This is a genomic window from Streptococcus suis, assembly GCA_002831545.1.
GTDB classification, from domain to species: Bacteria; Bacillota; Bacilli; order Lactobacillales; family Streptococcaceae; genus Streptococcus; species Streptococcus suis_P.
Genome location: CP025095.1, coordinates 173,015 through 230,685, shown reverse-complemented (window position 1 = coordinate 230,685; position 57,671 = coordinate 173,015). Strand labels below are relative to the sequence as shown.

The following is a 57,671-nucleotide window of genomic DNA, read 5'->3' as shown; positions in this document are numbered from 1 at the left end:
AGTTTCCTCTGGACGACCGATACGGAGATATGTAGTCTCCTAGCGATGGCTATATTGGTCATGTTTTCTGTATGGAGTTGTGTCACTTTCTCCCAAATAGGTTGGGAAATCTGACAGTTTTTCTTGACTAGAGTTGTCTCAGCTACAGTCACTTTTTGGTAAGATTTGCATTGAAACCGCCGTTTCTTAAGCAAGAGGAGGGTCGGAAAGCCCTGGCAATCCAAAATCGGAATCTTTGACGACTTTTGAAAGTCGTACTTGATACACTTTCCTTGGCAATGAGGACAACCGGGGCTGTCGTAATCTAGCTTTGCCCTGATTTCTAGATGGGTCTGATGTTTCAAAATGAAGAGAATTTTGATGTTTTTGTCTTTGATTCCAATTAGTTCTGTGGTATGATCTTCGCTTTTTTATTTCTAGGCTCAGGAATCCAGAGTCACTTCCCTGACTCTGGATTTATTCCATATGAGTCTTTCTAATGTGAGTGTGGTTGCTTTTCATTATAGGTCATATGGGACTTTTTGTATATATTCAAAAAGGCTCCATAATCTCTATGGTGGATTTACCCACTACAGAAATTATAGAGCCAAAATCTACTGAGTGTTGCGGAAGGATAGTTATTAGTCAACAGCCTCTTCTTCCTCCAGAACTTGCCGTATCAGAGCCATGACCTGGTTTCGATCCAACTTCCACTGGGCCCGCTCATCCTTGTCAAAAGTACGATTCGAGAGAAAAATCGCAGCTTTCTGCAAGGGACGATTGTACATGATAAAGGTCCCCGTATAGCCTGTGTGCGACAACCAGTCCCCCTTCTTATCCCAAGCCAGAGACCGCTTGCGCTTGTCATCAAAGCCATAGTCCTGGGTCAAATCTGCCGCAAAGTCCTCGGCCAGATAGCGCTCCAAGAAGATTTCCAAATCCCTGACCGTCGAAAAAAGGCCTGCACTACCCGCATGGATACCCAAGACACGCGCCTTAGGGTCATGTACCACACCCGCTTTGACGCCACGCACCGTCGGTACCGCCTGACTGACTGGTCCAAAGGAGGTTTGAGACATGCCAAAGGGCTCTAGAACGTCTCGACTAATCAGCTGGTCTAGACTTGCTCCACCCAGTTCCTCCAACAAAAAGCCTAGCAAGAGAAAATTGATGTCTGTATAGAGGAAAGCTTTCTTGTCCGTCACAGTAATCTTCAAAATCGCTTCCTTGAGCTGGTCGGAATCCAGACTATCCCGATTGGGAATGAAGGGGTCGATGCCACTAGTATGGGTCAATAATTGCCGAATGGTGACCTGACTATCCGCAAAAGCAGGATAATAAGACTGCAAAGTCCTATCTAGCTCCAAAGCTCCGCTATTAACCAGAAAAGTCGCAAGAGTCCCCACACCAACCACCTTGGAAACAGACGCCAAATCATAGGTCAAACCCGCCTCAACTGGTAGCTGACCATCCTGGGTCCCCAAATAATACTCCTGCCACTGACCCTTAGAAAAAAGAGCCAGACTGGCACCAGGATAGACTCCTTGCCCAATCTGCTCTGAAATCTTGTCTAAAATCGCTTGTCTCATTTTTCGAACCACAATTCAATACCACTTGGGTCAACCGTTTGAATAAAGCTTGCTTTTTTATCTTTAAAGAACGGACCCTCTAACTGGCTTTCCAAATGCGCCCAATCAAAGTCCTGCTCGACGGGAAAACGCAAGCCTTCTAAATCCCAAACTTGTTCTGCGGGAGTTAATAAATCCTTACCTTCTGCTCCAACAAAACGCAAAAAGGCTTGTTGAGGTAGGATTGCCTCATAATAGTCTTGGCTAATACTAGCTTGTGGGGTATTAATCCAGACAGACTCTACTGTAAAAGCGGTCAGACCAGAAAAGTCATCCTGCACCTTAAATGGAACAGGTGGAAGGATTGCTTTTAGGTCATCAACAGATGCTTCTGCGTGTAAAAGGAAGGTGTCTCCTTCTGGCGACACAGCTTCAAAACCATAGCCATTTTTTCCTTGGTAGAGCTTACTATACTGTGACCCTTGCGCCAGTAAAGCTTCAATTTCAGAGGCATTGTCTACTTTTATCACAATTTTATTCAGTTTTTTAAGCCCTTCGACAGCACGGGTGCGATTACCAGGAGATTCTGTCAAAACAAGCTTCGTTTCTGGACTTGTTCTATCTCCAAAATCAGCAAAAGGACCATCTTCTAGCTTGGTCTTCATTCCTAGATTTTTTTCTAAAAATCCTTGATTAATAGCCCTATTATTAATACGTAAAACAGGGACTATAGCTTCATTTTTTCTCAACACGATACATTTTACTCCTCAGTCATTCTACAATATTGTATTAAAAATTTCGTCATTTTACAACTAATTGTATCGTCGTTTTATACATTAATATCTTTATATATACGGATAATTTTTAGACAAACACTAGCTTATCAGATATAATAGCTATTATAGACTATTATCCTAAAAAAGAGGAGAATTTATGCGCTTTAATCAATTTTCTTTTATAAAAAAAGAGACCTCCGTCTACTTGCAAGAGCTTGATGCTCTAGGATTTCAACTGATTCCTGATGCAAGTAGTAAGACAAATTTAGAAACCTTTGTCAGAAAGTGCCATTTCCTGACAGCCAACACCGACTTTGCCCTGTCCAACATGATTGCGGATTGGAATACAGACCTGCTGACCTTCTTCCAGTCTGACCGTGAGTTGACAGACCTGATTTTCTATCAAGTCGCCTTTCAGTTGCTGAGCTTTGTGCCTGGTGTGGACTACACAGATGTGGAAGAATTCCGCAAGGCTAGCCAATTTCCTATTGTCTATGAGGATATCATCGACAATCTCTACCAGCTGCTCGCTACCCGCACCAAGTCTGGAAATACCTTGATTGACCAGCTGGTCAGCGATGACCTAATCCCAGAAGACAATCGCTACCACTTCTTCAACGGCAAATCTTTGGCGACTTTTTCAACAAAAAACCTCATTCGTGAGGTGGTCTATGTCGAAACACCTGTCGATACGGCTGGGACTGGGCAGACAGATATTGTTAAGCTATCCATTCTCCGTCCGCACTTTGACGGGAAAATACCTGCGGTGATTACAAACAGTCCCTATCATCAGGGTGTTAACGATGTAGCTAGTGACAAGGCCCTGCACAAGATGGAAGGGGAGTTGGCGGAAAAACCAGCTGGTACCATTGAGGTCAACCAGACCAGCATCACCAAGCTAGACTTGGACCAGCGAGAGCTACCTATCAGCCCTGCCACCGAAAAACTGGGCCACATTACTTCATACTCCCTCAATGATTATTTCCTAGCTCGTGGCTTTGCCAGCCTCCATGTGTCTGGTGTCGGCACGCTGGGCTCGACTGGCTACATGACATCTGGCGACTACCAGCAGGTGGAGGGCTATAAAGCAGTGATTGACTGGCTGAACGGTCGTACCAAGGCCTACACAGACCACACCCGCTCGATTGAGGTCAAGGCTGATTGGGCCAATGGTAAGGTAGCGACGACGGGACTTTCTTATCTCGGCACCATGTCCAATGCCTTGGCAACAACTGGCGTGGACGGATTGGAAGTCGTCATCGCAGAAGCGGGGATTTCCTCTTGGTATGACTACTACCGTGAAAACGGGCTGGTGACCAGCCCTGGCGGCTATCCAGGCGAAGATTTGGACAGCTTGACCGCCCTGACCTACTCGAAAAGCCTGCAAGCAGGCGACTTCCTCCGCAATAAAGCAGCCTACGAAAAAGGACTGGCGGCAGAACATGCTGCCTTGGACCGCACCAGCGGTGACTACAATCAATACTGGCATGACCGCAATTATCTACTCCACGCTGACAAGGTCAAGTGTGAGGTAGTCTTTACCCACGGCTCACAGGACTGGAATGTCAAGCCAATCCATGTCTGGAATATGTTCCATGCCCTGCCAAGTCACATCAAAAAGCACCTCTTCTTCCACAACGGTGCCCACGTTTATATGAACAACTGGCAGTCCATCGACTTCCGTGAGTCCATGAACGCCCTACTCAGTCAGAAACTGCTTGGCTACGAGAATAACTACCAACTGCCGACTGTCATCTGGCAGGACAACAGCGGTGAACAAACCTGGACGACCTTGGACACCTTTGGCGGTGAAAACAAGGCAGTCTTGCCACTAGGTACTGGAAGCCAGACCATTTCCAATCAGTATGCCCAAGAAGATTTTGACCGCTACGGCAAATCCTACCCAGCCTTTCACCAAGACCTCTATGCAGGCAAGGCCAATCAAATCAGCATGGAACTGCCTATGACGGAGGACCTCCTGATTAACGGACAGGTCACACTGAAACTCCGTGTGTCTTCAAGTGTAGCCAAAGGCCTCTTATCTGCTCAGCTATTGGACAAAGGAAATAAAAAACGCCTAGCCCCAATCCCTGCGCCTAAAGCAAGATTGAGTCTAGACAACGGTCGTTACTATGCCCAAGAAAATCTGCTGGAGTTGCCTTATGTGGAGATGCCGCAACGCTTGGTGACCAAGGGCTTTATGAACCTGCAAAATCGTACTGACTTGATGAAAATTGAGGAAGTGGTGCCAGACCAGTGGATGGATGTGAGCTGGAAACTGCAACCGACTATTTATCAGCTGAAAAAAGGTGACGTCTTAGAGCTGATTCTCTATACAACCGACTTTGAGTGTACTGTTCGGGATAATTCTCAATGGCAAATCCACCTTGATTTAAGCCAATCACAGTTAATTTTACCGCACTAATACTCAATGAAAATCAAAATCAGACTAGTTTCAAAGGTTTGGGAAACCTTTGAAGGTTGGAGATAAAGTGAATGAAGTTCATTTCTCCAAGAGCAGATATACCCCTGCTACCATAAAATCAAGTCAACAACGTCTGATTTTGATTTTCGAAGAGTATAATATTGATTTTCAGTTCTAAAAAGAGGCTGGGCGTTTCCGCCCAATGTCATTAAGTTAAGCATTTAAAACTATTCCCGTCCGAGCAATTGATGACCAAACGGGAATAGTTTTTGTATTTAGGGCGCACAAAAAGGAGGTTTTTTAACCCAATTTTTCAACTATTATGTTACTCTATAAGTGAAGCTTACAGGTGCCTTGCTTTTTATCTTTCTTTGGAACGTTCGATTGGGTCGGATGATGGATAAATGTTTGGCAATGTAGGTTTCCAATTGGAAGGAAGTGAGTTCAGCTCTAAGAAATTTTCGACAGGCATAGACAGCGTCTGAAAAACAAATTTTATAAGCCTGTTTTAACTTTGATGTTTTAATAGCAACGTGTGAGGTTAGCCATTTACAAACATTAAAATTGATAAAGCGAGCGTAGATTTCTTGGAGAATCCCTTCCTTCTTTTTTGCATGAAAATGAGTCAGACCGATACTGTATTTTAGGTCACGAAAACTGGTCTCTATGCCCCATCTGTAGGCATAGAGCTCTTTTAATTTTTCTGGAGAATAATCGGTGTTTGTCACCAAAGTTTCAAAGAAACCTGGCTTGATTTCGAGACGCACCATTCGAAAATGAAGTTCGTAAAACTGAACTGGGTCGCTTTTTCGGCTAGAGCTTGGTAGAAAGTCAAAGGATGTGTGATTAGGTAAACAGCGATAGTGATTAGGAAAATTTTGATACTGTTGCTTCATCTCATTGGTCTGTTTCCGACAGATGTTTAGGTCAAATTTTTCATCAAAACAAGGGGTGTCAGGGAGGTTAAATCCTGATTTCATAGAATGATTCCCGTCACGAATACGAATAATATAGGACCAATTTCTTTCTTGGCAGTGAGCCATGACATTGTAGGATTCATACCCCCTATCCATTATTACCAGAGCTTGTTTGAAAGAAGAGTTCTTCATCATATCAATAAAAGCCGCACGTTCATCAACCTCTCGATTATCTTGGATCCGTAAATCATGATACATCTCTTGTTCGAGATTGTAGAGAGCATTAATATGAATGAGATTGTAAGGAGTGTGGTGTGGTCCAGTTTGAAAAGAGGTCGTTTTATCAAAACGATTTCTTGGTAGAATCACATCACTGCCATCAACAGCCAGGATAGGGAGATTATCAGAGATTGGAATTTTAGAAGTAATATCCCTAAAAAGTGTTTTAAAAGCTTGGTGTTTAATCTGATACCGTCGTTGAACAAAGGCAGATTGAGAGACAGGCAAATCTAAATCAAGTAGCTCTTTGGCTAAGGTATTACCACCCATGGTCAGTATGGCTTGAATCATGGTTTTCATCGTTAGCTGACTTTGCCGACTAAAATCTTTTTCAGGATGAAGCACAAACTGATTGGCACTAGAAACGATGTCGTTAATACTATCAAGTAAATGAGCTTTAATCTGATCTAGCATGACTTTTCCCCTTTTATTTTTAGTGTACCATAGAAAAAACTAACCTACCACAAAACGTGATAGGTTAGTTAACTTAATGACATTGGGCGTTTCCGCCCTGCCTCTTTATTATTTCATAATGGTTTAGATTTGATCTTTAGATTTTTTATTTATAGCTGTAGCGACTACTGCCAAGCTAATTCCAGCTAAACCAAGGCCTACTAAGGTTAGGTTATTGCGTTGTTCACCTGTTGCAGGTAGGGTTGCTTTGTTTGCAGAAGGTGCACCCTTCTGACTCATTGTTGGATTTGATTGTACTGAAGGAGTTGTTTTTACTTCTTCTTTCTTCATTTCCAAGCTACCTTTTACAAGGATACGATTTTGGCCTTCAACAACAGTTTCTGATAATAGGTTGGTTGCGACAACTTTACCATCAACTATGACATCTTGATAAACAGATACTTTTTTACCTGCTTTTCCTTCTTGAAGAAGGTATGATTTGCCAAGTGCTAGGCTTGCATCATATCTGATTTCTTCTTTGATAGGGAGAGCTTCTTCTACCTTGCGTTCTTTTGTTGCGAAGTCTAGCTTTGGTTTTTCCGCTGTTTTTGGTGCGACTTCTGGAACTGCTGTCTTAGGTGCAGAGTCTTCCGCTTTTGGTTGCTCAGCCTTTGGCATTTCCTCCTTCGGCATGTCTTCTGCTTTCGGTTGGTCCATTTCTGGTTGCTTAGCCTCTGGCATCTGTTTGTCAGACTCTACTTTATCAGTTTTCGGTTTGTCCATTGGAGTGTCTGGCATTGGAGCTGGAATCCCTTCCTCTTTTGGTGTTGGAGCTGGAGCTGCGTCCGGAGTTGGGACTGGGGTTTCTTCTTTCGTTTCCGGAGTCTTCTCTTCTGTTTTCGGCTCCTCTGTTTCCTCTTCTACTTTCGGTGCCGGAGTGTCCTCCTCTTTTGGAGACGGTGCCTCTGGCATTGGAGCCGGAACTTCGTCCTCTGCTTTCGGCGCTGGAGCTGCTTCCGGTGCTGGAGTTGGAGTTTCTTCTTTCGTTTCCGGAGTCTTCTCTTCTGTTTTCGGCTCCTGTGTTTCCTCTTCTACTTTCGGTGCCGGAGTGTCCTCCTCTTTTGGAGCCGGTGCCTCTGGCATTGGAGTCGGAATTTCTTCCTCGGCTTTTGGCGCTTCTGATTCCGGTGTTGGAACTGGAACTTCTTCCTCTTTCGGCGCTGGTGCCTCTGGCATTGGAGCCGGAACTTCGTCCTCTGCTTTCGGCGCTGGAGCTGCGTCCGGAGTTGGGACTGGGGTTTCTTCTTTCGTTTCCGGAGTCTTCTCTTCTGTTTTCGGCTCCTGTGTTTCCTCTTCTACTTTCGGTGCCGGTGTGTCCTCCTCTTTTGGAGCCGGTGCCTCTGGCATTGGAGCCGGAACTTCGTCCTCTGCTTTCGGCGCTGGAGCTGCGTCCGGTGCTGGAGTTGGAGTTTCTTCTTTCGTCTCTGGTGCCTTCTCTTCTACTTTCGGTGCCGGAGTGTCCTCCTCTTTTGGAGCCGGAGCCTCTGGCATTGGAGTCGGAATTTCTTCCTCGGCTTTTGGCGCTTCTGATTCCGGTGTTGGAACTGGAACTTCTTCCTCTTTCGGCGCTGGTGCCTCTGGCATTGGAGCCGGAACTTCGTCCTCTGCTTTCGGCGCTGGTGCTGCGTCCGGTGCTGGAGTTGGAGTTTCTTCTTTCGTCTCTGGTGCCTTCTCTTCTGTTTTCGGCTCCTGTGTTTCCTCTTCTACTTTCGGTGCCGGTGTGTCCTCCTCTTTTGGAGCCGGAGCCTCTGGCATTGGAGTCGGAATTTCTTCCTCGGCTTTTGGCGCTTCTGCTTTCGGTGTTGGAACTGGAACTTCTTCCTCTTTCGGCGCTGGTGCCTCTGGCATTGGAGCAGGAACTTCGTCCTCTGCTTTCGGCGCTGGAGCTGCGTCCGGTGCTGGAGTTGGAGTTTCTTCTTTCGTCTCTGGTGCCTTCTCTTCTGTTTTCGGCTCCTGTGTTTCCTCTTCTACTTTCGGTGCCGGTGTATCCTCCTCTTTTGGAGCTGGATCTGGCTCATCTGCGGGACTTGGCTGGGGTTGTTTTGATTTTTCCAGTTCAGCAACTCGTTGCTTAATTCTGTCCATGGCCCTACTTGCTTCTCCATCAACGTAGTCTCTTAAGGTATCGCCCTCTTGGCTAGCTGTACTCTTGTCTTCGTCTTGCTTTAAATGCGCATCATATTCTTTCTCAATGTTTTCATTACCAGGGTATTTTTTACGATACTGAGCAACCTCACGTGTCAAACGTTCCATTGTAATATGGTTTTTAAAATCAGATAATAGTCCAGAAATCCTAGAAATTTCGGGTGCATCCTCCTTCAAAGTAGAAACACGCCCCATTTCAGCTTTTCCAAATCCTAAATAAAAATCCCACAAGCTTTTTTGAAACGAGTACTCAGAACGATCATATTCAGGAAATTCATTCAATTTTTCCAAGTCCGTTTCTAGCTCTTTTACAAGGTCTTGGAGCTTTTGAAGAGGTGTTTTTGTAGTCTCTGTAGCTGTTGAAGTCTCTGTCGTCGCAAAAGCGGTTGGTGTCGAGACTCCCGCACCAAGTAGGCAAGTAGCAATTAGCACCGAGCCTACGCCGACTTTAAATTTACGAATACTATATCTGAATTTTTTATTTGCAGTTTCCATTTCTACCATCCCTAAATATATTATATTTTATTATATACTATATTATACCACGATACTCAGGTGGTTGGATGTGTTTTTTATGTGTTAAAACTCTACCGAATAGCTCTGCTTCTTCATCATTGAATACATGTAACTATTTTTCTAGTGGATGTATAATCACACCCTGCACCACACGGTTGACGGTGCCTGTTGGTGATGGTGTATCTGGCAAGTTGTTGCACTTAATGGCTGCCATAATAGATACCGTTTGGGCAAAGATGATGTAAGGGAAGGTTAGGAAAACATCTGGCAGATCTGCCCCACCCTCTGCCAAGACAAAATTGGCTGCTTCTGTACCGACTAACTTATCAGCCGACAATGCCACTATCCGCTCTGCTATGCCATCACCATGGACTTCATTGAGCAAGTCCACATCATACTGACGAGTGTAGGCATCGTTTGAGGCAAAGAGGAAAATCAAGGTCTTTTCATTGATGAAGGATTTTGGTCCATGACGGAAACCGAGTGGTGACTCGTACATGGTCGCAATTTTGCCTGCTGTCAATTCCAGAATTTTCAACTGAGCTTCGTGGGCAAGACCGTAGAAACCACCTGAACCGAGGTAAATCACTCGCTCAAAATCAAGGTTAATCAAGTCTTGCACGTAGTCTTCACGGTCCAAAACATCTTGACCCAGACGGGCAATGATCTCAACCCAAGCAGCTTTTTCTTCTTGACTGGCTGGCGAGAAGACGAGGAGGGCTGTCAGAGCCATACAGCTGTAAGAACCTGTCATGGCAAAGCCCTTATCGTTTGAACCAGCTGGTTGCAAGAGCAGGAGATTTTCAGCATCTCCTTCAGCCGCTAGTGCCAGCTTACCTTCTGGTGCACAGGTAATGGTCACTTGATACAATTTATCTACCAATTGCTTGGCAACTTCTACTGCTGCCACACTTTCTGGTGAATTTCCTGAACGGGCAAAGGATACCAAAACCGTTGGAATATCTGCCTGTAAATAGTCATGTGGGCGACTAACCAGCTCCACTGTACCAATGGCAGAAAAACGAATGTGTTTCAAGTCATTGACTTGGTTGAGATAGTTGGCAATACTTTGCCCAACAAAATCAGAAGTCCCTGCACCTGTAAAAACGACGTGAACAAAGTCATGTTTTTCCTTGATAGCCTTCAAGAAGCCCTCAATCTTCTCAAGCTGGTCAAGATAGAGTTGATAAGCCTCTTTCCACAAGCCAGGCTGTTGGTAAATTTCGGTCGCCGTAATAATAGCTCCCAATTTTTCTAATTCTTCTTTTGCTAAACGGAACATAGCTCCTCCTTGTTTTCTGGTTATAACCAGTTTTTTCTTATATTATAGCGAATTTATCCCTCAAAGTCAATTTAAAATAGATTAATATGTCAAGTTTATATCCGAGCTAAATTCCCAAAGTAAGTTCTAGTCTGTCTTAAAAACTGGAAATTAGACTGAGACAAAGAAATAAGGTAGAACTTACTATGGGACAAGTTGGTAACTGACAATGAAAAACAAACACTTAACTCTCTCTGATCGCAATGATATTCAAATAGGAATTGAACAACTTAAGCCCTTCTCAGCTATAGCAGCTAAGTTAGGTAAAGATCCTTCTACAATCTCAAAAGAAGTTCGGAGAAATCGAGTGGTTAAAGAAAATTCTGTGACATCCAATTGTGATTCTTGCCCTCTACTCAAAAAGGCTCCCTACGTTTGTAATGCCTGTCCGAAAAAGAGAAGCAACTGCGGATACCAGAAACAGTTCTACTACGCAAAAAGAGCTCAGCTTGATTATGAAGCTAAGCTCTCAGACTCGAGAACAGGTGTTGCACTAAACAAGGAAGAATTCTATCGCATGGATGAGATTGTTTCTACTGCCATCCAAAAGGGACAACACCTCAACCACATCATCGCCTCAAACGAACTTTCGGCATCCAGAGCTTCTATCTACCGATACCTTGAAAAAGGCTATCTGTCCACAAAGCCCATTGATTTCCCCCGTGTCGTGAAATTCAGAAAGCGGAGAACCAGAAACCTACAACCCATTCCTAAAACTGCCAGAGAAGGACGGTCTTACGAGGACTTCCAACGCTTTCTCGCAGAGAAAGGAAGCAGCTATTGGCTGGAAATGGACACCGTTACTGGACGGATCGGCGGAAAGGTACTTCTCGCCTTTAACCTCTCCTTCTGTAACTTTATCTTCGCTCGATTACTTGATAATAAAACAGCTAATGAGGTCGCTAAACATCTCTACGCTATCAAGAATGACCTACATCAGAAAGAGATGGACTTCTGCGAACTATTCCCTGTCATTCTGACCGATAATGGTGGTGAATTCGCTAGAGTGGACGACATCGAAATGGATGTTCGTGGAGAATCTAAGCTATTCTTCTGTGACCCAAATCGTTCTGACCAGAAAGGGAGAATTGAGAAGAATCACACACTTATCAGAGATATTCTTCCTAAAGGAAGTTCGTTTGATAACTTGACACAGGAGGATATCAACCTGGTTTGTTCGCATGTCAACAGCGTCAGACGAGCTTCTTTCAACGGAAAATCCGCCTATGAACTCTTTACATTTACCTACGGTGATGAATTGGCAACGCTTTTGGGAATCTCTAAAATTGACCCTGAGAACGTCATCCAATCACCTCGATTATTGGATAAATAATCGTTAGTTTTTATCAAAAAATAATTTCAAAATAGAAAGGAACTTGTCCCATCCAAAATTCCAGATAGCTAGAACTTACTTTGAGACGTCTCAGAGCCAGTAACTTTAGTGTACTCTTTTTTTCAACATTTTCAACCCTAAAACTCACTACTATCAACATTTTTAGTCAAAAACAGAACTTAGTCTGAGACTAAATTCTGTTGATGTTATGCAGTTTTCTCAGAGTAACTTCTGGAAGGACGGGAACTAGAACTTACTTTGAGAATTTACCAGTTTATATCCGATATTGCTGACTATAACTTATTTTAAGAAGGTAGCATTATCTACATAAAACATGTTATAATATTTACTACGCCTCTGCCTTTGAAAATTTTTAACTATAAGGCAAAATAAGGCAACGAAAATTTAACCAGAGGGTCTAACCCCTTGGTACGAAAGGAATTTTAAAAATCTTATGATGAACATGCAAAACATGATGCGCCAAGCTCAAAAACTTCAAAAACAAATGGAGAAGAGCCAGGCTGAGTTGGCTGCTACTCAATTTACTGGTAGCTCTGTACAGGACTTGGTTACTGCTACTTTTACTGGAGATAAGAAATTGGTTTCTATCGACTTCAAGGCTGATGTTGTAGATGCAGACGACCTTGAAACCTTGCAAGAAATGACAATCCAAGCCGTCAACGCTGCACTTATAAAAGTTGACGAGGCAACTCAGAAAAAACTAGGTGCCTTTGCAGGTAAATTACCATTTTAAGACAGAAAAGACGCGATTGGGCCAGGCCTTCGCGTCTTTGTTTATTCAAAATTATAAATCAAAGACTGAAATTGCAGGAAAAAGAGGTCTGGATAACGTCGATTCTCTTTCATTTCCTCCATCAGACTTTGGAGATCGGTCATGTTGTCAGTGATGATACCATCCACTTGTAACAGCAACATCTTGGTCATACTCTCTTCTTCATTCGGTGTCCAAGCATAAACTAACTTCCCACGAATCCAAGATTTTACCATAAAGTTTTGATCCAGCGAAGTGTATTCCATTGTATAACCATCAGCAACCGTCGTCGGATAGATAGAGTTGAACGGAAGAATAAAGAAGGATACTAATTTCTCGCTGTACTGCTTTATTTCGATAATAGTACGGTAATCTAGTGATTGCATCTGGTGTCCTTTGGCAATCAAACGTTGACCGTATTTTTTTAAGAAATTCTGGGTGAGTTTTGGCGAATCTGCCTTGGTCACTTTAATTTCTACCAATAATTTTTGTTCTAGCTCATCCGCTTTTTCAAGATATTCATCAAAAGAAGGAACTGGAGCTGTCATGCCGTTTTCTGATGCAGTCATCCCTGTCAACTCTGCAAGAGTATAGTCATGTGTACCTCCGGAATTGCCCGTCAAAGCCAATAAATCCGTATCATGCATGACAATAAACTGACCATCCTTCGTCTCCTGAACATCCATCTCAATATAGTCTGGCTTGAGTTGAGAGGTTTTCTCTAGGGCCTCGATAGAGTTCTGGACAGCATTGCCATTGTCAACACCGCGATGGGAAATGGTAACTGGCAGGGTATCGAAGGGATAGTAGAGTGCAAGCGCTCCTTGGGTACCGAACACCAGACCAGATACTAGTAAAATTGCCAATCGCAGGCGATGACGGAGGCGTTTACGGCGGTAGTTTGGCAATTGTTTCCCTGTTAAGAGACTAATGAATCCCATCATAAAGAGCGCAACTACTCCGTAGTAGGCTAATTTTAGGATTGCATAACAAACAACTGCCAGCCAATATGATGGGCCTGTGTCTGGTAGATAAGGTTCAGCCACTAACTGTACTAGATAGAGCAATATCCCTATTCCTGTGAATAGGAGGACTGGAAAAGTGACCAGCCAAATCAGACGGAAAAAGGAACTGACTTGCTTTCTTCCCCTGGTCTTCTTCCAAGAATAGGCGATGGACTCCTTCACACTCCTGTGTTCAAAGTAAATGTTCGGCAGAGCGTACATAAAGCGTGATGCGAGCCAGAAGAACAAGAGGAGAAAGAACAAAATCAATATTCCTAGCCAGACTGTGTTGGATAGGTAATCTACGATAAATTGGGGTACTACGATTTTATTAAAATAATAGATATTTAATACCCGTCGTAAAGACGGGAGAAGAATAACTGAGTAAAAGAGGAGAAATAAAACCTTTGGTAGGCTGCTGTGACGGATAATCGCCACCATACTATCTCGTACATCCCGTAAATAGTCGGGGAGGTGCTTGACTTTTTCATCCAACAGTTGCCAAACCCCTGTGAACAATAGAGCTAATTCTAGATAGGCAATGGCAATGTTGACAAAAAAGAGGAGAATAAACAAGCCTGTCACGAGCGGATTTTCAGCAAACACCGACAACAAATTCGTCGGTGAAAGGTAGGCATGCCCTGTCATAGCTAAGAGTCCCTCAGAAATCCATGAATTGAGCGGTATCCAAACAAATTCCATAAAGGTAAACAGGGTAAAAAAGAGCAAAAGAATCTTGTCTAAGTTGTAATATATTTTTTGAAATTCACGCTGTATCTTTTTCATGATTCTAGTGTCCCATATTCTGACAGGAATTGCAAGCCTTCATCAAATATGCTAGACTAGAAAAATAAAGGAGGTTCTCATGATTAGAATTGCACCGATGACTGAAGATTATTTGCATACACTTTGGAAGATTGGCCATCGTGAAGCTGCACCTCGCTGGAAGGAATTTGCAGCTCCCTATTTTGATGACTACCAGGCCTGCGCTACTTTTGAAGATTTTCAAGCACTTGAACTCTACCAGTGGTTACAAAAAGATTGTGTCAGAGCAATCCTAGTGGATCAGCTGCCTATTGGATTTGTGAGCTATTACTGGGAGTGCCAGTCAACACGCTGGCTCGAAATCGGGATTGAAATCTATGACGATAAGGTCTGGGGAAAAGGATATGGCACAGCTGCTCTCCAACTCTGGATTGATACCATTTTCCAGCAATTTGCAGAATTGGAACACATCGGGCTCACTACCTGGTCTGGCAACAAGGGCATGATGAGAACCGCAGAAAAATTAGGCATGACCAAAGAAGCCCATATCCGCAAAGTTCGGTACTGGCAAGGACATTATCATGATTCTATCAAATATGGAATTTTAAGAGAAGAATGGGTAGAGAATAAGAAAAAATCAAGTTCCTAAGAGCTTGATTTTTTACATTTGATTTGCTTTCCTATTTCCAAGCCAAAGTAAATCGAAAGGCTACATAAAATACGAATCACTATCTCACTATTGTTGTAACATTAATTGTGCTTGTTTAACAATATGCTCTGCTGTCAGTCCATAAACATCCATCAAATAGACCTGTTGCCCAACTTGACCAAAAGATTCCTCAATACCAATTCGATGTACTGGGGTCGTCAAATCCGTAGCCATTAATTCACAAATGCTACTACCTAGGCCTCCAATTCGATTATGATTTTCTACGGTTAATACTGGCCTTCCTGATAATAGAGCTGGTATGTCTTCATGAATTGGTTTGATACGAAAAAGATCAATGACTTGAACAGATACTCCTTGAGCCTCTAACTGATCCGCCGCCTTTAATGCCTGCTCTACCATAATACCACTCGCAAGCAAGGTCATATCCTCCCCTTGCCTAAGGACACAGTATCCTTTGCTAAAATCTTCTCCACCTTGATAAATAGCCGTTGGTGCTTTCCGAATGGTCCGAATGTACTTCAACCCGTCTACCTTGATGGTTTCTTTTAGAACAGCTTGAAACTGGACATCGTCACTGACCTCATAAACACGCGCTTTTGGAATGAGCCGCATTAAGCCCAGCTCCTCAAACGGCATGTGAGTCCCACCATTCATCTCCGCTGATACCCCCGCATCGGAACCAATGATCGTGGCATTAAGCTGGGCATAAGCTAGAGAGATAAACACCTGATCATAGACTCTACGACTAGCAAATGGTCCGAAAGTATGAATGTATGGCTTGTATCCTAGAAGAGATAGTCCGGCTGCTACCCCTACCATTTCCTGCTCCATGATACCTACATTGACATAGCGTCCACCCAGAACAGAGGACAATTTGTTGGTAGCCATTGAACTGGATAAATCTGCTTCAATAGCTGCTATGGTTGTGTCTTCCTGCCCTACCTGAGCTAGAAAATCACTATAAACCAGTCGCATCTCCTTTGTCTGTCTCATTCCGTCACCTCCAACTCTCTCGCTAAAACAAGTGTTACTTGCTCTAAATCTTCCCGTAATTGACCCGACAAACGCAAATGGTGATTGCTTTCTAATTCTTCTAAGAAGGTAACTCCCTGCCCCTTAGTAGTATCAAGAACGATACATTTTGGTTGAGGAGACTTACTTGACTTCAATGTTAGAATAGCATTTATAATAGCATCTATATCGGCACCATTCACACGCACTGATTCCCAACCAAAAGCCTGAAATTTTTCAACAAAATCAAAGGTTTGGCAAATATCACGAGTTCGACCGTCTAGTTGTTTTTTATTGTCATCCACAAACAGAATCAGTTTCGATAGTTCGTGGTGGGCTGCAAACTGAGCCGCTTCCCAGCATTGACCTTCGTTAAGCTCCCCATCCCCTACCAGAGTATAGGTATAGTACGGTGACTGTTCTATCTTCTTACCATAAGCAACACCCGTCGCGACACTCATCCCTTGCCCCAACGAACCTGTTGTCATATCCACCCCTGGCGTTAAGTTTCGGTCAGGGTGTGAAGGCAAATGTGTTCCATTTTGATTTAGCGACAAGAGAAAATCTCTATCAAAGAAGCCTTTCAAATACAACGTACTATAAAGTGCTGGACCTGCATGTCCCTTAGACAGAATAAAGTGATCCCGCTCCTTAGAAGAGAAATTCTGGACACGAATGTCCAGAATTTCTCCATATAGAGCAGCCAACACTTCTACGATTGATAAGCTACCACCATAATGACCAAATCCTAATCGATTCAAAGTCGCCAAGGTATGGTAGCGAATTTCTTTGGCAAATCGTTTCAAATTAGCTGTACCACTAGTCATATTATCCTTCTTTCTGTTCTTTTTTCACCAATGACAATCCAAGCATCAAGGCCAATACTGCAAAAATACCAACAGAAACTGTGAGAATACCGCCATTTTTAGCAAGAATTCCCAAGAAAATACCTGATAGTCCAAAATCTGCATCTGAGAATGTTGAACCTGCAAAACCAAGGTCTCCCAAAACTGGAAGCAAGAACACTGGCAAGAAACTGATGAGAACGCCTTGCATAAAGGCACCGCAAACAGCTCCACGAACACCACCTGAGGCATTCCCCATAACACCTGCAGTAGCTCCACAGAAGAAGTGTGGTACGACACCTGGAAGGATAACGACACCGCCAGTCAAGGCAAGAATAATCATGCTGACAATACCACCTGCAAAACTAGAGATAAAGCCAATCAACACGGCGTTTGGTGCATAAGGATAAACAACTGGACAGTCTAGGGCTGGTTTGGAATTCGGAACCAACTTCTCTGAAATTCCTTTGAAGGCTGGAACAATTTCCGCCAAAATTAAGCGTACACCGGATAAGATAACAAAAACACCTGCTGCAAAAGTTCCACCTAGGGTCAAGGCGTAAATCATACTGTTAGTACCACCACTAAGGTTTTCCTTAATATAATCACCGCCTGCAAACAAAGCCACAATCATGTAAATCAAGGACATAGAAATGGCAATGCTGACAGTTGAATCACGCAAGAATGCCAAACCTTTAGGGAAATTAATATCCTCCGTAGACTTAGACTTATCACCGACCAAACCGCCTACTACACCACTCAACCAGTAACCAAGTGCACTGAAGTGACCTAGAGCAACATGATCATTTCCTGTCAATTGAATCATGTATTTTTGAACGAAGGCTGGGGAGAGTGTCATAATCAGACCTAAAGCCAACCCACCCATCACAATTAAGCCGACAGAAGTGAAACCTGCAACACTCATGATAACTGCAATCATACAGGCCATATATAGTGTGTGGTGTCCTGTCAAGAAAATATATTTAAAGCGTGTAAAGCGAGCAATAACAATATTGAAGACCATTCCAAGCAACATAATCAAGGATGTAGCAGTTCCATACTTATCCAAAGCCATCGCTACAATAGCTTCATTATTTGGAACAACCCCTTTCAAGTTGAAAGCTTGTTCAAACATTTGACCAAATGGCTCAAGCGAGCCAACAATAATATTCGCTCCGCCACCAACAACAATAAAACCAACAAAAGTTTTCAAGCCCCCCTTAATTAAATCTGCTGCGGGCTTTTTCTGTAAGGCTAAACCTAGAATAGCAATGAGAGCAACCAGAATTGCCGGAGTTTTAGCAATATCAATGAGAAAATCCAATATCATTTTCTGTCTCCTTTATAATTTTATCTTTGCGGGTCATCCCCTGTGTATACGATTTAAACCAAACCTTTTTCTTGACAGATAGCCGTGACAAGTTCCCTCAACTCATTCATATCAATAATACTATTCAATATTCGAACATCTCCTAAATGAGTTGCAGAATCAGCCAGGTCACGTCCGACAATCCACACATCTGCTTCACTCGGATTGGCACCACCTAGATCATAATGCTCCACATGAACATCTGATACACCTAAATCTCGCAAAATGGATTCAATATTCATTTGAACCATAAAGCTAGAGCCTAAACCTGAGCCACAGGCTGTTCCAATTCGTAACATATTACTGTTCCTCCTTTAATAAATGTTGTACGTCGGCAAATTCTTTGGCGCCGACAAGTTGTTGAATATTTTCTTCTTCTCGCAAAATTTTTGTCAAATGCGAGAGTGCTCTGAGATGGGTTTGATTATCCACGGCTGCAATACAAATGAACAGCTGAATTTCATGACTAGGATCATCCAATAGATAAACTGGCTTATCCAATACCAACATTGACATCCCTACCTCATTAACCCCATCTTCTGGTCGTGCATGTGGAATCGCAATTCCTTTACCTAGGTCAATAAAAGGACCAAACTCTTCTACCTTCGCTATCATAGCATCAATATATCGAGTTTCTATAGCTCCTTTATCTACCAGAGGTCGTGCAGCCAGGGCAACTGCTTTTTGCCAATCTAAAACTTCCTCAGACCATTGAAAGGTCTCTTTTGTAATCAATTCTTCTAACATAGGACTCCTTCCCCTTTGCTCATGGGAGCGCTGATTGAGAAACTGCACCAATTCATATTTTAAAGCCTGCTCCTGATGAATGGTTGCATGTTTCCCAATAAGTGATAATAACTGCTCAATCTCAATCGGAAAATAAGCCGCATTTGGGAAATGCTGATTAACCAAATGAAATAATTCTTTTTTATGATTAGAGGTCATCAGCTGGGATACCAAGAAAAATGGTAGCTCTATATTCAGCTTGATAGTTCCAAATACCATGTCATAGTCTGTCATGTCTAGCATCTTCCAATCCTGTAAGGAATGGGTATCGGCAAAATAGATATTAGGAAATAGTTGCCGTAGATTTTCTTTTACAATCAGCGAAGAGCTCACTCCATTTGGGCAAACAACCAAGGCCCGATAACGATATGAACGTTGTTGACCTGCTTCGATGTAGCCACCAAAGTGGATGACAAAATAAGATACCTCACTATCTGGTATAGTAAAACCTAGATGCTCTTCCAAAGGTCGCAAAGCTTTTTTTACAAGATAGAACAAGTCAGCATGCTCTTCTTTGATGGTTTCAGTATATGAATTGACATTTACCAAACGAGATGTTAAACGGTAGTAAGCAGGAATTAGGTGACGTTGCAAACCTTCAATCATTTCCGAGCGATGTTCAAAAGCAATTAAGGACAAACGTTCCATCTCTTCCACTATTTCTACAGTCAAGTGGTAAAATAAATCATCCTTTTCTCTGCTCTCACCTTCTAAGCATCCTTGCAGTAAATGTGACAGATACTCTTGTGTCGCAGCATTTAATTCTAATGTGCTAGTACTTTTTAAACGTAATAATTTCCAAAGTCGTTGCAGAAAATCTTTTACAAACCCTACCTTTCCTTCAAAATTCCAGTTAATAAGGTTGCCAACACGCGCCTGACGGATAAATAAAAATATCAAAAAATACAAATATTCATCCAATCTCTCTTCTAAAGCTGAGACTTTATAATAATTGCAAGCTTGTTGACTCACTATTTTCAATTCTTCAATAGGATTTTCCTCACCCCAAGATTTAAGAATATAATCCAAAGCCCACACACCAATCGAAGACTGCAAACAATTACTGAGTGCATAAAGCGCCAAGCGATGTTTATCTTCTTCTCGACCAATTAGATGATAGCCTTTCGCCCTCGTATATTCCAAGCGTACTTGAAAGTCCAAGCAAAGTTCCTTTACATTCTTAATATCCGTCAATGTTGTGTTACGGCTCACACTCAATAATTCTTGGTAGTGAACGTTTGATACAAATTCTTTTCGGATAAAGGTATAAAGATAGATAAGAAGCTGTCTTTCTTCTTGCGAAAGATAGATCTGGCGATTGCGAAAGAGCGAAAATACACTTTCTTTTTGATTGTAAAGCTCCGTAGAAATAACAAACTCGCTATCTTTGTATTGTATCTGCGGGAAGGAATGTTCTTGCAACAATTGATTGACTAGTTCCAAATTAGAATGTAGCTGCTCCTTTTCAATTCCTGTTTGAATACTAAGTTCGTACAAACTTTCTTTTCGAGTCGCAAACAATTCCATCAGAATCGCCATGGTACGATTATCAACCATATTTTCCTCCTTGTCTTAATTGTATCCCTTTTCATTTCTGATTTCTAGAGTCTTTGAGCCCAATTAATATAATGAAGAACACAAATTCAATTGTGCTCACTACTTAAACTAAAAAAGATTGGTTCCCACCAATCTTTTTATATCACATGTCATCTTCCATTTTTTAGTGCGGGCTGAAACAGTCTATCCCCAGACTGTACCTCGCTTTCTTATTTCCAAGCTCGGGCTGAAATAGTCTATCCCTAGACTATACCTCGCTTTCTTATTTCCAAGCTCGGGCTGAAATAGTCTATCCCTAGACTATACCTCGCTTTCTTATTTCCAAGCTCGGGCTGAAATAGTCTATCCCTAGACTATACCTCGCTTTCTTATTTCCAAGCTCGGGCTGAAATAGTCTATCCCTAGACTATACCTCGCTTTCTTATTTCCAAGCTCGGGCTGAAACAGTCTATCCCTAGACTGTTTCACTCCCCCAGACCTTTATTCGCTCTCTTGTTTTCAAGCTCATGATAAAAAGGTCCCCCGGACCTTTATTCGCTCTCTTGTTTTCAAGCTCATGATAAAAAGGTCCCCCGGACCTTTTTATTTCCCAAACAAACGTGCAAAGAAGCCTTTAGCTTGCACTTCTTCTGCCTGTGCTTTAACTTCGTCCAATTCCAACTTGAGAACTTCCTTATCGGCCATAGCTTTTAGTGTCAATTGCTGTTGCTGATCCAACTGTTTATCCTTCTCAGCAATCTGCACATCTTTAACCTTGAGTTGTTCATCTTTTTCGGCAAGTTGCTTATCTTTGGCTTTTAATTGACTATATAAGCGGATGATTTCAGCATTTTTCTCGTCAACTAAAATTTCCATCAATTCACGATGCTTGACTTCATCGCTAATCGGCTCATCTTCAAAAATGGTTGTTTTGTAGATTTCCTCCAACTTAATCAAGCCAGCACGGTTTACAACGGTCACACCCTTGTCATTTTTATCTACAAATTCTTCAGGAAGTGATTTGACGCGATTATTCATAGCCTGCCGGCTCACTCCTAAAATTTCAGCTAACTCACTGACTGTTTTTTCGATTCCCATAATATCCTCGGTACTTACATTTCTCATAGTTTGTATCATTAAAATATTACCACAGAACCCTATCCCTGTCAAATCTAGGGGAATTTTCTTACCAAGCATTAGTGGATAATCACAAACCTCAAAAGCATCTTATCTCAATGCAATGTTATGTAGAAACGAAATATACATTCTATCTAATGAAACCATTTCTAACACTCACTTGCTTGAACCAATATCCAGATTTTTTGACGGTACGCTTCTGAGTTTGGAGGTCAAGTGAGACCAAACCGTATCGGTTTTTATAGGCATTTAACCAAGACCAGCAGTCAATAAATGTCCAGACCATATAGCCCTTACAGTTCGCCCCTTCATCAATACCTCGATGGAGCTGAATCAAATGGTCTTCCATGAAGTTAATCCGATAGTCATCCTGAATCATGCCATTTTCTTCAAAAACATCTTCCCCCTCAACTCCCATGCCGTTCTCAGTTACCAACCATTCAATATTTCCATAGTTTTCCTGGATATTTTTGGCAATGTCGTACAGCCCTTCTTCATAAATTTCCCATAATCCCAGTTATTCCCCCCCTTTCCATCACCAGCTACGCTTCCCTCACTTTGAGGACCTGAAGTGGAGGAGCCCCACAAAAAAACTTCTGGAAAACGATACTCTCTTTGCTCGCCTGTCATGCTACCACCTATTTTCCTTTAATTTACAGATTGGACATCTAATAAAAACTAGACTTCCTCAGTCTCATTATACTCCCTTCGATCTGCAATCGTCATCTTCTATCTCAAGGAAAAATTCCACAAATCATAGCAAAGACCCAAACTACTTTCTTGTTAAAAATATGATACAATAAAGGCATGAATACAGTAGATACTATTATTATCGGAGCGGGGCCTGCTGGCATGATGGCCGCTATTTCTTCTAGTTTTTACGGCAAGAAGACCCTGCTCCTTGAAAAAAACAAGCGTTTGGGCAAGAAGCTGTCTGGCACAGGTGGCGGACGTTGCAATGTGACCAACAACGGCACACTGGAAGACCTGCTGGCTGGCATTCCTGGCAATGGCCGCTTTCTTTACAGTGTCTTTTCCCAGTTTGACAACCACGACATCATGAATTTCTTTCAGGAAAATGGGGTCAAGCTCAAGGTGGAGGACCACGGCCGTGTCTTTCCGACCACCGATCGCTCCCAGACCATTATCAAGTGCTTGGAGATGAAAATGTTGGAAAATGGCGTGGACATCCGTACAGGAACCGAGGTGGTGTCCGTTCGCAAGATTGACGACCTCTTCCATGTCAAGACCAGCGAAGAAACCTTTACAGCTCCCCAGCTCATTGTCACCACCGGTGGCAAGACCTATCCTTCCACTGGCTCGACCGGTTTTGGACACGACATTGCCCGCCACTTTAAGCTGGAAGTCACAGAGATTGAAGCCGCAGAAAGCCCTGTCTTGACCGACTTCCCCCACAAGAAGCTCCAAGGCATTTCCCTGGACGACGTCACCCTGACCTACGGCAAGCACGTCATCACTCACGACCTGCTCTTTACCCACTTTGGCCTGTCGGGGCCTGCTGCTCTTCGTCTGTCTAGTTTTGTCAAAGGAGGAGAAACCGCATTTCTCGATGCGCTGCCGACCCATTCTGAACAAGATTTGTTTGAGCATTTAGAAAAAAACAGGGAAAAATCTGTCAAGAATGCCCTTGGTGAACTCATGCCAGACCGCCTAGCCGACTTTTTCGCTGAGAACTACGACGGCAAGGTCAAACAAGTTTCCCAAAAGGACCTGACCAATCTGGTCACCCTTCTCAAAGCCCTGCCGATTAAGATTACGGGCAAGATGTCCTTGGCCAAGTCCTTTGTGACCAAGGGAGGCGTTGACCTCAAGGAAATCAACCCCAAAACCTTGGAAAGTAAGAAAATTCCTGGCCTCCACTTTGCTGGTGAAGTCTTGGATATCAATGCCCACACAGGTGGCTTTAACATCACCTACTGTCTAGCAACCGGCTGGGTGGCTGGAAGTTCCTACTCTTCGTAAATCCAACTCAGACGTTGTTGACTTGATTTGATGAACTTCAGTTCTATCTACATCTTCGTTGTCTAGTCTGAGTTTGATTTTCTTTGAGTAGTGCACTTTTATAAATCGCTCTTCAAGCTCAACCTAAAGGAGAAACTATGCCTATCAACTCATTTGACCAAGAAATTGGATCCCCACTACCAAACCATACGACTGGCGCTTTTCCAAACATTAGTATTCTAGAAGGAAAGACAGTTCGCCTAGAAAAGCTTAATCTCCATCATGCAGATGATCTCTATCAGTTTTATGGACCAAGTGCCAAGAAAGCTGACTGGACCTATCTACCCATTGAACCCTTGGCAGACCGTGACTCTTTTCAAGCCTATTTCCAAAAGATGATGGCCTCTTTTGACCCTTATTACCTTGCGATAGTTGATAAAGCTACCAATCAGGCAGTCGGAACCTTTGCACTCATGCGAATAGATACCAACCATCGTACCATTGAAGTGGGATGGGTCCTCTTTTCGCCACAACTGCAACGGACCCGACAGGCGACAGAAGCTCACTATCTTCTCATGAACTATGTGTTTGAAGAACTGGGCTATCGACGTTATGAATGGAAATGCGACTCGCTCAACCAAGCCAGTCAAGCTGCTGCCAAACGCCTGGGATTTACCTACGAAGGCACCTTCCGTCAGGCTCTGGTTTATAAGGGACGTAACCGAGATACCGCCTGGTTTTCTCTATTAGACCACGAATGGCCTGACCGCAAGCTTGCCCTTGAAAACTGGCTAAAGGATAGTAACTTCGATGAACTGGGTCAGCAAAAACAATCCCTATCCTCTTTCTAAATTCAAGCAAAAATCTGCTTGAATTTTTTTGTTTTTATTGTATAATAAATCTATAACAATATAACAAAAAAGGAGATTGGCTATGCAACTAAAACTTTCTTCTGTTTCCAAGAAATTCGACCATAAAATCATTTTGGAAGAGGCCTCCTTTAGCTTTGAACAAGGCAAGATTTACGGTTTGCTAGGGCGGAATGGGGCTGGTAAGACAACCTTGTTCAACTGCATTGCCCGTAATCTGACCTTGGATGGTGGCTCGATTCAGTTTGTGAAGGATGAAAATGCCTTTGACTACGACAACACGGACATCGGTTTTACCCAGACCTATCCGCAACTACCTGCCTTTATGGCGGCTTACGAGTTTGTCCGTTTCTATATGGATATCCACAAGGATAAGCTCAAATCTCCTCGTAGTCCAGAAGAATGGCTAAACTTGGTCGGTATCGGTTTTGAAGACCAGCACCGTCTGCTCAAGGATTTTTCCCACGGTATGCAGAACAAGGTCCAATTACTCCTGTCTTTGATTGTTCAGCCTCCTGTCCTTCTCTTAGATGAGCCACTGACTTCCTTTGACCCTGTGGCTGCCCACGAGTTCAAGCAGCTGATTCGGGAGGCTAAGAAGAATTCCGTTATTATCTTTTCCACCCATATTCTACAGCTGGCTCAAGACCTCTGCGACGAGATTGTTTTGCTACATCACCAAGAATTACAGGCTGTTCCGAGTGACAAGCTCCACGACCCTGACTTTGAACAGGAAGTGGTTGCCCTCTTGACAGCAGACTAGGAGGGGCTTATGAAAACCATTCTACGTTATTTTTGGTATCAGGAAAAGTACAACCTCTATCGGACCGTCAACGGATTTTTCTACTATCTGCGAAAACTGCCGCTTGTGGGCCAGAGCATTCCAGAGAGTATTTTCAAGTCTTATAGCTTTAAGTCTAGTCTCTTTTTGATCCTGCACGTCCTCTCCATTCCCAGTCGCTTTCTTGTCAAGGGTTTGTGGCTGGCCTTGAATTTCTACTTTGCTTCCTTTTGGATGAATATCTTAGCCAGTGAGGAATTGACCTTTTGGAATATTCTTCCAGGGACCTGGCTCCTTGGCTTTTCTCTATGGCTGATCTTTGTTGGCTACACCTATCGGCTTGGCAAGGGATTTGAGCCTTTTATCGCCAAGTCCGAACGGGAATTCATGCAAAATTTTGGACTTTCCCAATCTAGTTTTCTCCAAAGTCAACTATTTGTAGAACCCATTATCACCAGTCTGTCCTACCTGCCTGCCCTGCTGATTTTTTCTAGCCTATCAGGAAATTGGCTCTATCTGCCTCTAGGATTACTGACCATTCCAGCAGGAAGTTTTACCGGACAGGCTCTCAATCGTTGTTTTTTTAATCGACGGATTCTATCCCGCCGTAATTCTTGGCAATCCTGGGTTATCTTGGGTACTGGTCTAGCAACTATTGCCAGTCTTATCCTCTTCCGCAATCATCTGTCACCCATCTTTTTACTGCCTGTGCTTGTCTGTCAGGTCTTGCTGATTTGGTTTGGCTACGGTTATTTGAAGCAACAGACCAATCATCTGGACTATCTCTATTATTGCATGGACCAGTCCTTGCAGATGGATAAGAAGATTTTTGAGCTGACCAAAGGGAACGAGTACACCCGACAAGGTTTACAGATGCAGGCGAAACTGAGTATGGAAACAGGAAAGGACCTGACTCATCTGTCAGGCATGACCTACCTAAACGCTCTGCTATTTGACCGCTATCGTTCTGTCCTTGCGAAAAAACTGCATTTTCGATTGGGTTGTCTTTTAGCTATTGTCCTTTTTATTGAAGGAATTCGTTGGTTTTCAAAAGAGGATATAGAGATAAGCAATGCCAACTACATCGAGGGACTACCTTTTGCTTTCATGGTCATGTATGCCGCCTCCATGGGAAAAGCAGTCGCACAGATGGTCTTTGTTAATTGCGATATTTCCATGCTCCACTATCCATTTTACCGCGAAGCAAAGACCATTATTGCAGGCTTTCATTATCGTTTTCTGCAAACTGTAAAATTAAATGCTGCCTTCTCTGGTTCTCTATTATTGGCCCTCATCATCTTTACCAGAGCGCAACTCCCTATTGAAACCTATCTCCTAACTGCTCTGCTCCTGCTGAGTCTAACAGCCCTATTTTCCTTCCACGACCTCTTTATCTACTATATTCTCCAACCCTTTACCAAGGATATGGAGGTTGTCAACCCAGTCTATAAATTTCTCAGTGGAGCTCTCTACTGGGTAGCCTATCTCAATACCCAGCTGGACCTGGGCAGTCACACCTATATCCTGCTGGTGTCTCTTGCCATGATTACCTATGTCAGCATCGGCTACTGGATTTTATTGAAAAAAGCTCCGCAGACCTTTAGATTGAAGGAATGAAAAAACAGCCTCTCGCAAGAGAAGGCTGTTTTGCTTTACCAAATTCCCAAGATTGCCTGCCAAACCAGTGTCAGCACAGTCACTCCCAGCCAGCAAATTAAACCGACCAGGAGAGCAGCTCTGCCATTTTTCACCAAAGAAAAGACATCTGTTCGCAAACCAATAGCTGCCATAGCCATACAAATGAGAAACTTGGACAGGGTTTTGAGTGGGGCAAACAAGTCCGTCCCTAATCCAACATGACCTGCGATTGTAGTCACCAGACTGGCTAGGATAAAATAGAGGATAAAGGTTGGAAAACTTGCCAAGAGGGACTTCTTGTCTGCCTGAACTCCCTTTCCTCGACTCCGCCAAATCGCCAAGACCGTTGTAATCGGGATAATAGCCAAGGTCCGCGTCAGCTTGACGGTCACTGCCGTGTCTAAGGTCTGACTGCCTAGGCCATAAAGACTGTCCCAAGTAGCCGCCGTTGCGGTAACCGACGAGGTGTCATTGACCGCCGTTCCGGCGAACATCCCAAAGGCTTGACCCGAATCGGTCGAAAACCCAAGCCAAGTTGCCAAGGTCGGAAAAATCAAGGCCGCCAAGACATTAAAGAGAAAGATGACCGAGATAGCCTGTGCCACATCCTCATCATCTGCCTGGATAACGGGAGCCGTCGCCGCAATGGCAGACCCTCCACAGATAGAGGTCCCTACGCCAATTAAGGTTGCCAGATGAGATGAAATGGGCAAGATTTTCCACATCAGAACCGCCAAAATCAAGGCGAAACTAATGGTCGAAAGAATAATTGGAAGAGATTGACGACCGACTGCCAGGACCGCAGATAAGTTTAATCCAAATCCCAAACAAATGACCGCGTACTGTAAAATCTTCTTAGAGGTAAAGGTCAAGCCTGGCTGAAACGCATTTTCCCTTGAGATATAAGAGTGCAGGCTCATCCCGATTAGAAGGGCAAAAACGGGCCCACCCACTACTGAAAACCAACTCCCTAAGCACCAGCTTATTCCAGCCAAGACGAGACAAAGTACCACACCTCTGGCATTTTCCTTAACCATAAGCCCCTCCTAGAAAATCAAGCGGAGAACAGCTGTCGTCAAGACGCCAACTACTACTGCGAGGAGGATGTTTTTGGTCCTCAAGACCACCAAAAAGGTCGGAATGAGGGCCAGACTTTCGACGGGAAGAAGGCTGGGGAGTGTGCCCACCTCTTCGTCCATGATGCTGGACAGGGTCAGAGCAAAGATAATGGTGATAGGTAGAAAGCTGAGAAATTTTACCAACTTTGGAGGCAGGGATTTGTTCTGAGTCAGTACAAAAGGCAGGACGCGTGGTACCCAGGTCACTAGGGCCGACGCCAGAATAATCAATAGAATACTAGTTTTTATCATCAATCATCACCCCCACAAAACAACCCAAAATCGTCGCTAAGAGCACTGCCACATAAGACGATACTAGCACAGACAGGCCGACATAGGCCAGACCAACCGCGAGCAAAATCAAGCCGATTTTTTTCAAAGGAATGGTCCGAGCCATAGCTTCCAACTGACCTGAGAAAATGCCGACAAACATGGCAACCAAGGCAAAATCCAAGCCAAACTGCTCAGGATTTGGAATCAAACCGCCGATGAGATTTCCCAGAGTGGTAAAGATAACCCAAGAAGCATAGCCAGCAAAGTTGTTACCGTACATCCAGCCAGGAGCAATCTGCTTGTCCTCAATGTGTTTCCGCAAGAGAACCGCATAGGATTCATCTGTTAAAAATGAGCCAATCAAGATGTTGGAGCCCAGCCTATTTCCCTGAAAAATGGTCGTCGTGTGCAGGCACATGAGAAAATTCCGCAGGTTGACAAAGAAAACCGTCACCGCAATCGACAACAAGGGGGCACCAGCCAAAATCATGGCACAGATGACAAATTGGGCACTCCCTGCATAGACCAAGAGGCTCATCAAAGCCATTTCCACTGCAGAAATGCCTGAATTGACCGAAACCACACCGCAGGCTAGACCGATACTGGCATAGCCCAGAGCTGTGGGAATGGCATCCCGCAGGCCCTCACGAAAATCCTGTACTTTCATAGAAACCTCCTAAGACACTTACTGTGCAAATATGTATTTTCTATTCTCTCATAATGACCACTGATTTTCAACCATTTCCCAACAACAAAAGGACCTAAAGTCTAATGACCTTAGATCCTTTTTATTTTGAACTGTACAGATGGATGACTTACCAAGGGATATCCATCTGTGCTCAACTTTTCGAGAAAAGCTAGTTTCTTATCAAAAAGATTTCGATGAATGGCTTATTTTAAGCTTCTTCTTCGTCTTTTTTTCTCTTTGCTGCGAAAAGTGCTAATCCCATTCCAAGAACTGCTAATCCAAGTGAAGTTGCTGAAGTTGCTTTTTCACCTGTATTTGGCAATTGCTTAGCTTTCTTAGTTGACTTGTTGGCATTTGAAGTAGAAGTAACTGATTTCACTTTCACTCCTGCTGCAGGATTATTTGCATCTACTGCTTCAACTTCTGCCGAATTCAAGTCTGAAACATTTCCAGCCATATCTTTAGAGTAAGCTGTCACAACTGTTCCTGGCTTGATAGCAGAACCTGGAATGATAACTTGACCAGTAACAGGATCTACAATCACAGCTTTAGCAGTTGTTGTCCATTTACCATCTGCACCCTTAGTAACAACAACAAGTTGTGCCTTACCATTGTTATCTACGTAGGTAACAACAAATTCAACAGCCTCTTTAGTTGGAGCAACTACAATATTACCTTTAGCATCGTCTGTAATCGCAGGAGCAGTTGTATCTGCCTGTTTCACAATCTCTGCTGGCAATACCAAGTCAATAGAACCATCTGGGTACTTGATTGACACAGAAGCATCTTTAGAAACGATGATTTCAGTTCCTTCTGGGAATGTATTGTTCTCTTCAAGGAGAGCCTTGATGCGAGCAATTTCTTCTTCAGTCAAGTTGTTTGGATCAAGTACTGGTGTTACTGTTACAACTGGTTTGATAAGAGCTGAAAGTGGAAGTTTGATTTCACCCAATGCATGATGAGTTCCAGCACCATTGATAGCAATAATTGCTTCTTCAACAGCTTTATCGATTTCAGCCTTAGCTGCTGCTTTCTCTTCTGGTGTCAAGTTTGGATTTGCATCGATGGCTGCTTTCGCTTTATCTGCTTCTTCCATAAGCTTGTTCTTAGCACCTTGCTTAGCTGCATCAAGAACATTTTCTGCAATAGCAGCGTTGCCCTTATCTTTAGCAGCTTGAACTTCAACTGAAGATGTTGAACCGTCAATTGCTTTATTTGCCGCTGCTGCTGATGCATCTACTGCATCTTTAGCGGCTTGTTTCTCAGCGTCTGTCAAGTTGTCGTTGGCGTCAATTGCTTTCTTAGCATCGTCTGCTGCTGCCTTAAGTTCTTCCTTAGCGACTGCTTTCTCACCTGCAAGAGTTGCTGCGTCAACTTCGTCAGCCTTAGTTGCTGCATCGATGGCTTCTTCTGCCTTAGCTACTTCTGCATCTACTGCTGCCTTAGCGGCTGCTTTCTCTTCTGGTGTCAAGTTGTCGTTAGCATCGATAGCTGCTTTCGCATCTTCTGCTGCCGCTTTAAGCTCTTCCTTAGCGACTGCTTTCTCACCTACAAGAGTTGCTGTCTCAACTTCGTCTGCTTTAGTTGCTGCGTCGATTGCGTCATTAGCTTTCGCTACTTCTGCATCTACTGCTGCCTTAGCGGCTGCTTTCTCTTCTGGTGTCAAGTTGTCGTTAGCATCGATTGCTGCTTTCGCATCGGCTGCTGCGGCTTTGATTTCTTCTTTAGCGACTGCTTTCTCACCTGCAAGAGTTGCGGCATCTACTTCGTCAGCCTTAGTTGCGGCATCGATTGCGTCGTTAGCTTTAGCTACTTCTGCATCTACGGCATCTTTAGCCGCTTGTTTCTCAGCGTCTGTCAAGTTGTCATTAGCATCAATTGCTTTCTTAGCATCGTCGGCTGCGGCTTTAAGTTCTTCCTTAGCAACTGCTTTCTCACCTGCAAGAGTTGCTGCATCTACTTCGTCAGCTGATGTTGCTGCATCGATTGCGTCGTTAGCTTTTGCTACTTCTGCATCTACTGCATCTTTAGCTGCTTGTTTCTCAGCATCTGTCAAGTTGTCGTTGGCATCGATGGCTGCTTTAGCATCTTCTGCTGCCGCTTTAAGTTCTTCCTTAGCGACTGCTTTTTCACCTGCAAGAGTTGCTGTATCAACTTCGTCTGCTTTAGTTGCTGCATCGATTGCGTCGTTAGCTTTTGCTACTTCTGCATCTACTGCATCTTTAGCTGCTTGTTTCTCAGCATCTGTCAAGTTGTCGTTGGCATCGATGGCTGCTTTAGCATCTTCTGCTGCCGCTTTAAGTTCTTCCTTAGCGACTGCTTTTTCACCTGCAAGAGTTGCTGCGTCAACTTCGTCAGCTTTGGTTGCTGCGTCGATTGCGTCGTTAGCTTTCGCTACTTCAGTATCTACTGCTGCCTTAGCGGCTGCTTTCTCTTCTGGTGTCAAGTTGTCGTTAGCTTCGATTGCTTTCTTAGCATCTTCTGCGGCTACTTTGAGTTCTTCCTTAGCAACTGCTTTCTCACCTGCAAGAGTTGCTGTGTCAACTTCGTCAGCCTTAGTTGCGGCATCGATAGCTTCGTTAGCTTTCGCTACTTCTGCATCTACTGCTGCCTTAGCGGCTGCTTTCTCTTCTGGTGTCAAGTTGTCGTTGGCATCGATTGCTGCTTTCGCATCGGCTGCTGCGGCTTTGATTTCTTCTTTAGCGACTGCTTTCTCACCTGCAAGAGTTGCGGCATCTACTTCGTCAGCCTTAGTTGCGGCATCGATTGCGTCGTTAGCTTTAGCTACTTCTGCATCTACGGCATCTTTAGCCGCTTGTTTCTCAGCGTCTGTCAAGTTGTCATTAGCATCAATTGCTTTCTTAGCATCGTCGGCTGCGGCTTTAAGTTCTTCCTTAGCAACTGCTTTCTCACCTGCAAGAGTTGCTGCATCTACTTCGTCAGCTGATGTTGCTGCATCGATTGCGTCGTTAGCTTTAGCTACTTCTGCATCTACTGCTGCCTTAGCGGCTGCTTTCTCTTCTGGTGTCAAGTTGTCGTTGGCGTCGATAGCTGCTTTCGCATCGTCAGCTGCGGCTTCAAGTTCTTCCTTAGCGAATGCTTTTTCACCTACAAGCGTTGCATTGTCGATAGCATCTGCTGTAGTTGCTTTATCGATTGCTTTTTCAGCCTTGCTCAATTCAACGTAGACATCTGCTTTCGCTGCTGCTTTCTCATCGTCTGTCAAGTTAGCATTTTCATCAATAGCTCGCAATGCATCTTCTGCAGCGGCTTTGACTTCTTCTTTAGCGACTGCTTTTTCACCTACAAGAGTTGCTGCGTCGATTTCTTCTGCTGTATTAGCATTGTCAATCTCAAGGTTTGTTGCTGCAACTTCTGCATCAATCGCTAATTTAAGAGCAGTCTTCTCAGACTCAGGCAAGTTTGCATTTGCGTCGATGGCTTTCTTAGCATCGTCCGCTGCCGCTTTAAGTTCTTCTTTAGCGACTGCTTTTTCACCTGCAAGAGTTGCTGTATCTACTTCTTCAGCTTTGGTTGCTGCGTCGATGGCTTTTTCTGCCTTAGCAACTTCATCATCTACGGCTTTCTTAGCTGCTGCTTTTTCTTCTGGTGTCAAGTTTGCGTTTTCGTCGATAGCTTTCTTAGCATCGTCCGCTGCCGCTTTAAGTTCTTCTTTAGCGACTGCTTTCTCACCTACGAGTGTAGCTGTGTCTACTGCATCGGCTGTTGCTGCCTTGTCGATAGCTTCGTTAGCTTTCGCTACTTCAGTATCTACAGCTGCCTTAGCGGCTGCTTTCTCGTCGTCTGTCAAGTTGCTGTTAGCATCGATAGCTTTCTTAGCATCTTCTGCGGCTGCCTTGATTTCTTCCTTAGCGACTGCTTTCTCACCTACAAGTGTAGCTGCGTCAACTTCATCAGCTGTTTTCGCTGCTACAACGGCTTCCTTAGCTTTTGCCAATTCAGCATCGACTGCATCCTTAGCAGCTTGCTTCTGGTCGTCTGTCAAGTGAGTGTTGGCATCGATGGCTTTCTTAGCATCTTCTGCGGCTGCTTCAAGTTCTGCAGTAGCGAATGCTTTTTCACCTACAAGCGTTGCATTGTCGATAGCATCTGCTGTAGTTGCTTTATCGATTGCTTTTTCAGCCTTGCTCAATTCAACGTAGACATCTGCTTTCGCTTTTGCTTTCTCAGCGTCTGTCAAGTTAGCATTTTCATCGATAGCTTGCAATGCATCTTCTGCAGCGGCTTTGACTTCTGCCTTAGCAATTGATTTTTCTGTTGCAAGAGTTGCTGCGTCGATTTCTTCTGCTGTCTTAGCATTGTCAATCTCAAGGTTTGTTGCTGCAACTTCTGCATCAATCGCTAATTTAAGAGCGTTCTTATCAGACTCAGGCAAGTTTGCGTTTTCGTCGATGGCTTTCTTAGCGTCATCGGCTGCTGCCTTGATTTCTGCTTTAGCATTTGCTTTTTCAGCGTCAAGTGTCGCTGTGTCAACATCTGCTGCTGTTTTCGCGTTTTCGATGTTTCCAAGAGTGGTATCTCTTGCTTCCTCAATGGCTACAATTGCTTCTTCTTTGGCAGTATCTGACAAGTTGTCGTTGGCCTTGATACCTGCGATTGCATCAGCTGCATCAGCTTTTACTTCTTCTTTAGCAACATCTTGAGTAGCATCGAAGGTCTTGCTTTGAATGTCAGCTGCTGTTGTTGCATCTGCAATAGCTTTTTCAGCTGTTTCAGCTGCTTTGGTAACAGTTGCTTTGTATTCATCTTTTTCAGCATCTGTCAAGTTGGTATTTGCTTCAATACCTTTCACAGCATCAGCTGTAGCTGCGGCTACTTCTTGCTTAGCGATGTCTTTTTGAGCAAGAACTGTTTCAGCGTCAACAGTATCTGCATCCGTTGCATCGTCAATCTTAGTTTCTGTATCTTTCAACGCATTATCGATTGCATCTGTGTAGACTTTCTTCTCTGCATCTGTCAGGTTTGAATTTTGTGCAATAGCTGCTTTTGCATCGTCAGCTGCTGCTTTTGCTTCAACTTTAGCAATAGATTTCAAGCCATCAAGTGCACCTTTGGCAACTTCATCAGCCGTTGTTGCTGTCTTAATAGCATCTTCTGCTGCTTGGCGAGCTTTCTTCAAGTCTTCTAAGGCTTGTGTTTTAGCTGCTGTTGACAAGTTATCCGCTGCTTCGATTGCTTTCACTGCGTCATCGTAAGCCGCTTTAATCTCGATGTTTGCAAGGTCTTTTACAGCTGCATCTTCTAAGGTTTGAACTGCTTCTGGAGTCGTTGCTTTTTCGATGTTTGCTACTGCTTCCGCTGCCTTAGCTTGAGCTGCAAGTTTCGCTGCATCTTTTTCGTCTTGTGACAAGTTTGAGTTAGCATCGATAGCTGCTTCTACAGTTGCCAAGTCTTTGGCAATCTTGTTCTTAGCGTCTTGTTTAGCTGCGTCAAGAACATCTTCTGCGATAGCTTTCGTACCAGCTTCTTCTTTTGCTTGAACTGCTTCTGGTGTTGTTGCTTTTTCGATGTCCGCAACTGCTTTTGCTGCTTCTGCATCTACAGCATCTTTAAAGCCTTTTTTCTCATCTTCTGACAAGTTTGGATTTGACTCAATAGCTGCATTTGCTGCTTCTACATCTTTGGCAATCTTGTTCTTAGCATCCAATTTAGCTGCGTCAAGAACATCTGCAGTGATAGCTGCAGTACCTTCTTCTTCTTTTTCTTGAACTGCTTCTGGTGTCGTTGCTGCATCGATTGCGTCGTTTGCTTTCTTAGCTTCGTCTGCTACTGCTGCCTTAGCATCTGCAATTTCTTTTTCTGACAAGTTTGGATTTGACTCGATCGCTGCATTTGCTGCTTCTACATCTTTGGCAATCTTGTTCTTAGCATCTTGCTTAGCTGCTTTAAGTTCTTCAGCATCGATAGCTTTGACACCGTTATCCTCTGCAGTTTGAGCTTCAGCTGGAGTCGTTGCCTTGTCGATCTCGCCTTTTGCTGTTTGTGCAGCTTCGTCTACAGCATCTTTGAAGGTTTGTTTCTCATCTTCTGACAAGTTTGGATTGTTGTCAATTGCTTCTTTTGCTGCTTTTACATCTTCATCTATCTTGTTCTTAGCGTCTTGTTTAGCTGCGTCAAGAACATCTTCTGCGATAGCTGCCGTACCAGCTTCTTCTGCTGTTTGAGCTTCAGCTGGAGTCTTCGCCTTGTCGATCTCGCCTTTTGCTGTTTGTGCAGCTTCGTCTACAGCATCTTTGAAGGTTTGTTTCTCATCTTCTGACAAGTTTGGATCGTTGTCAATCGCTTCTTTTGCTGCTTTTACATCTTCATCTATCTTGTTCTTAGCGTCTTGTTTAGCTGCGTCAAGAACATCTTCTGCGATAGCTGCCGTACCAGCTTTTTCTGCTGTTTGAGCTTCAGCTGGAGTCTTCGCCTTGTCGATCTCGCCTTTTGCTGTTTGTGCAGCTTCGTCTACAGCATCTTTGAAGGTTTGTTTCTCATCTTCTGACAAGTTTGGATCGTTGTCAATCGCTTCTTTTGCTGCTTTTACATCTTCATCTATCTTGTTCTTAGCGTCTTGTTTAGCTGCGTCAAGAACATCTTCTGCGATAGCTGCCGTACCAGCTTCTTCTGCTGTTTGAGCTTCAGCTGGAGTCTTCGCCTTGTCGATCTCGCCTTTTGCTGTTTGTGCAGCTTCGTCTACAGCATCTTTGAAGGTTTGTTTCTCATCTTCTGACAAGTTTGGATCGTTGTCAATCGCTTCTTTTGCGGCTTTTACATCTTCATCTATCTTGTTCTTAGCGTCTTGTTTAGCTGCTTCAACAACATCTTCTGCGATAGCTGCCGTACCGGCTTCTTCTGCTGTTTGAGCGGCTTCTGGTGTTGTTGCTGCATCGATAGCTTTCTTAGCATCTTCTGCTGCTTTAGCTACTTCTGCCTTAGCGTCTGCAATTTCTTTTTCTGACAGGTTTGGATTTGACTCGATAGCTGCATTTGCTACTTCTACATCTTTGGCAATCTTGTTCTTCGCATCTTGCTTAGCTGCTGCAAGTTCTTCAGCATCAATAGCTTTGACACCGTTATCTTCTGCTGTTTGTGCTTCAGCTGGAGTTTTTGCCTTGTCGATTGCGTCGTTAGCTTTCGCTACTTCTGCATCTACTGCATCTTTAGCGGCTTTTTTCTCAGCTTCTGACAAGTTTGGATTGTTGTCAATCGCTTCTTTTGCTGCTGCTGCCTGGTTTTCAACATCTGCTTTAGCGAGTTCTCTATCATAATGGCTTACAGGAACCCAGTTATAAATTTCCTGACCATAGGCGTTACTTGTTTTTACACGAACTTGGTATGAACCTTCAGTTGGCAATCCTGCTACTGAGTCAACAGCTACTGTAGGTGAAGAGCTATCTAAACGGTAACCAACAACAGTACGGGTATAAGCATCCTCTGGAATTTCTACCTCAGAGTTATCTGGATAGCCACTGTTGCTGTCAATGACCATCTTAGCTGTAATATCTGCCACAGTTGGACTAGTTCCTTTGAAAAGGCTAACAGGAGTTACGTCAGCTGGGACAGTATCTGAGAAAGCATACACTCTGAATGTTGGACTTTGTCCTACGAGTCCTTTATCATCAGTCACTTTCAATAAACGAGTTGCATTAGTACCTGCAGGAGCTGCAACACTTCCTTCAAAGTAGCCGTCAGTACCAACTAGAGTTGCAGGAGTTACACCTTTTTCAAGCATATCGGCCGTGTCATTTCTAGCATCGTTGTAAACGATTCTTGTGACTTGCCCATCATCCGTTATGTTTACAACAGCTTTTGTAGCCTTATTTCTGTCGAATGCTACATTCGTTCCGGTTACACCTTCACTATTCTCAGTTCTATCATTATTTTTAGAGAAGACATAAACAGTCTTTGTTGTGCCTTCAACTGCGTCAACAATTTCAACTTTTGGTTTCAAGTTGTAATCAACTTTTACCCAGTTGTAGATGGTTTGACCATAAACGTTAGTTGTTTTAACTTTAACTTCAAAATCCTTATCTTTCGGGAATTGTGCAAGGTTAGTTTGTTCAGTATATACACCATCCGCAGTGCGGTATCCTACAATGGTACGAGTTACTTCACTGTCAGGAACTGTAAGAGTAGGGCTTGTATCGCTGAAACCACCTGATTGAGCGTCAAGGGTCAACTTAGCAAAAACTTCTCTTTCTGTCAATGCAACATCTTGATTCTTAGCAATAGGTTGGTTATCTACTAGTTTATCCGTATAAGATACCGTGTAGAATGCTTCGCCTCTAACTTCTGTATTTGATTCATCTGATACGATAAACTGACGTGTATACTTACCACCAGGTAGGAACTCGTACGTACCACCTAGATAAATATTTGCAGTACCATTGGTTACGGTTACGTTCGTAAAGGTACCATCAGTTGCCTTCAATACAGTACCATCAGCTGCCGTTGCCACCATTTTAGAACCGAGGTTGTTAAGTCGGTTTTGTTCCGCCCCACCTCCATAGTCCACCTTGATGCTTGTGCTATCTGGATCTGTGATGGTTGCAACTGGTTTCGCAATAGTGCTGTCAAAAATTGGTGCCTTAGCTTTTTCCCCTGTTTCAGCTTTAGCAGTTGTTACCGCTTCAGTATCTCCAGTTGTTATACCGAAGATGTAAACAATCTTACGTTCTGGGGAAGTTGTGTTGAATGGGTTTGCCGAAACTGTTCCTGACGCAGTGATTGTTGGTGCAGCATTAAGAATGACTTTAACAACATTCTCAATCGTTTGACCATGAACGTTTGTTGAAAGAACAGTCACATCATATGTCCCTGCTTCTGTAGGAAGAGAGCCTGTAACCGGATCACCTGAAACAACAGTACCGTCAGCTTCAGCAACTTTGACATATTCTTTGATTTCATGCCAGATTTGTTTGCCAGTCTTATCAGTATCTGCAACGGTAGTAGAAGTACCTGTTGCACGAGCAGTTAGTGCAGAGTTGAAATGTTGCTCAAAGGCAATGTTTAAAGGACCTTGAGTAGCTTCGGCAGTAGAGCTTGTGCCGTTTCCACGTGTTACATCTGACTTGACTTTTGCAAGAATCTCATTAGCAGTTACTCCCGCCGTAACTGCTTTACGAACTGGCTCCTCATCTGTTTTTACAACAGTATACGGTACAAAGGTGAACTGTGGTCCTACTGTCTCATAACCACTGCTGCTAGCTTTGAACCGCCATGAAAAGGTATTACCTGCCTCTTTGATAGTGGTTGTTCCGTATATGACACCTGAATTATTGATGTTCAGACCATATCTGTCTCTTTCAGGGATTTCTTGCCATCCACCACCTACGAGTGAAATGGTTAGAGGTGAGCCATCCGGACCTTGTGCTGTTGCACTGATTTGGCTGTTCTCTTGAGTTAACTCCTTGCCAATCAAACCAAAGAAGAAATCCTGATTCTCATATTCTTGTTGTTTTGAATTGGTTGCAAAATCACGGATATGGTTTGGATAATCTGGACGAACTTTACCTTTACTTGACGTGGTGATTGTAATACCTTGATTTGTCGCATCCAACATAGCAGTCAAGATTCCATCTTTATCGACTTTCAACATTTCAGCCGCAAGGTTTTGTGTGCTTGTGCGTACTGTATTGATTTGGTCATCGAGTTCTGCTTCAGTTGCAGCGTCATTTGCCAAAACTTCATTAGCGGTAGCAGCTACTGCTTTCGTTTCGTTAGCAGCTGTTTCAAGGGCAGTGTTACCAGCTTGCTCTTTCGCTACTTGGCGGAGAGCTTCGTCAGCAAGCAAGTCTGCTTCTAAAGACAATCGCATCAAGACATCACGGTTTGACAATTGTGATGCTGCAATCTCTTCTTCTTTAGATTTTTTCGTTACGGCAAAAACTAATATATTTGTTTGGTTTTCAACCAATTGAACAACAACTTTTGCCTTATCTTGAACCAATTCCCAACCAGAAGGCATATTCTCAGATGCAGACACGGTTACTTGTGTTTTAGCTGTTTCATCAGTCGTTGTTACAGGTACAAGGTGACCTCTTCTGTCAACAGTTTCGTTTGCTTCATTGACGTAATGAGTGATGTAGCTAAGGTAGGCTGTACGTTCTGTTGGTTTCGCTGATTCTTCTGATGTAGTTGGTGCTACCTCAGCCTCAGCTACTTCTGCCGTCACTGGTGTTGATTGCGTAGCTGCTAAACTTGCTGGCTCAGGAGTTGCTGCTGCAGTTGATGTTTCAGATGTAGCCGACTCAGCTGTCGTAGTTGTTGCTGCTTCTGGTGCAATTTTGTCTACTTTTACTGTGAAGATGTTGTCTGCTTTTTCAGTAAGGGTAACTTCACCTAATCCTGATACAATGGCATAGCCTTCTGGCACAAGGTCAGCAGTCAAGTATTCTGTTGCTGTTGCAATAGTCTCAACTGTATATACTAAAACCTTTTTCTCTTTCGTTTCAACAACTTTACCTGTTTGATCCACGATGTTAACTGTGTATGGTATGGATGCAATCCGCTCGCTTGTTGCGACTGCTGCTGTTTCAGTTGCTGTGTTGGCATGTACAACTGGGGTGTTTGCGATTGCTCCACCGAAAATAACGTTGGCAATGACCGCCGAAGCTAGACCAAAGCTAAATTTACGAAAAGAAAAGCGTTGTTCTTTTCTAAACATATCTTTACTAGACATGAAAATCCTCCTAATAATTGTGCTGGCTTATGCAATAGTAGCTAACATAGACCTTTTTCTCACTTGCTTATATACAAAAATACCCCCCCCCTGCTTTAAAAAGTTAGTAGGGAGGTATCGTCTATGATTAGCTCATTTCTGAACATGGGGGTGACGTATATTGGCGCAAAAGCTCCGAAAAATCTACATAAGTACGATAGTTAAATTATAGCACTATTATTTCAGAAATTCAAGAAAATAATACTCATTCCACGCCATACGCATGAAGAAAATGCATGTAAGCGTTTTCTTATTACATGCATTTTTTTGATTTATTTTCATAGTTTTTTTCATTTAGTTATGAGTGACTCCTCAAACTAATTATAGCATAAATTTTTTTCTAAAAAACTGTATAAAATATGAAAATTTTCTCATTTTTCATATTTTTTTGTAAATTTTTTCAAAAATTTTTACAGTCGGGATTCGGCTAGGTTTTCTGGGTGCATTTTCATGGTATTTGCTGAGAATGAGGTTTGTTTTCTTGGATAGTTGATAGCGTTTTCTGAATGTTTTCCAGTTTCTTTTTTATATTTTCCAACAAATGCGGATGATAAAACTTGTATATTTATGTAAAGAGAGGAGGTGAGTGCTGGTTTTATATCGGTGCCATAACCTAGTTTGCACACATTTATTCATGTTGATGAAGTTGAACCTTGGCGACTATAGACTTGTCTTGCTGTAAGCGAGGGGGTGTTACATGGATATTGTTGTGTAAAGAGATAGGGTTTGTTATATTTTTATGTTTTTGGGCTGGACGAAACTTTTCCCCTTATATCAATTGTTTAGTTCTCTTGTATAGCAATTTGAATCAAGAGTAGGATAGTTTTGGGTTATTGTATCAGTAGCTCAATCTCAAAATAGTTTTAGAGTCCTCAAGCTGATAAACTTGAACCTGTCCTGTTTCTAATTCAATTTACTATAGTACAGTCATTTGAATTATCTTTGATACATCGTCACTTTCGCCTTGCCATACTTTAGTATAGCCTGCGCCTCAGTTCCTTGTCTGAAAGCTAATTCATTCGACTATACAAGGCACGAGAAAACCCTCGAATGAGCATATTCAGAGGGCTTTGGTAGGTTTTATAAATTTCAGTCTGGGCGATAATCTTGTCGGGTTGAATGGTAAAGTTGCGGTTGCCGAAAAACTCGAACCATTTTTTGACATCGTAGTCGGAAATGGTTTCGGGTTATATGGATAATTTTGGTTAGCTATTCTCGGCTAACTCGCTTTGAAGTTGGAGAACTCGCTCGAGAGGGAGGTTTAAACTGTTCGATATGATATCAATATCAACTCCAGCTAACAATAAATTACGTGCAGAGGTGATTTGAAGTTCTTCACGACCTTCTTCGCGTCCATCTTCAAACGCAGTCACCAAGGTAGCGTAACTAACCTCAAGGCTATCAATTTGCTTATCCCACATATCTTTTTCCTCCTTTGTCCAGCTTGTAAAGTCTAAGGCGTGTTCTGCCTGGGAAATAATCTTGTCAGGTTGAATGGTAAAGTCACGATTGCCGAAAAACTCGAACCATTTTTTGACATCGTAATCGGAAATGGTTTCGGGTTATATGGAGGGCAGATGTTAGCTATTTGCGTTCAACTCACTTTGAAGTTGAAGAACTCGCTCGAGAGGAAGGTTTAAGCTGTTCGATATGACAACAGCATCAAATCCAGCTAGCAATAAATTACGGGCAGAGTATATAAGTCCTTCTTCACGTCCTCGCTCCAACCCTTTCTCCAAGCCTTCTTCACGACCTCGCTCCAGCCCTTTTTCAAATCCGTCTTCCTTGGCAGTCATCAAGGTAGCGTAACTAACCTCAAGGCTATCGATTTGTCTATCCCACATATCTTTTTCCTCCTTTGTCCAAGTTGTAAAATCTAGGGCATGTTCAGCCTGAGATATGATCTTGTCAGGTTGAATAGTAAACCAGCATCAGGTATTGGCGTTCAACTCACTTTGAAGTTGAAGAACTCGCTCGAGAGGAAGGTTTAAGCTGTTCGATATGACAACAGCATCAAATCCAGCTAGCAATAAATTACGGGCAGAGTATATAAGTCCTTCTTCACGACCTTCTTCACGTCCATCTTCAAACGCAGTCACCAAGGTAGCGTAGCTAACTTCAAGGCTATCAATTTGCTTATCCCACATATCTTGTTCCTCCTTTGTCCAAGTTGTAAAATCTAAGGCGTGTTCAGCCTGAGATATGATCTTGTCGGGCTGAATGGTAAAGTTGCGGTTGCCGAAAAATTCGAACCATTTTTTAACATCGTAATCGGAAATGGTTTCGGGTTGGTATTTTTCTAACTCCAGAAAAGCCATTTTCAAGAGGCTGTGGTGCTTGGAGCTAGTTTTGGGTTTGACTGTCAGCTCTTCATTGGTCTCCTCTTCACGCAGGCTAAACACGTGGAAAGGCTTGTCGTCGTCGAAATAATTTTTCTCCAAGAGGGCGATGCCATAAACAGGATAAATCCTCTCGTGAGTGAAGTGGGTGTGACCGTATTCTTGCCGAACCTTTTCAACGTTATCATGCACCTGCGTACAGATGTAGGCCCACAAGCGATTGACAAAGGTCTTTTGCTTGGCAATCTGGATTTCAATGACAACTTGTGTGCCATCGTCCAATTTGACTAAAATGTCCGTCACCGTGTAAAAACCTTTAGGCAAGTCATCATTGGGCAGACGAATCTGATAGCCGTCAAGAAGTTCTACTTCTAAAACAGGCAGGTCCAAAATATCTGAAATAAAAGCCTTGGTCACTTCCGTGTTTTGAAAAATTTTCTTGGCAACCGTGTCTTGTGTTGGTCTTAGTAGGGTATGTCTCAATATCCCACATCCTTTCATTTGATTTTTCATGTTGGAACCAGTTTTTTGGGGTTCTACTTATTTTATTCGAAATCAAATGAAAAACTTTTCTATATATAGTATACCACAAATGAAAAAAGTAACCCACCACAAAATGTGATGAGTTCGTTTCTAGGTACGTATAAAATTTTCTTTACAAATTTTCAAAAGCCAGACTAGGCTTGGCATTGAGGTCCCAGCCAGCAAGGTTTGCCTTATTGTACTCACTGACCGCTGCCAAGGCAATCATACCTGCATTGTCACCGCAGAGTCGAAGCGGGGGAATGATGACCTCCACATCGGTGATTTCAGCCGCCAACCGCTCTCGTAAGCCCTGATTAGCTGCCACACCACCCGCTACGACCAAGGTCTTGACAGGGTATTTCTCCAAGGCCTTCTTGGTCTTGGCCATGAGAATGTCCAAAACACAGGCTTGGAAAGAAGCTGACAGGTCCGCATTGGACAAGCTTTCCCCTTTCTGCTGGGCATTGTGGTAGAGGTTGATAAAGGCGGATTTCAAACCAGAGAAAGAAAACTCCAGATTATCCTCCTTAATCATAGCACGAGGAAAGTCATAAATATCCTGCCCCTCATGTGCCAACTCATCGATGACCCGACCAGCTGGATAGGGCAGACCCATAACCCGTCCCACCTTGTCATAGGCCTCGCCGACCGCATCATCTCGCGTTTCACCGACTATCTTGTAGTCGCCCGCCTCTGACACATAGACCAACTCCGTGTGCCCACCACTGACCAAGAGAGCCAAGAGCGGAAACTCCAATTCCTTGACCGCACGCGCAGCCATCAAATGCCCTGCCATGTGGTTGACAGGAATGAGTGGCAGACCGTTAGCCCAAGCAAATGCCTTGGCAGCCGAAATCCCGACCAACAGGGCACCAACTAATCCTGGACCATAGGTCACAGCCACAGCCGTCAAGTCCTCTGCCGTCACTTCCGCCTCCAACAAGGCCTCCTCGATACAGGCCGTAATCACTTCTACATGGTGACGGCTGGCCACCTCTGGCACCACCCCACCAAACCGCTGGTGGCTGGCAATCTGGCTGGCAATGACGTTGGATAAAAGCTCCGCCTCATTGCGCAAAACAGCCACCGAGGTCTCGTCACAGGAGGTCTCAATCGCCAAAATCAATCTATCTTTCATTCCGTTCTCTCTTCATTATCACCGCGTCCTCGACAGGATGGCGGTAGTAGTCTTTTCGTTTTCCTATTTTGGTAAAATGCTGGCGTGTATAGAGGGCTTGAGCTGCGCTATTGGACTCCCTCACTTCGAGGAAGATGTCTCCATCCCAGTCCATCACAGCAGCCATCAGCTGACTGGCGATTCCCAACCTCTGAAAATCAGCCCTGACTGCAATCTGCAAGATTTCCATCTCATCCAGCACCGTCTGCACAGCCAAAAAACCGACTAGCTCCTGACCCTCATAGGCCAGATAATAATCCTCATCCTGACTCTCCATGCTAGAGGCAATCTGTTCCAAGGTCCATGGAAACTGCTCATAAACCGACTGCATAACTGCCAAAACAGCCTCTGCCAGATTTTCCTGACCATCGTAGTGTTTAATCTCTATCATACACGCTTGATATAACTTTCTGAGCCAGCTTGGTTGTCCTTGAGCCAATTTTCCTCTGCCTCTACTCGCTTGAGATAGTTGGGCTCAAAGCTGGTGACATCTACTGCTGGCAAGTCTTGACCCAGCACCGCCAATTGATAGGCAGTCGGCAGGCTGGTTTGATACTGGGCAGTCGGCAGAGCTTGCTCGATTTGCTCCATAAAGTTTTCTACTTCTCCGACAAAGGTGATGTTTGCTTTGCCAGACAGGCTAGATAGTAAGTCTTCAAAAGACCAGTAGCGGTCTGGCTCGACTGCTCTGCCATTTTCATAAACACCTGCATAGACGCAGTTACGGCGGGCATCGATGAGGGGCACCACCAGACCCGTCAGGCTGGACGGAACCAGGGACTGAAGACTGGATAGCCCCACCAAGTCGATCTTGAGGGTGTAGGCCAAGGTCTTGGCAGTCGCCACCGCCACACGAAGCCCCGTGTAGGAGCCAGGTCCCTGAGCGACCACAACCCGATCCAGGTCTTTGGGTGTCCAGCCCACCTGCGCTACCAAAAAATCGACCACAGGCATGAGGCTGATACTATGATTTTTCTTGACGGCCAGCAGGGTTTCCGCCTGCAAACGACCGTCCTCCACCAAGGCAACCGATAGAGCCTGGTTGGAGCTATCTAAAGCTAGTATTTTCATAAACTTTTCTCTCTTTTCAATGCTACTCTCTATTGTATGCTAACTTGGGGAATTTTTCAAATATAGAAAACCTCCTATGAGTATAGGAGGCAAAAAAATCTCATCAAAAATGAATACTACCGAAATATCCCAGTGTAACAAACAGCATCAACCAGATTGAAAATACAATTTGAAAGAGGGACGTTACGACGACAAATCCTTTTTGTAGCTTGGAAGTAGCCTTAGCAAAGTACCTTGTCGAAAAATAGACTTGAACTCCAACAATAAGGACAACGAACACAATTGAAATTAATTCCATCTAACACCTCACATTTGAGTCGGCAAAATTAACAAGGCAAGAATAACCAGTAACACGTCCGTTACAACGATGTACCGCATATAAGCACCCCGCACCTCACTCTCTTTTCTCGCGGTGAGTATCCCTAGGATTGTCTGGAAAACAAGAAGACCTATCAGAGATAGAGAGAGCACTGTGTAGCTGTTATTTACCAAAGCTTGATGCGTTTCATAACCAGCCAACAATGGAGACTGCTTGCTCTTCACAGACCGTGCACTAAAAAAGTCATCTAGTTGCTTGGTGATTTCTGCATCGGTTTGTCCGACGGAGAGCAAGTGGGCAATTGTCCCCGAAACAAAGGCCGTGCTAAAAGAGGAACCCTCGCTTCGTACAATCCTGTTTTCCATTGACAGCGTTTCTTGAGAGTACGGTGCGTAGTAAGCAATCTCTTCCTGCGGATTCAATAACGTAAAAAATTCATTGTAGGTACCTACGGAGACAACCCCTTCAATCGTCAAAAGAGGGTTTAGGGCCTCTACCTTTTTCAAATCATAAGCTGGGACAACCATATAGCCACCTTGTTGAAGGTAGGCTTCAACCACATCTTCCAATTCTTTACTTGGATTGGTCGCCACCATACTCAGATTCACAACATCAACATGATCTTCAATAGCCTGCTGAACAGCTTTGACAAGGTAGTCATTTTTTATCGTCCCGTCATCATCCGTTACCTTGTAGGAAAACAATCTTGCTTCCGGGCTCAATCCCAGCGTTAGCACATGATTATTCTTAGCACCAATGATACTGGCAATCTTTGTCCCGTGACCAATGGTATCAAAGACAGAGGTTGAAGTGGAAAAAACTTGCATATCCTCAACATAAAACTCATCTACCGCTTCTTCCCTTATACCAGAGTCAATGATAGCAACTCTGACCTCCTGAGTCGGCTTTGCTGTCGGATCAATGTTGGGATAATAACGCGATGTTCCCCAACCTGTATGCTGGTGGTTAAGTGGAAAACCCGAAAATTGACCAAGTGGATTGGAAACCAGCCCCTCTCTAAATACCACCGCACAAACCAAGGCAAGAAGACAACTAACAAGCCCAAACAGTCTTAGTATTTTTTGAATCAACCTGCAACTCCTTCTAATTTTATACAAACACATTTATTAATGTCTATGCCAATATGGACTGTGACCAATCCTAGGAGAACAATTTCTATATAAATCCGCTCTACAGTAACGCAAATTGGGATTCTTAATGATAGATTCATAAACACATTGGCTAACAACTGCCATAGCTATGTTACAATCTGAGGTAATAAAATTTTGGTATCCCCAACCATTATCATCTAAACAGTATGGAAGACCACCGCCTGAAAGAATTGCATCTGAATTTTCTGCGGTCTTATCAATATATACCATTGATAACGGTACCTTCATATCAGAATGATTGTAATCCATAGTGGCTTCAATCATACCTTTAATACTCTCCACCTCATCAGGAGTCGCATTCGGAAAAGCCTCATTTGGTAGATCTAAGATTTCTTCAAAACTATATAGAGGCTCCGTCTGTGCTGCAACCTCTATTTGTTGCTCCACAATCAACTGACCTTCAGCCATTTCACTAATAACAACAGCCTCAGAATGGTCTCCGTGACTAGAGTGGTCTCCATGAGACTCAGCAAACACTAAAGAAGCTGGAAAAACCAATGAAAACAGCATAGTAACTGCTAAGAACTTCTTTTTCATAAAACTACTCCTATCTTTTTTATAGTACATCTACATTGTATCATCTTCAAAACGAAATAAAGTCCACTTACAAATCTGTAAGTCAATTTTTTAAACTTACAAATATGTAAGTCATTTTAACAAATAAAATGTTGTGCTATACTAAAAAGAAAAAGAGGTGCGTTCTATGAAAAAGAATATATCAATTATTGTACTCGCTTTGTTGCTATCAATTCCAATCGTTATTGACCCATTATCCAATCCTGTCCCCATTCTCCTAACTTCTTATTTTTAAGACTCAAATCTTAAAAAATGAACCCGGATAATCGAAGCTGTCTGATCATCTATCAATTCCTGTATAGATTGAATGTAGGTTTCGATTATCTCTTTTTCTTTGTCTGAACGACCATTTTCGATATAGTCCAATAGCAGACGATAATAGCGAGCCATTATCTTTACAAAGGTATCTTTAAAACTAATCATAGACTCCATTTTATCTAAGTAATAGGAAACTTGAGAGTATATTCCTCTATCAAATAATTCCGAAATCGTATTGAGTAACGTAGATTTTATAAGTTCCTGATGTTTCCTAAGTTTATTAAAAGATTTTTCTTCCTTACATAAGTCATGAGCAAAATACAATAACATCCGATTATTCAACAACATCTGTGCATTCATAAATAGATAAAGCTCAAAACTTGTCCACTCCTCAATAGCGAAGAGATAGTCTGCCAAATATTGCCTATCTTCTTCTTCAACATTATCTATCCCTTCTAAAGCGACTAAAGCGACCTTGATAACAATAGCATTAAGCCGAGAGTAAAGTTCTCCTTCATCTGCTAACAAATCTGATGTTAATAAAGCTTTCAAAGCTTCTTTGTCCTGCTGGTAATACAAATCTGAGATGAGATTGGCCAGCTCGATATGAGGTGCTTCTTTATATCCATGGTATTTGTAAGTAAATTCTTCCATGGTCATGTTAATACCCTCGACAGCCACGATTAACTTATCCGCTGCCAACATGGATTTTCCCGATTCAAAGCGTGACAACTGGGCTGCTGTAAAGTCTCCACCGACAACATCCTTTTGCTTAACCAAGCGAGAATTTCGGAGTTCCCTGTAAAATTCGCCTAAACTCATTTGTGGTACTGTGCCCATGACTCATCCCCTTTCTTGATGTATTGAAAATCCGCTTACATTTATTATAATATCCAAATATATTTTTGTCAATTTCACTTATTATTCTGCCAAATGACTGCTTGTTTCTGAAAATCATGACACTTTTCCATTTTCCTACCAAACCCTTTTACCATCAGCATATTTTATGGTATAATGAAGAGTAATATTTAGACTGAATAAATTGACAACTCGAGAAAATTGAATAAGCATTACCAGACAGCCCCAACTGTTTGGGGCTTTTTTCATAGTTGCCAGTCAAAAAGAAAGGAACTATACTACACATGATTTATAAAGTATTCTATCAAGAATCAAAAATTAGCCCACGTCGCGAGCAAACACGTGCTCTTTATCTAGACATCGATGCTGCGTCAGAATTGGAAGGTCGTATTATCGCGCGTGAATTGGTGGAAACCAACCGCCCTGAATACAACATCGAATTTATTGACCTCTTATCGGACAATCATCTTGAATACGAGAAAGAGCACGCAGATTTCAAAATTACGGAGTTTTAATCCATGTCATCAGTCAATCTAAAACCTCATGAAGTTGGCGTTTTCGCCATCGGTGGTTTGGGAGAAATCGGGAAAAATACCTACGGTATCGAGTATAAGGATGAAATTCTCATCGTCGATGCGGGTATCAAGTTCCCAGAAGATGACCTATTGGGTATTGACTACGTTATCCCAGACTACTCCTACATCGTTGAAAACCTAGACCGCGTTAAAGGTCTGGTTATTACCCACGGGCACGAAGACCACATCGGAGGCATTCCCTTCTTGCTCAAGCAAGCCAATGTCCCAATCTATGCTGGACCTTTGGCCCTCGCCCTTATCCGTGGCAAATTGGAAGAACACGGACTGCTCCGTGATGCGACCTTGCATGAAATCAATCATAATACAGAGTTGACCTTCAAGCACCTCAAAGTCAGCTTCTTCCGCACCACCCACTCCATTCCAGAACCACTTGGTATCGTCGTTGATACACCTCAAGGGAAAATCGTCTGTACCGGTGACTTCAAGTTCGACTTCACTCCTGTTGGTGAGCCAGCTGACTTGCACCGCATGGCCGCACTCGGTGAAGAAGGCGTTCTCTGCCTCCTATCCGACTCGACAAATGCTGAAGTCCCAACCTTTACCAACTCGGAAAAAGTGGTCGGCCAGTCCATTATGAAACTGATTGAAGGTATTCACGGACGCATTATCTTTGCCTCCTTCGCCTCCAACATCTTCCGTCTCCAACAAGCTGCGGATGCAGCGGTTAAGACCGGACGCAAGATCGCTGTCTTTGGACGTTCCATGGAAAAAGCCATTGTTAACGGTATCGAGCTCGGCTACATCAAGGTTCCAAAAGACACCTTTATCGAACCAAACGAGATCAAAGAATACCCTGCCAGCGAGATTATGATTCTCTGTACAGGTAGCCAAGGCGAGCCTATGGCTGCCCTCTCCCGCATTGCCCACGGTACTCACCGTCAGGTGCAACTCCAGCCGGGCGATACGGTTATTTTCTCGTCCAGTCCTATTCCGGGAAATACCACAGGTGTCAACAAGCTCATCAATATCTTGATTGAAGCCGGTGTCGATGTGATTCACGGCAAGATTAACAACATCCATACCTCTGGACACGGTGGCCAGCAAGAACAAAAACTCATGCTCCGCCTGATTAAGCCAAAATACTTCATGCCTGTCCACGGCGAATACCGTATGCAAAAAATCCATGCCAGTCTGGCAGTTGATACTGGCGTGCCAAAGGACAACATCTTCATCATGGAAAACGGCGATGTCCTAGCACTGACCAAGGATTCTGCACGATTGGCCGGTAAGTTCAATGCTCAAGACATCTACGTGGACGGAAACCGCATTGGTGAAATCGGTGCAGCTGTCCTCAAAGACCGCCGTGACCTCTCAGAAGACGGCGTCGTCCTTGCAGTAGCCACTGTCGATTTTAATTCTAAGATGATATTAGCAGGACCAGACATCCTCAGTCGCGGTTTTATCTATATGAGAGAATCTGGCGAGCTCATTCGCGAAAGCCAACGCGTTCTCTTCAACGCTATCCGCATCGCTATGCGTAATAAAGACGCAAATATCCAAACAGTCAACGGCGCCATCGTCAATGCCCTACGACCATTCCTATACGAAAAAACAGAGCGTGAACCAATCATTATCCCAATGATTCTGACGCCTGACCGATAACACACTAAAATCCCAGAGGTTAAATCTCTGGGATTTATTTTATATTAACAAGATAATCCAGCTTGAAAAAAGACCGATTTCAAGCTCATGTCCATCCCCTCGCCCTGCTATTTATTAGCTCAGACTGAAACAGTCTCTTCCCAGACTATTTCACTCCACTGGACCATTACTCGCTCTCAAATTTCTAAGCTCATGAACAAAGGACCCGTCGGGGTCCTTTGTTTAATACATATCCAAATAGTTGTCGATTTCCCATTGAGAAACGTAGGTTGCATAGCTTGCCCATTCGATTTTCTTAGCTTCCAAGAAATTCGTATAGATATGATCACCTAGAGCTGCACGAACTACCTCGTCTTCACGGAGAGCTTTCAATGCATTGTGAAGAGTTGAAGGAAGATCAGTGATACCTGCTTCACGACGCTCCTCATCAGACATTGCATAGATATTAGATTCTACTGGTGCTGGTGCTTCAATTTTATTTTGAATACCTTCCAAGCCAACTTCCAATAGAACTGCCATAGCTAAGTATGGGTTGGCAGTTGGATCAACCGAGCGCAATTCCAAACGAGTTCCCATTCCACATGATGCAGGTACGCGAACCAATGGTGAGCGGTTTTTACCAGCCCAAGCAATATACACAGGAGCTTCAAAGCCTGGAACCAAACGCTTGTAAGAGTTCACTGTCGGGTTTGTAATAGCAGTATAGTTATAAGCATGCTTAATCAAACCACCAAGGAAATGGTAAGCAGTTTGAGACAGCTGCATACCGCGAGGATCTTCTGGATCAAAGAAGGCATTGTTTCCATCCTTGTCAAAGAGTGACATGTTACAGTGCATACCTGAACCAGCGATACCATATTTTGGCTTAGCCATAAAGGTTGCATACATACCATGTTTACGGGCAATCGTTTTAACAACCAACTTGAAAAGTTGAATCTTATCACAAGCACTCAAAACATCATCGTATTTGAAGTCAATTTCATGCTGACCAACGGCACACTCGTGGTGACTTGCTTCTACTTCAAAGCCCATTTGAGTAAGGACATTCACAATTTCACGACGGGTATTATCTGCTAAATCTGTTGGAGCTAGGTCAAAATAACCACCTTTGTCGTTCACTTCAAGGGTTGGATTTCCTTGCTCATCCATCTTGAAGAGGAAGAATTCTGGCTCTGGACCCAAATTGAATGAAGAAAATCCAAGTTCTTCCATGTGGCGAAGGGCTTTTTTCAAGTTACCACGAGGATCACCAGCAAATGGCTCACCTGAAGTTGAATAAACATCACAGATCAAACCCGCTACTGAACCATTTTCATCACCCCAGGGGAAGATTGTCCAAGTATTCAAGTCTGGGTAAAGGTACATATCTGATTCATTAATACGTACAAACCCTTCGATTGATGAACCATCAAACATGACCTTGTTTGATAATACCTTATCAACCTGCTCATCAGTTGCTGGAATCTCTACGTTTTTCATCACTCCCATAATATCTGTGAACATCAGACGCAGGAAGGTAACGTTTTTCTCTTTAATATCGCGTTTGATATCTGCCACTGTGAATGCCATTAGTTTTCTCCTCTATTTAAAAAGTAATTACGATGAACGGAAAATGGAACTAGGACTTGAAAAGCGTCCTTGACGACTGAATTCATCATGTAAGATACGACGGACATCTTCGTCCGTCAAGGTTTTCTGTTGTTTTTGAACCTTAGCTTTCGCTTCACGATTTGCATATTCCTTCTTAATCGCAGCTATATTCAAACCTTCAGCTAGAAAATCCTTGATTTCAAGAAGTAAGTCCATATCATTTAGAGAATACAAGCGACGATTCCCTTCATTTCGATCAGGCTTTATCAATCCATGATCTTCATAGTAACGAATCTGACGGGCTGTTAGGTCGGTCAATTTCATAACGCTGCCAATTGGAAAAATGGCCAGGGAACGACGGAACTCTCTTTCTCTCATAATGAACTCCTTTCTGCCTACCATTATAGGAGAATTTTTTTTTTAGGTCAATAGGCGATGTTATATTTTATAACATTATTTATCCTGAAAACGTTTTTTTATAACATTCACATCATAATTAACTAGAATCGCAATGAAAACTCCGATAAAGGTTTCAAATACACGAATAAACACATATTGAATCGTATCACCAGCAGGAATCGACAATGTAATAATTAATAAAGCTGATACACCACCAATAATTCCCGCTTTATTATTCATCGCCACATTTGTCATAATCGTTAACATGACAAATATCGGAACAAAAACCGCAGTTACCCAAAAATGATCTAAGAATAACCTATCCAAAATAAAGAAAAGTAGCGCATAAAAACCGCCAATAGAATTACCCAGAATACGAGAAGCTCCAAAATGGACACTCTGATCGAAGTCTTCTCGTAAACTAAACACAGCCGTCAAAGCCGCAATCTGAATCCCTTCCCAGCCCATATAGCCAAAGAGTAGAATAACTAGAAAGACTGCTAAACCCGATTTGAACGTCCGCATCCCCAACCGAAATTTCTTTGGATCAAATGTATATTTTTTAAACATACCTCTATTCTAACATGATTTCGGAAAATAGAATAGCAAATACCTGCCCAGCTTTTCTTTTCTCCTAAGCTCGACTGGAGAAGCCTCCTGTTCACGCCAGCTTTTCGAAAAACCCAATAATCTGCTACTTTAAATCAGCTGCAAGAAGGAACCCAGAAGTAAGACAAACAAATAGACGCTGCAAAAAAACAACGTCTTTTCTACATTTATATTTTTGTCGCAGTAGCTGAATGGGAGTTGTGACCAAGATTCAGCCTTGCGGGGTTCAAATAGCACAGTGGACTATTTGAAGTTATCACCAAGAAAAATCAAAGTAACAATCTACGGAATCATTTTTGACAGAAGCTTCGCTTCTTCTATTTCTAACCTCAACATATCTCCCAGATATTTTGAGCTGACTTACCGCCTATTTTTCAGTCAAAGCTGCACCTAGCCAGTCTTTCTAGGTCACACTTCCCAGAAAGACTAGGCATGGCACTAGAAGCTGGGCATAAAGTCCAGCATCGCTTCTTAGAGTTCGTGTCAACATCTCAGCGCAGTGGTTGATTGGCAGATTTGTTCGTGTTTTACACTCTAAATCTGACCTATACGACTGATGCGAACAGAGTTCGCTTCATTTCCAACCTCAAACTGTCTCCCAGACAGTTTGAGCTGTGCGGGGGTGGGAGTGAAACAGTCTATCCCCAGACTGTTTCAGCTCAACAACTGGAAATAAGGACTTGTTGACGAACTCTTTTTTTGACTAGTCGAGTTCTTTCCCACTCCCGTCGCAAGTCCTGGAAGCACTTTACACCTTGCTAGACTTTCTAACTCGCTTAGCTTCGTAGAAATGCTACGCGATGCACTAGAAAAGAGTTGGTCTCCCAACTCTTTTCATCGCATTTTTTACTTTTCAGTCAAAGCTGCAAGTCCTGGAAGCACTTTACCTTCGAGGAGTTCCATTGATGCACCACCACCAGTTGAGATCCATGAGAACTTATCTGCACGGCCAAGGTTGATAGCTGCTGCTGCTGAGTCACCACCACCGATGATTGATTTCACGCCTGGTTGTTTCACGATAGCGTCCATTACACCGATTGTACCAGCTTGGAAGTCTGGGTTTTCAAATACACCCATAGGTCCGTTCCAAACAACTGTTTTGGCACCAGTCAACGCTTCGTCAAACTTAGCGATTGACTTAGGACCGATGTCAAGACCAAGGAAGCCTTCTGAAACTGCTTCACCTTCTGTGTCGCGAACTTCAGTGTAGCCAGCAAATGCGTTAGCTTCTTTTGAGTCAACTGGCAAGATCAATTTACCGTTAGCTTTTTCAAGAAGTGCTTTTGCCACATCAAGCTTGTCTTCTTCTACAAGTGAGTTACCGATTTCGATACCTTGAGCTTTGTAGAATGTGTAAGTCATACCACCACCGATAAGAACTTTGTCAGCTTTTTCAAGAAGGTTCTCGATAACACCGATCTTATCAGATACTTTTGAACCACCAAGAATTGCCACGAATGGGCGCTCTGGAGTTTCAACAGCTTCTTGGATGTAAGCAATTTCGTTTTCCAAAAGGAAACCAGCTACTGCTTTTTCTACATTTGCTGAGATACCAACGTTTGATGCGTGCGCACGGTGTGCAGTACCAAATGCATCGTTAACGAAGATACCATCACCAAGTGAAGCCCAGTATTTACCAAGTTCTTCGTCGTTTTTAGATTCTTTCTTACCATCAACATCTTCGAAACGAGTGTTTTCAACAAGGAGAACTTGTCCATCTTCCAAAGCATTGATAGCTGCTTCTAATTCAGCACCACGAGTAGCACCTGCGATGAAAGCAACGTCTTGACCCAATTTAGCTGCCAAGTCAGCTGCTACAGGAGCCAATGATTTACCTTCTTTGTCAGCTTCTTCTTTCACACGACCAAGGTGAGAGAAAAGAATTGCACGTCCACCTTGCTCAAGAATATACTTGATAGTTGGAAGAGCAGCTGTAATACGGTTATCGTTTGTGATAACGCCATCTTTCAAAGGCACGTTGAAGTCCACACGAACAAGAACTTTTTTGCCTTTCAATTCTACATCTTTAACAGTCAATTTTGCCATTAGATAAGAACTCCTTAAATTATATTTACTTTACCATTGTATCATATTTTCTGTATTTTTTCTTGCATAAAGATATTTTTTTCACAAATCTTCAAAAAGAACGAATGAAAAAAGAGGCCGAAGCCTCTTCGATTTTCACTAAGGATTATTTAGCGATTTTTGCGAAGTACTCAAGAGTACGAACAAGTTGTGCAGTGTAAGACATTTCGTTGTCGTACCATGAAACAACTTTTACCAATTGCTCGCCATCAACTTCGATAACTTTAGTTTGAGTTGCATCAAACAATGAACCGAATGAGATACCTACGATATCTGAAGATACGAGTTGGTCTTCAGTGTAACCAAATGATTCAGTAGCAGCAGCTTTCATAGCAGCGTTTACTTCTTCAGCAGTTACTTTCTTGTCAAGAGTTGCAACCAATTCAGTTACAGAACCTGTTGGAACTGGAACACGTTGTGCAGCACCGTCAAGTTTACCGTTCAATTCTGGGATTACCAAGCCGATAGCTTTAGCAGCACCAGTTGAGTTAGGAACTATGTTTGCAGCAGCAGCACGTGCACGACGAAGGTCACCACCACGGTGTGGTCCGTCAAGAACCATTTGGTCACCAGTGTAAGCGTGGATTGTAGTCATCAAACCTTTTTGAACGCCAAATGCATCGTGAAGAGCTTTAGCCATTGGTGCCAAACAGTTTGTAGTACATGAAGCACCTGAGATAACTGTTTCAGTACCATCAAGGATGTCGTGGTTAGTGTTGAAAACAACAGTCTTAACATCGTTACCACCAGGAGCAGTGATAACAACTTTTTTAGCACCGTTAGCGTGGATGTGTTGCTCAGCTTTTTCTTTAGAAGCAAAGAAACCTGTAGCTTCCAAAACGATATCTACGCCATCAGTAGCCCAGTCGATGTTTCCTGGCTCGCGCTCTGCAGAAACTTTAACGAATTTACCGTTAACTTCGAAACCACCGTCTTTAACTTCAACAGTACCGTCGAAACGACCTTGAGTTGTGTCATATTTCAACAAGTGTGCAAGCATTACTGGATCTGTAAGGTCGTTGATACGAGTAACTTCAACACCTTCTACGTTTTGGATACGACGGAAAGCAAGACGACCGATACGTCCGAAACCGTTAATACCAACTTTAACTACCATGAATGATTTCCTCCTTATGAAAATCGAGTTCTTTATTTTAAAAGGCAAGCCTTTTAATCCTTTTGTGAAAATATTAACTTGTAAGCCTACAAGCATCTTTTCAACGTTCTTATTATATAACTATTTACCGAAAATTGCAAGAGTTTGCATACTTAAATCATGTCCACATACCTTTTCTTGTATTTACAAACTCTTACAAACTCTAAAAGATTATTCATTGTATTTGCAGTCATCTATTTCAAGGCAAGTTTTCTACTCAATAATATAGCATATCAATTCACAATCTGATAGATTATAGACAATATGTAAAGACCCCCAGTTGAGAATTCGTGGATTTACCTGTACACTAGAATAAAAAAACAATCAACTTCTAACAGGAATTACCACACTCAATTGGAGGTCTTATATGTTTCATTTTACCACACTTTTCATCGGAATGGATGTTCACAAAGAAAGTTTTTCACTCTGCTATTATGATATGATGGCGAATCAATTCAAACATAGCACTAAAGTTGGTCCAAATGTTAGCTATATTGTGAACTATGTGAATGAGCTTCGTCGTTTATATGGTCAAGATGCAGAAGTGTTATGTGGCTACGAAGCCGGATGTCTTGGATTTACCCTATATCACCAGCTACAAGCTCACGGGATTCCCTGTATCGTGATGGCGCCTACAACGGTGATGAAGGAAGGATCTAAGCGTGTTAAGACTGATAAAAAAGATGCAGCTCAACTCGCAAAAGCTCTGGCCTTTCGTAGCTATCGGCCTGTTCATATTCCTACTGTTGAGGATGAACAAGTCAAAGAATATATCCGCATGAGAACAGACCACAAAGTGGCTCTGAAGAAAATCAAACAACAAATTCTTGCCTTCTGTCTCCGACATGATTTTCGCTATACCGAGGGAAGCAGTAATTGGACACAGAAACATGTCCGCTGGCTCCGTTCCCTAAATCCTGATGGACTTTATGCAGAGATTTTGACAGAATATCTATTGACCTATGAGAAATTAGTAGATCAAATAGAACGGTATGATGCACGAATTGAGCAACTGGGTCAAAGCGACAGTTACCAAGAGAAGGTCTCACGGCTTTCTTGCTTTATTGGCATTAAAACACTAACTGCTCTTTCCATTGTGACAGAAATCGGTGATTTTAATCGCTTTGCGACAGCTCAACATTTTGCTTCTTATCTTGGGCTAACTCCTAGCGAAAATTCTAGCGGCGACAAGGAGAGAAGAGGTGCTATCACCAAAGCTGGGAATAGCCATGCGAGACGACTTCTGATAGAAGCTGCACAATCATTGGCTAAGGGGACGATTGGGTATAAATCCAAAGAATTGAAAAGGAGACAAAGTGGAAACCGAGTGGAGGTGATTGCTTATGCGGATAAGGCTAATGAACGCTTAAGAAGACGTTATCGCACACTTGTTCTAGGAAAAAATAAGAAACAAAATGTTGCTAAAACAGCTATTGCACGAGAATTGTCTGGTTTTATTTGGGGGATGATGACAGGAAGAATAGCTTGAAGTTAGCGCTTGTTTTCATGTACACTTTTGACCATTAAGTTTTATCATCGCAGAGCGATGAGGAATCCCTATTTCTATCCAAAATCACTGGGTGAATTTGGACAGAAATAAGGATTGAAATCATGTTTGAATGGAAAGTATCTTGAAGGAGTTTAGGACTTCAAGGTTTGAGTCATCTACGAAATGAC

Annotated in this window: 42 protein-coding genes and 4 pseudogenes (1 of these 46 cut by a window edge); 12 read left to right on the top strand and 34 right to left on the bottom strand. The window is 43.0% G+C overall.

Annotation, left to right across the window (positions count from 1 at the left end; all coding sequences use genetic code 11):
- The 3 genes and pseudogenes from CWM22_01260 to CWM22_01250 all read right to left on the bottom strand — a co-directional run.
- Positions 1 to 383: pseudogene (locus CWM22_01260) on the bottom strand (ISL3 family transposase); it reaches 895 nt to the left of the window's first position.
- 237 nt (positions 384 to 620) lie between these two features.
- Positions 621 to 1,568 (bottom strand): serine hydrolase, encoded by a 948-nt coding sequence (locus CWM22_01255; protein ID AUC90653.1) that lies wholly within the window; start codon positions 1,566 to 1,568, stop codon positions 621 to 623.
- Positions 1,565 to 2,299, bottom strand: a complete 735-nt coding sequence (locus CWM22_01250) for a chemotaxis protein (GenBank protein ID AUC90652.1) — start codon at positions 2,297 to 2,299, stop codon at positions 1,565 to 1,567. The genes CWM22_01255 and CWM22_01250 overlap by 4 nt, the downstream gene beginning before the upstream one ends.
- A gap of 181 nt (positions 2,300 to 2,480) precedes the next feature.
- Between CWM22_01250 and CWM22_01245 the strand changes: the two genes are divergently transcribed.
- Positions 2,481 to 4,748 carry a Xaa-Pro dipeptidyl-peptidase gene (locus CWM22_01245; protein AUC90651.1) on the top strand — a complete coding sequence of 756 codons (2,268 nt, stop codon included), beginning with the start codon at positions 2,481 to 2,483 and terminating at the stop codon, positions 4,746 to 4,748.
- A 320-nt stretch (positions 4,749 to 5,068) separates the two neighbouring features.
- Here CWM22_01245 and CWM22_01240 read toward each other — a convergent pair whose 3' ends face one another.
- From CWM22_01240 to agaS, 3 genes are all read right to left on the bottom strand, one after another.
- The gene (locus CWM22_01240; protein ID AUC90650.1) at positions 5,069 to 6,358 is read right to left on the bottom strand and encodes an IS4/IS5 family transposase; all 1,290 of its coding nucleotides are present in this window, start codon (positions 6,356 to 6,358) and stop codon (positions 5,069 to 5,071) included.
- 123 nt (positions 6,359 to 6,481) lie between these two features.
- Positions 6,482 to 9,037 (bottom strand): cell surface protein, encoded by a 2,556-nt coding sequence (locus CWM22_01235; GenBank protein ID AUC90649.1) that lies wholly within the window; start codon positions 9,035 to 9,037, stop codon positions 6,482 to 6,484.
- A gap of 133 nt (positions 9,038 to 9,170) precedes the next feature.
- Positions 9,171 to 10,340 carry a tagatose-6-phosphate ketose isomerase gene (agaS, locus tag CWM22_01230; GenBank protein ID AUC90648.1) on the bottom strand — a complete coding sequence of 390 codons (1,170 nt, stop codon included), beginning with the start codon at positions 10,338 to 10,340 and terminating at the stop codon, positions 9,171 to 9,173.
- Positions 10,341 to 10,548: 208 nt separating this feature from the next.
- Between agaS and CWM22_01225 the strand changes: the two genes are divergently transcribed.
- Complete coding sequence (locus CWM22_01225; protein ID AUC90647.1) at positions 10,549 to 11,712, top strand: IS30 family transposase; 1,164 nt, start codon at positions 10,549 to 10,551, stop codon at positions 11,710 to 11,712.
- 454 nt (positions 11,713 to 12,166) lie between these two features.
- Complete coding sequence (locus CWM22_01220; GenBank protein ID AUC90646.1) at positions 12,167 to 12,466, top strand: YbaB/EbfC family nucleoid-associated protein; 300 nt, start codon at positions 12,167 to 12,169, stop codon at positions 12,464 to 12,466.
- Between the two features lie 41 nt (positions 12,467 to 12,507).
- Here the strand turns inward: CWM22_01220 and CWM22_01215 are convergent, their stop codons facing one another.
- Positions 12,508 to 14,274: a glycerophosphodiester phosphodiesterase gene (locus CWM22_01215; protein ID AUC90645.1), complete on the bottom strand. Its 1,767-nt coding sequence runs from the start codon at positions 14,272 to 14,274 to the stop codon at positions 12,508 to 12,510.
- Positions 14,275 to 14,353: 79 nt separating this feature from the next.
- On the opposite strand from CWM22_01215, the gene CWM22_01210 reads away from it, so the two are divergent.
- On the top strand, positions 14,354 to 14,902 hold the full coding sequence (locus CWM22_01210; protein ID AUC90644.1) for an N-acetyltransferase: 549 nt from the start codon (positions 14,354 to 14,356) through the stop codon (positions 14,900 to 14,902).
- Between the two features lie 87 nt (positions 14,903 to 14,989).
- On the opposite strand, the gene CWM22_01205 is transcribed toward CWM22_01210, so the two are convergent.
- From CWM22_01205 to CWM22_01170, 8 genes and pseudogenes are all read right to left on the bottom strand, one after another.
- On the bottom strand, positions 14,990 to 15,916 hold the full coding sequence (locus CWM22_01205; GenBank protein AUC90643.1) for a transketolase: 927 nt from the start codon (positions 15,914 to 15,916) through the stop codon (positions 14,990 to 14,992).
- Positions 15,913 to 16,761, bottom strand: coding sequence for a transketolase (locus CWM22_01200; protein AUC90642.1), 849 nt, complete (start codon positions 16,759 to 16,761; stop codon positions 15,913 to 15,915). The genes CWM22_01205 and CWM22_01200 overlap by 4 nt, the downstream gene beginning before the upstream one ends.
- 1 nt (position 16,762) lies before the next feature.
- The gene (locus CWM22_01195) at positions 16,763 to 18,109 is read right to left on the bottom strand and encodes a PTS ascorbate transporter subunit IIC (GenBank protein ID AUC90641.1); all 1,347 of its coding nucleotides are present in this window, start codon (positions 18,107 to 18,109) and stop codon (positions 16,763 to 16,765) included.
- A gap of 53 nt (positions 18,110 to 18,162) precedes the next feature.
- A complete protein-coding gene (locus CWM22_01190; GenBank protein AUC90640.1) occupies positions 18,163 to 18,447 on the bottom strand; it encodes a PTS lactose transporter subunit IIB in 285 nt (94 codons plus the stop codon).
- Position 18,448: 1 nt separating this feature from the next.
- On the bottom strand, positions 18,449 to 20,491 hold the full coding sequence (locus tag CWM22_01185; GenBank protein ID AUC90639.1) for a PTS sugar transporter subunit IIC: 2,043 nt from the start codon (positions 20,489 to 20,491) through the stop codon (positions 18,449 to 18,451).
- A 582-nt stretch (positions 20,492 to 21,073) separates the two neighbouring features.
- Positions 21,074 to 21,568, bottom strand: a complete 495-nt coding sequence (locus tag CWM22_01180; protein AUC90638.1) for a DUF536 domain-containing protein — start codon at positions 21,566 to 21,568, stop codon at positions 21,074 to 21,076.
- Positions 21,569 to 21,737: 169 nt separating this feature from the next.
- Positions 21,738 to 22,115, bottom strand: a pseudogene (locus CWM22_01175) (6-phospho-beta-glucosidase).
- Positions 22,037 to 22,237 (bottom strand): hypothetical protein, encoded by a 201-nt coding sequence (locus tag CWM22_01170; protein ID AUC90637.1) that lies wholly within the window; start codon positions 22,235 to 22,237, stop codon positions 22,037 to 22,039. Before CWM22_01170 ends, CWM22_01175 begins: the two are co-directional and overlap by 79 nt.
- Before the next feature lie 177 nt (positions 22,238 to 22,414).
- Here CWM22_01170 and CWM22_01165 point away from each other — a divergent pair, with 177 nt between their 5' ends.
- The 4 genes from CWM22_01165 (at position 22,415) to CWM22_01150 (ending at position 26,836) form a co-directional block, all read left to right on the top strand.
- A complete protein-coding gene (locus CWM22_01165) occupies positions 22,415 to 23,590 on the top strand; it encodes an aminoacetone oxidase family FAD-binding enzyme (GenBank protein ID AUC90636.1) in 1,176 nt (391 codons plus the stop codon).
- A gap of 137 nt (positions 23,591 to 23,727) precedes the next feature.
- Positions 23,728 to 24,420, top strand: coding sequence for an N-acetyltransferase (locus CWM22_01160; GenBank protein ID AUC90635.1), 693 nt, complete (start codon positions 23,728 to 23,730; stop codon positions 24,418 to 24,420).
- An 82-nt stretch (positions 24,421 to 24,502) separates the two neighbouring features.
- Positions 24,503 to 25,201 (top strand): ABC transporter ATP-binding protein, encoded by a 699-nt coding sequence (locus CWM22_01155; GenBank protein ID AUC90634.1) that lies wholly within the window; start codon positions 24,503 to 24,505, stop codon positions 25,199 to 25,201.
- A gap of 9 nt (positions 25,202 to 25,210) precedes the next feature.
- Entirely contained in the window at positions 25,211 to 26,836 is a 1,626-nt protein-coding gene (locus CWM22_01150; GenBank protein AUC90633.1) for a hypothetical protein, read from the top strand.
- Positions 26,837 to 26,871: 35 nt separating this feature from the next.
- Here the strand turns inward: CWM22_01150 and CWM22_01145 are convergent, their stop codons facing one another.
- The 14 genes and pseudogenes from CWM22_01145 to CWM22_01080 all read right to left on the bottom strand — a co-directional run bounded on the left by CWM22_01145 (position 26,872) and on the right by CWM22_01080 (position 47,939).
- Positions 26,872 to 27,894 (bottom strand): putative sulfate exporter family transporter, encoded by a 1,023-nt coding sequence (locus tag CWM22_01145; GenBank protein ID AUC90632.1) that lies wholly within the window; start codon positions 27,892 to 27,894, stop codon positions 26,872 to 26,874.
- Between the two features lie 9 nt (positions 27,895 to 27,903).
- The gene (locus CWM22_01140; protein AUC90631.1) at positions 27,904 to 28,227 is read right to left on the bottom strand and encodes a branched-chain amino acid permease; all 324 of its coding nucleotides are present in this window, start codon (positions 28,225 to 28,227) and stop codon (positions 27,904 to 27,906) included.
- A complete protein-coding gene (locus CWM22_01135; GenBank protein ID AUC90630.1) occupies positions 28,214 to 28,915 on the bottom strand; it encodes a branched-chain amino acid transporter AzlC in 702 nt (233 codons plus the stop codon). The genes CWM22_01140 and CWM22_01135 overlap by 14 nt, the downstream gene beginning before the upstream one ends.
- Positions 28,916 to 29,144: 229 nt before the next feature.
- Positions 29,145 to 39,623, bottom strand: coding sequence for a hypothetical protein (locus tag CWM22_01130; protein ID AUC90629.1), 10,479 nt, complete (start codon positions 39,621 to 39,623; stop codon positions 29,145 to 29,147).
- 1,244 nt (positions 39,624 to 40,867) lie between these two features.
- Positions 40,868 to 41,083 carry a hypothetical protein gene (locus tag CWM22_01125; GenBank protein AUC90628.1) on the bottom strand — a complete coding sequence of 72 codons (216 nt, stop codon included), beginning with the start codon at positions 41,081 to 41,083 and terminating at the stop codon, positions 40,868 to 40,870.
- Between the two features lie 159 nt (positions 41,084 to 41,242).
- A complete protein-coding gene (locus CWM22_01120; GenBank protein AUC90627.1) occupies positions 41,243 to 41,506 on the bottom strand; it encodes a hypothetical protein in 264 nt (87 codons plus the stop codon).
- Positions 41,507 to 41,593: 87 nt separating this feature from the next.
- Positions 41,594 to 42,514, bottom strand: a complete 921-nt coding sequence (locus tag CWM22_01115) for a hypothetical protein (GenBank protein AUC90626.1) — start codon at positions 42,512 to 42,514, stop codon at positions 41,594 to 41,596.
- Between the two features lie 142 nt (positions 42,515 to 42,656).
- Positions 42,657 to 43,664 (bottom strand): tRNA (adenosine(37)-N6)-threonylcarbamoyltransferase complex transferase subunit TsaD, encoded by a 1,008-nt coding sequence (tsaD, locus tag CWM22_01110; protein ID AUC90625.1) that lies wholly within the window; start codon positions 43,662 to 43,664, stop codon positions 42,657 to 42,659.
- On the bottom strand, positions 43,654 to 44,094 hold the full coding sequence (rimI, locus tag CWM22_01105) for a ribosomal-protein-alanine N-acetyltransferase (protein AUC90624.1): 441 nt from the start codon (positions 44,092 to 44,094) through the stop codon (positions 43,654 to 43,656). Before rimI ends, tsaD begins: the two co-directional genes overlap by 11 nt.
- On the bottom strand, positions 44,091 to 44,774 hold the full coding sequence (tsaB, locus tag CWM22_01100) for a tRNA (adenosine(37)-N6)-threonylcarbamoyltransferase complex dimerization subunit type 1 TsaB (protein AUC90623.1): 684 nt from the start codon (positions 44,772 to 44,774) through the stop codon (positions 44,091 to 44,093). Before tsaB ends, rimI begins: the two co-directional genes overlap by 4 nt.
- Before the next feature lie 103 nt (positions 44,775 to 44,877).
- Positions 44,878 to 45,072 carry a hypothetical protein gene (locus CWM22_01095; GenBank protein AUC90622.1) on the bottom strand — a complete coding sequence of 65 codons (195 nt, stop codon included), beginning with the start codon at positions 45,070 to 45,072 and terminating at the stop codon, positions 44,878 to 44,880.
- A gap of 8 nt (positions 45,073 to 45,080) precedes the next feature.
- Positions 45,081 to 46,217 carry a hypothetical protein gene (locus CWM22_01090; GenBank protein ID AUC90621.1) on the bottom strand — a complete coding sequence of 379 codons (1,137 nt, stop codon included), beginning with the start codon at positions 46,215 to 46,217 and terminating at the stop codon, positions 45,081 to 45,083.
- A gap of 90 nt (positions 46,218 to 46,307) precedes the next feature.
- Positions 46,308 to 46,802 (bottom strand): annotated as a pseudogene (locus CWM22_01085) (hypothetical protein).
- 270 nt (positions 46,803 to 47,072) lie between these two features.
- Positions 47,073 to 47,939 (bottom strand): MutR family transcriptional regulator, encoded by an 867-nt coding sequence (locus CWM22_01080; GenBank protein AUC90620.1) that lies wholly within the window; start codon positions 47,937 to 47,939, stop codon positions 47,073 to 47,075.
- Between the two features lie 302 nt (positions 47,940 to 48,241).
- Here CWM22_01080 and CWM22_01075 point away from each other — a divergent pair, with 302 nt between their 5' ends.
- On the top strand, positions 48,242 to 48,472 hold the full coding sequence (locus CWM22_01075) for a hypothetical protein (GenBank protein ID AUC90619.1): 231 nt from the start codon (positions 48,242 to 48,244) through the stop codon (positions 48,470 to 48,472).
- A 3-nt stretch (positions 48,473 to 48,475) separates the two neighbouring features.
- Positions 48,476 to 50,155, top strand: a complete 1,680-nt coding sequence (locus CWM22_01070; protein ID AUC90618.1) for a ribonuclease J — start codon at positions 48,476 to 48,478, stop codon at positions 50,153 to 50,155.
- Positions 50,156 to 50,377: 222 nt separating this feature from the next.
- Here CWM22_01070 and glnA read toward each other — a convergent pair whose 3' ends face one another.
- From glnA to CWM22_01055, 3 genes are all read right to left on the bottom strand, one after another.
- Positions 50,378 to 51,724, bottom strand: coding sequence for a type I glutamate--ammonia ligase (glnA, locus tag CWM22_01065; protein AUC90617.1), 1,347 nt, complete (start codon positions 51,722 to 51,724; stop codon positions 50,378 to 50,380).
- A 27-nt stretch (positions 51,725 to 51,751) separates the two neighbouring features.
- Positions 51,752 to 52,123 (bottom strand): MerR family transcriptional regulator, encoded by a 372-nt coding sequence (locus CWM22_01060; GenBank protein AUC90616.1) that lies wholly within the window; start codon positions 52,121 to 52,123, stop codon positions 51,752 to 51,754.
- Between the two features lie 75 nt (positions 52,124 to 52,198).
- A complete protein-coding gene (locus tag CWM22_01055; GenBank protein AUC90615.1) occupies positions 52,199 to 52,714 on the bottom strand; it encodes an aromatic acid exporter family protein in 516 nt (171 codons plus the stop codon).
- Between the two features lie 546 nt (positions 52,715 to 53,260).
- Here CWM22_01055 and CWM22_01050 point away from each other — a divergent pair.
- Positions 53,261 to 53,350 (top strand): annotated as a pseudogene (locus CWM22_01050) (hypothetical protein).
- Between the two features lie 249 nt (positions 53,351 to 53,599).
- Here the strand turns inward: CWM22_01050 and pgk are convergent.
- Both pgk and gap read right to left on the bottom strand, forming a co-directional pair.
- A complete protein-coding gene (pgk, locus tag CWM22_01045) occupies positions 53,600 to 54,799 on the bottom strand; it encodes a phosphoglycerate kinase (GenBank protein ID AUC90614.1) in 1,200 nt (399 codons plus the stop codon).
- Positions 54,800 to 54,944: 145 nt separating this feature from the next.
- Entirely contained in the window at positions 54,945 to 55,955 is a 1,011-nt protein-coding gene (gene gap / locus CWM22_01040) for a type I glyceraldehyde-3-phosphate dehydrogenase (protein ID AUC90613.1), read from the bottom strand.
- Between the two features lie 406 nt (positions 55,956 to 56,361).
- Here gap and CWM22_01035 point away from each other — a divergent pair, with 406 nt between their 5' ends.
- Positions 56,362 to 57,483, top strand: coding sequence for an IS110 family transposase (locus CWM22_01035; GenBank protein AUC90612.1), 1,122 nt, complete (start codon positions 56,362 to 56,364; stop codon positions 57,481 to 57,483).
- Positions 57,484 to 57,671 lie beyond the last annotated feature (188 nt).

Coding starts and splice junctions, on each gene's coding strand:
- CWM22_01240 (AUC90650.1), bottom strand. CDS start 6,358: ATGCTAGATCAGATTAAAGCTCATTTACTTGATAGTATTAACGACATC.
- CWM22_01060 (AUC90616.1), bottom strand. CDS start 52,123: ATGAGAGAAAGAGAGTTCCGTCGTTCCCTGGCCATTTTTCCAATTGGC.
- pgk (AUC90614.1), bottom strand. CDS start 54,799: ATGGCAAAATTGACTGTTAAAGATGTAGAATTGAAAGGCAAAAAAGTT.
- CWM22_01135 (AUC90630.1), bottom strand. CDS start 28,915: ATGAAAGTACAGGATTTTCGTGAGGGCCTGCGGGATGCCATTCCCACA.
- CWM22_01075 (AUC90619.1), top strand. CDS start 48,242: ATGATTTATAAAGTATTCTATCAAGAATCAAAAATTAGCCCACGTCGC.
- CWM22_01205 (AUC90643.1), bottom strand. CDS start 15,916: ATGAGACAGACAAAGGAGATGCGACTGGTTTATAGTGATTTTCTAGCT.
- CWM22_01035 (AUC90612.1), top strand. CDS start 56,362: ATGTTTCATTTTACCACACTTTTCATCGGAATGGATGTTCACAAAGAA.
- CWM22_01215 (AUC90645.1), bottom strand. CDS start 14,274: ATGAAAAAGATACAGCGTGAATTTCAAAAAATATATTACAACTTAGAC.
- CWM22_01140 (AUC90631.1), bottom strand. CDS start 28,227: ATGATAAAAACTAGTATTCTATTGATTATTCTGGCGTCGGCCCTAGTG.
- tsaD (AUC90625.1), bottom strand. CDS start 43,664: ATGAAAGATAGATTGATTTTGGCGATTGAGACCTCCTGTGACGAGACC.
- CWM22_01055 (AUC90615.1), bottom strand. CDS start 52,714: ATGTTTAAAAAATATACATTTGATCCAAAGAAATTTCGGTTGGGGATG.
- CWM22_01165 (AUC90636.1), top strand. CDS start 22,415: ATGAATACAGTAGATACTATTATTATCGGAGCGGGGCCTGCTGGCATG.
- CWM22_01255 (AUC90653.1), bottom strand. CDS start 1,568: ATGAGACAAGCGATTTTAGACAAGATTTCAGAGCAGATTGGGCAAGGA.
- CWM22_01080 (AUC90620.1), bottom strand. CDS start 47,939: ATGGGCACAGTACCACAAATGAGTTTAGGCGAATTTTACAGGGAACTC.
- CWM22_01155 (AUC90634.1), top strand. CDS start 24,503: ATGCAACTAAAACTTTCTTCTGTTTCCAAGAAATTCGACCATAAAATC.
- CWM22_01120 (AUC90627.1), bottom strand. CDS start 41,506: ATGTGGGATAGACAAATCGATAGCCTTGAGGTTAGTTACGCTACCTTG.
- CWM22_01115 (AUC90626.1), bottom strand. CDS start 42,514: ATGAAAAATCAAATGAAAGGATGTGGGATATTGAGACATACCCTACTA.
- CWM22_01185 (AUC90639.1), bottom strand. CDS start 20,491: ATGGTTGATAATCGTACCATGGCGATTCTGATGGAATTGTTTGCGACT.
- CWM22_01210 (AUC90644.1), top strand. CDS start 14,354: ATGATTAGAATTGCACCGATGACTGAAGATTATTTGCATACACTTTGG.
- CWM22_01195 (AUC90641.1), bottom strand. CDS start 18,109: ATGATATTGGATTTTCTCATTGATATTGCTAAAACTCCGGCAATTCTG.
- CWM22_01125 (AUC90628.1), bottom strand. CDS start 41,083: ATGTGGGATAAGCAAATTGATAGCCTTGAGGTTAGTTACGCTACCTTG.
- gap (AUC90613.1), bottom strand. CDS start 55,955: ATGGTAGTTAAAGTTGGTATTAACGGTTTCGGACGTATCGGTCGTCTT.
- CWM22_01200 (AUC90642.1), bottom strand. CDS start 16,761: ATGACTAGTGGTACAGCTAATTTGAAACGATTTGCCAAAGAAATTCGC.
- CWM22_01245 (AUC90651.1), top strand. CDS start 2,481: ATGCGCTTTAATCAATTTTCTTTTATAAAAAAAGAGACCTCCGTCTAC.
- tsaB (AUC90623.1), bottom strand. CDS start 44,774: ATGAAAATACTAGCTTTAGATAGCTCCAACCAGGCTCTATCGGTTGCC.
- glnA (AUC90617.1), bottom strand. CDS start 51,724: ATGGCATTCACAGTGGCAGATATCAAACGCGATATTAAAGAGAAAAAC.
- CWM22_01130 (AUC90629.1), bottom strand. CDS start 39,623: ATGTCTAGTAAAGATATGTTTAGAAAAGAACAACGCTTTTCTTTTCGT.
- CWM22_01180 (AUC90638.1), bottom strand. CDS start 21,568: ATGGGAATCGAAAAAACAGTCAGTGAGTTAGCTGAAATTTTAGGAGTG.
- CWM22_01235 (AUC90649.1), bottom strand. CDS start 9,037: ATGGAAACTGCAAATAAAAAATTCAGATATAGTATTCGTAAATTTAAA.
- agaS (AUC90648.1), bottom strand. CDS start 10,340: ATGTTCCGTTTAGCAAAAGAAGAATTAGAAAAATTGGGAGCTATTATT.
- CWM22_01095 (AUC90622.1), bottom strand. CDS start 45,072: ATGGAATTAATTTCAATTGTGTTCGTTGTCCTTATTGTTGGAGTTCAA.
- CWM22_01225 (AUC90647.1), top strand. CDS start 10,549: ATGAAAAACAAACACTTAACTCTCTCTGATCGCAATGATATTCAAATA.
- CWM22_01170 (AUC90637.1), bottom strand. CDS start 22,237: ATGACAGGCGAGCAAAGAGAGTATCGTTTTCCAGAAGTTTTTTTGTGG.
- CWM22_01070 (AUC90618.1), top strand. CDS start 48,476: ATGTCATCAGTCAATCTAAAACCTCATGAAGTTGGCGTTTTCGCCATC.
- CWM22_01150 (AUC90633.1), top strand. CDS start 25,211: ATGAAAACCATTCTACGTTATTTTTGGTATCAGGAAAAGTACAACCTC.
- CWM22_01220 (AUC90646.1), top strand. CDS start 12,167: ATGATGAACATGCAAAACATGATGCGCCAAGCTCAAAAACTTCAAAAA.
- CWM22_01160 (AUC90635.1), top strand. CDS start 23,728: ATGCCTATCAACTCATTTGACCAAGAAATTGGATCCCCACTACCAAAC.
- rimI (AUC90624.1), bottom strand. CDS start 44,094: ATGATAGAGATTAAACACTACGATGGTCAGGAAAATCTGGCAGAGGCT.
- CWM22_01145 (AUC90632.1), bottom strand. CDS start 27,894: ATGGTTAAGGAAAATGCCAGAGGTGTGGTACTTTGTCTCGTCTTGGCT.
- CWM22_01090 (AUC90621.1), bottom strand. CDS start 46,217: ATGTGTTTGTATAAAATTAGAAGGAGTTGCAGGTTGATTCAAAAAATA.
- CWM22_01190 (AUC90640.1), bottom strand. CDS start 18,447: ATGTTACGAATTGGAACAGCCTGTGGCTCAGGTTTAGGCTCTAGCTTT.